This window comes from Methylocystis heyeri, from assembly GCF_004802635.2.
Lineage (GTDB): Bacteria > Pseudomonadota > Alphaproteobacteria > Rhizobiales > Beijerinckiaceae > Methylocystis > Methylocystis heyeri.
Genome location: NZ_CP046053.1, coordinates 57672 through 115342 on the forward strand (window position 1 = coordinate 57672; position 57671 = coordinate 115342).

Sequence of the window (57671 nt, forward strand, 5' to 3'; positions counted from 1 at the left end):
AGGGCCGACGCTGCCTGTGCTGGCCGTGCGATTGCGGCGCACCAAAACCTCTTCGGCGGACGCCGGCGAGAGCGCGCTCATCGTCGGCCGGCCGGTCGAGGCCCTGCGGGCCTGGCTCGCCCTCGCGAAAATCGACGCCGGCCCGGTGTTTCGGCCGATCGACAAATGGGGAAGTATCGGCGCCGCGGCCCTCGATCCGCAAAGCGTAAACGCCATGATCAAAAGCCGCTGCGCCGCCGCTGGCCTCGATCCGTCGCAATACTCGGCGCATGGATTGCGCTCGGGCTATCTCACCCAGGCCGCGCGCGAAGGGGTTTCGCTTCCCGAGGCCATGCAGCAGTCGCGGCACCGGTCCGTGCAGCAGGCGTCGCGCTACTACAACGAGGCGCAGATCGCACGGGGCAGGGCCACGCGGTTGGCATAGAAGAAGTCGGCGCAAGGCGCGAGTTTCGTCGAAGTTCTACGGCAGACGAGGATCGATTGCCGCACACGCGATTGGAGTTAGACATAAAATCCGCCGCGCTCGTAAGGCGTTTTCCTTCTCCAAAAAACCCTTTGCCGCTTCGAGCCGGACCAGATCGTCGATCAGTTCGGCTGCCTTGCGCGTCGCCGGCGTGAGTATAGGCCCGAAGTAACGGAAAGGCGTTCTGGTAAGCATAAGGGGACGGAACGAGAACGGATAGTCTGTCGGAAAACCCTCGCATTAGAATTTCCGGACAGCTTTCCATTCCGACAGGGTTTGTCGCACATGGAATCGGCCCGTTTTTGGCCCTTCAGGACAAACATCGGCGGGCGTCGGGAATCATCTGTTTTCCGCTATCTCACTGACCCGGCAGCAGAAGTTCCTTATGTGTACCACAAGGCACTTTCGTTAGTTCTCGCCATCCTGCAATTTCACCGAAGCCCACTTCCTATTCTGCGACTTCAACACCACTAAATGGCGCGGCACAATCGTATCGTCCGCCTTCTTCCATGATTGCAAGCTGACGGGTGCCCAGATGGCGGTCGCGAACACGCTCGTGTCGCCGACGAACAGGACGACGACAAGTCAAGAGTGATTCGCCTAGTATCGGCTGGAATCCCGGGAGAAATAGTTAACGCGGAGGGTCGCGGTTACGGGGAAGCCCAATGGCGGCGGAGCATTGCGGCGGGGCGGCTTGATGGCGCTTGCGGGGCGAAAGCATTTCGACGACCCTGTCGGGGAAGATCGTTAGACAGCCAGCTATCTAGGAATTCCATGCTCAGATCGCCCAAGAGGGGGTCGAAACCCGCCGACCGCGTCCGCGCGGACGGTCGCCGCTCGCACCCCGTCTGTCTGGACGCCCAACTGATCAAGAATCTCAAAAAGGCCGCGCCGGATGACGAGAGGAACGCCTACGAGATCGTCGAGGAAGCCACCCGCGCATGGCTCGCCAAGCGTGCGAGGAAACGGCAAGCGACCCGATAGCCCCACCATATTGCCCTACGGGAACACAGTAATGCTGCAAACGGTCAAGGACGCCTGCCGGTTCGACCCCAAGGCGATAGATTACGCGCTCAGCGACCAGATCGAGAGCCTCGAGGATCTCGTCGGCCACGACGCCGGCGCCGCGGAGGCGTTCTTCAGGAAGACCTACGTCACCGGCGGCATGCACACCCTGCTGCGGCAGGGGCTCCAGCGTCTCGCGGGGTCGTCGGGACAGGCCGTCTTCGAACTCAAGCAGTCCATGGGTGGCGGCAAGACGCACTCCATGCTCGCCCTCGGCTACCTCGCCGCCAATCCCGGCCTCGCGCATCTCGTTCCCAAGGAGATCTCGCAGGGCTTCACGCCGACTGCGGCGCGCGTCGTCGCCATCTCGGGCCGCTCGATCTCCCGCGACAAGCACCTGTGGGGCGACATCGCCGAGCAATTGGGCAAGGCCGACGATTTCGTCGAATTCTACAAGGGAAGCCCGCAGGCGCCGAACGAGAAGGATTGGGTCAACCTCATCGGCGACGAGCCGACCCTGATCCTGCTCGACGAGCTGCCGCCCTATTTCGGTTACGGCGTCACGCAGCCCGTCGGCGGCGGTACGCTTGCGGACGTAACGGTCTACGCCGTCGCGAACCTGCTTTCCGCCGCGCTGAAACTGAAGCGCCTCTGCATCGTCATCTCGAATCTTTCCGGCAGCTATCACGGCGCCTCGCAGCAGATCGCCGCGATGATCCAGAAGGCCAACGGGGATTTGCAGAAGGAATCCGCGCGGCAGGCCAAGAGCATCACACCGGTGGAGCTGGGTTCCGACGAGATCTACCACATCCTCCGCCGGCGCCTGCTGCTCGCCGAGCCCGACGCCGGCGTCGTGGACTCCGTGGCGACCGCCTTCTCCGAGGCCATCTCGGATGCGGTGCGCTCCAAGGCCGTGACGAAGTCCGCCGAGCAGATCGCCGACGAGATCTCCGCCTCCTATCCGTTCCATCCGTCGTTCAAGCACATCCTCGCTCTGTTCAAGGACAACGAGGCCTTCCGCCAGACCCGCGGTCTTATGACCCTCGCCGCGATGATGGTGCGCTCCGTTCAGGAACGCCCGACCAACGACGTCTATCTGGTCGGCTGCCAGCACATCGACTTGACGCAGGCGGATATCCGCGACGGCATGACCAACATCTACGACCTGTCGGGCGCCATCGCCCACGACATCGCCGGCACGGAAAGCGCCCGGGGCCACGCGCAGGTCATCGACGAGCAGATGGGCCGCGATTCCGCCAGCCAGGTCGCCCGACTCGTCCTGATGGCGTCGCTACCCGAGGCGAGCGGCGCCGTGAAGGGGCTCACCAAGCTCCAGCTCATCGAAAATCTCGTCGCGCCCCTTCGCTCCGCGATCGAGTTCGACGACGCGTTCGAGCAGTTGCGCGGGGAATGCTGGTATCTGCACCGGCGCGACAACGACGCTTGGGTGTTCGCCAAGAACGAGAATCTTCGCAAGAAGATCGAGAAATACGCGGAGGGCGCCGCGCAACCCAAGATCGACGCCGAATTGCAGCGGCGCCTCCTCGCCGTCTTCGAGCCCCGCCGCAAGACCGCCTATTCCGAGCTTCTCGCCCTGCCGAAGATCGAGGACATCAAGACCGGCGGCGGTCGTTTGCTGCTCGTCCTCAGCCCCGACAAGAAGGTGCCGCCCGAGGACGCCAAGCGCCTGTTCGACGCCGTCGTCCAGAAGAACAATTTCTGCATCCTGACCGGCGACGGCAGCGATCTCGCCAAGCTGGAGGACCGGGTTCGGCGCATCTGGGCGGTCGCCAAGGTCCGGGACGAGGACGGCGGCGACAAGTCGCCCAACGTCGCGGAGCTGAACGAGGAGACCGAACTCGCCGAATTCGAGTTCAATTCGACCCTGACCAGCCTGTTCAACCGGCTCTACTATCCTGGGAGGCATCCCAAGGATGGCGACGGCCTGCTGTCGGTTCCCCTCAAGATGACGCCGACCAAGGCCAAGGACGGCAAGTCGAATTCGATCGACGGCGAGACCGCCGTCGAGGAGGCGCTGGCCTCTACCGGGGCGTCGAAGCTCTACAATGAGATCACCGAGGTCAACGCCGATACCCTGCGCACGCGCGCCGAGCAGATGCTGTGGATCGCCGGCGGCGACCGGCGCGCCCGCTGGAAGGACATCGAGGAGCAGGCCATCTGCAACGTGCGCTGGCCTTGGCTGCCGGCGAAGGGTCTCGACGATCTGCGTAAGCGGACCGTCAACACCGGCGCGTGGCGGGACAACGGCGACGGCTACGTCGAGAAGGGGCCTTTCCCGCCGGCGAAGACGGCGGTGAAGGCCGTCACCCGCACCCGCGACGACGACGGCAAGGCGACCATCGACCTGACGGCCATCAACGGCGGCGACAAGGTTCGCATCCATTACGCCCCGACGGACGCAGTGTCGGCGTCGTCGCCGGCGGTCCCCGACGTCACCTTCGAGAGCGACGCGACGGTCCTGTGGTTCCTCGCGGTCGACCCCGAGGGCAAGCATGACACCGGCCCCGCCGAGAAGTGGACCAACACCCTGACGATCACCCACGACCCCAAGGAGGTCATGGGCAAGCGGAGCGTCACCTTGTCGGTCAAACCGCGTGGAGAAATCCGCTGGAACCTCGACGGCACCAACGTCAAGGAGGGCAAGGTCTACACCGGGTCGATCGACATCCCCGGCGACGGCGAGGCCACGATCTACGCCTACGCCGAGGACGCCGGCGTCTCGGTGTCGAGGAACTTCACCATCCGCGCGGTGACCGGCGGCAAGGCGACCATCGACCCCGGCAAGCCGGCAACGGTCGCTAAGAAAACCAAGCTCGCGACGACGGCGGACACCTTCGTCACGATCCGCGCCGGCAAGAAGAACAGGGCGACCTTCGGCAACGGCGTCGTCGTCACCGTCGGCAAGGGCGACAAAAACGCCACCACCCGCTTCGGGCCCGGGACGGACCTGGCGCCCGACGCCATCGAGGCGTTCATAAGCGCCGCGCGCACTGCCATCGGCGACGAGGCGGCAGAGGTCGAGTTCACCTTCGGCGAGTTCAAGTTCGCCAGCGGCGCCGATCTCACGGAGTTCCTGCAAGAGACGTCCGAGCAGATCAAGGTCGATCCCGAAGAGGTGCAGCAGTGAGTGAGAAGAAGACGATAGGCTTTGGCGTGCCCAATGAGATGGACCCCCATCACTTCACGGTGGAGATCCCCGCCGCGCGCACGGAGTCCGTCGTCATCACCGAGCACTTTGGATTGAGGAGCGGCACGAACGGCCTGCCGGATTCCGTCGTGCGCTGCCGCCTGCCGCGCGCCGCATGGGCCGCTATCGCCGAGGAGGCCAAGCGTGTCTTGAACGAGCGCCTCAAGGAAAAGAAGCTTTCGACGAGCCGGTGGTCGAGCGGGACCAACAAAGTCGAGCGGCTGCTGGGTCGGGAACTGTGCGTCTTGGCATGGGGCGTCGAAGCCGCTGCGAAGGATCTCGTCCCCAACGCCGTCCGCAACTGGGTGGCCCTGCGTCCCGACGAGCGTTGGTGGCTGTTCTCCATGGCCGCGGCGATGACCGGCGGCGAGGACGACGGCGACATCGGCTGGCGCAAGGCGATCAGGATCGCCCTGACGGAGAATCCGACCGGCGAGGAGGTCGCGGAGATTCGAACCACCAAGGCGAAGGCCAAGACCAAAGCCAAGGATGATCGCCCGCAGCTTCCCCGGCTATTCGAAGATTGATTGGAAAAGGAATGGACGCAGTGGTCTCCAAGTCGCCGGTGACGCCGTTTTCGCTGAAGGATGCGCCTTCGTTGATCGAGCGCGTGTGGCCGGCGCAGAAGATTTCGGTCGAGGCACAGAAGGAGCGGAAGGCCGTCAAGGGACAAACGCTCACCGGGCTCGGCTCCTATTGGAAGGGCCGCAAGCCACTGATCCTCGTTCGAGCATGCGTGCTTGGTGCGCTCTTGCCCTCCACCGGCAACGACGAAGAAGATCTTGCAGTCTTCGAGGCGCTGTGCGGCCTGAGCGACGATCAAGTCAGGGAACGATTCAAGCTCTCACTGACAATTGATGAGATCAAAGCTTTTGCGACACCAGAACAGCTATCCGCGTTATTTGAACAAAATGACAATCAGCTAGCTAAATTCCGAAAGATGACTAGGAAAGAGCGGAACGATCTGATGAGCGCGGTCATCGCGCGTATGCCATATCAGGCGCGGGTCGAAAGACTGCTTCGCCCGGAAGAGGTTGATGAGGAAACTCTCACCTCCGAACAACTTCCATGGGTTAATGAGCATCTCGGGACGAACGCGAATAGTCTCTCGGAGTTGATTGAGCAGATCGGGATTATGCGCTTTGGAGCCCGTCCCCGTATCGGTGACGTGTTTTGCGGTGGCGGATCGATACCATTCGAGGCCGCGAGGCTTGGCTGCGATGCCTATGCGTCGGATCTCAATCCAATTGCCTGCATGCTGACGTGGGGTGCGCTCAACGTTATCGGGGCGCCCTCAAAGCGCAGGAAGGCGCTCGAAATCGCCGAAAAGAGTCTTCTCGTCTCGATCGACGAGGAAATCACGGCGCTCGGCATCGAGCATGACTCGAAGGGAAATCGCGCTAAGGCATATTTGTATTGCCTGGAAACTCGATGCCCTCAAACGGGTTGGATGGTGCCGATGTCACCATCGTGGGTCATTTCGAGGTCAAAGAAAGTGATCGCTGTCCTGATCCCCGATCAGGCGAACAAGCGATATGAGATCGAGGTAAGGACGGCTCAGGACGCAGCGGAATTCGAATCTGCTCTAAAAGGGACGATCCAAGGCGGTCGGCTTGTCCACGAAGTTGGTGGAGAGGTGTTTGCTACGCCAGTAAAGTCTTTGCGCGGCGATCGCAAGGGTTCCAACGGGGAAACAGTCACGAATATCCGCCCTTGGGAGAAAGGTGATTTTGCGCCACGTCCGAGCGACCTTTTTCAGGAGCGACTTTACGCCATTCAGTGGATCACAAAAGAAACCTTGCGTAAGCCGCGTCAGACGACGTTTTTCACGTCCGTCAGACCTGAGGACGAAGCTCGAGAGCATAAAGTTCATGAATTCGTTGAGGCGAATCTCACTTCTTGGCAAGCACAAGGTCTTGTGCCTGACATGAGTATCTCGCCCGGCGAAAAGACGAGCGAAATGATTCGCACCCGCGGCTGGACCCGTTGGCATCATGCCTTTACCCCACGCGATTACATCATCATCGCTTCGTTGCTGAAGAATAATCATGAGGCGGAAATCGGCGTCCTCATTCCCTCTCTGCTTAATCATGCGAGCAAGCTGTGCCAATGGGCCACAACTAATGCTCCGCTTGATGCCGATGGCAAGCAAGCCGGAGGCGCAAGAGACCTGCCGAACCACGTCTTCTATAATCAGGCCTTCAACACGTTTTGGAATTACGCGTCGCGCGCTTCAAATTTCTTGTTGCGCGATATTGTCGTGACCAAGGAGGTTCCAACCGCGACGATCCGCGGACAGGGACAGGTATCCAACACTTCCGCGCTCGCGCTCGCAGATCGGTCGGATATTTTCATCACCGATCCGCCTTACGCTGATGCCGTTCATTACCATGAAATTTCGGAGTTCTTCATCGCATGGCTTCGGAAACGCCCTCCAGAGCCATTCAAGCATTGGACTTGGGATTCCCGCCGCCCTCTCGCAATCAAGGGCGACGGCGAGGACTTCCGCAAAGGCATGGTCGACGCCTACAAGGCGATGGCTGACCACATGCCCGACAATGGCCTCCAGATCGTCATGTTCACCCATCAGGACGCCGGTGTCTGGGGTGACATGGCGCAGATCTTCTGGGGCGCCGGCCTGCGGGTCATGGCGGCGTGGTACATCGCGACGGAGACCACGTCCGAACTCAAGAAGGGCGGATACGTCCAAGGGACGGTCATTCTCGTCCTCCGCAAGCGCAAGGATGGAGAGCACGGCTATAAGGACGAAGTCGTCCAAGAGGTGAAGGTCGAGGTCGCCGACCAGATCGACACCATGGCCGGGCTAAACCAGAGCCTCAAGGGCCACGGGCGCATCGAGAACCTTTTCGAGGACGCCGACCTCCAGATGGCCGGCTACGCGGCGGCGCTGCGCGTCCTGACGAAATACACGACCATCGACGGCGTCGACATGACCAAGGAGGCGCTGCGCCCGCGGGTGAAGGGCGAGCGCGGACTCGTTGCCGAGATCATCGAGTTCGCGGTGCAGGTCGCCAACGAGCATATGGTCCCCGAGGGAATGTCGCCGAAGGTATGGGGGCAACTGACTGGCTCCGAGCGTTTCTTCTTCAAGATGATGGATGTGGAAGAGGCGGGCGCCAAGAAGCTCGACAACTACCAGAACTTCTCCCGAGCCTTCCGTGTCCCCAAATACGACGACCTGATGGGTTCGACGGTGCCGAACGAGGCGCGCTTGAAGTCGGCAAAGGAATTCAAGAAGGCCGGCTTCGAGGGGACCGAGTTCGGCTCCTCGAAGTCCCGCGCCATGTTGTTCGCCATCTACGAAATTCAAAACGATGTCGACAGCGACGACGTGCTTTCGCACCTGCACGACCTGATCCCCGACTATTTCAACGTCCGCGACGACCTGATCTCGCTCGCCGACTATATCGCCAAGAAGCGCGCCAACCTCGATGAGGCGGAAGCCCGGGCCGCCGCTATCCTCCATGGATTGATTCGCAACGAACGCTTCGGGTGACGGAATGGATGCGAAGGCCGGCGGCAACCGCGTGACGGAAATCGTCGGAGGAGGACGGCTCGACCGCTTCTCCTCTCGCCAAGGGCGGCTGTCGCATGTCTATCTGAAGGACCGGCTCCAAGGCGCGTCCGAATACAATCGCATCGCCGGCTATTTCCGCTCCTCGATCTTCGACCTCGTCAACGAGGAGATCGAGTCGATCGGCAAGGTGCGGGTTATCTGCAACGCCGACCTCGACCCCCAGGACATCAACGCCGCCAAGCAGGCCCGCGAACAGCTCCTCAAGGAACGCTGGAACGAGGTCGATGACTCCGTCGAGAGTTTCCTGCGGCGCCCGCGCTACCAGCGTCTGTATGAGATCCTGAGGAAGGGCAACGTCGAGATCCGCGTCGTCTCCCGCGCCGACGCGCCGTTCCTCCATGGCAAGGCCGGCGTCATTCGCCGCCCCGACGGATCGTCCACAGCCTTCATGGGCAGCCTGAACGAAACCCGCGAGGGGTGGAGCGAGAATTACGAACTCGTCTGGGAAGACTCGTCCGCCGACGGCGTCGCATGGGTCGAGGACGAATTCGAGCATCTTTGGGCGCTCGGCAAGCCACTTCCCGACGCCATCATCGACGAGATTGGGCGCAGCGCGCACCGCGTCGAAGTCCAACTGGAGGAGCTTGAGGCGCAGGATGTGGCGCCAGCCGCCCTGGTGGAAAGCAACCTCTATCGCGGCGGCGAACAACTGATGCCGTGGCAGCGGGCCTTTGTCGGGTTGTTCCTACATCACCGCGCGGTCTACAAGAAGGTGCGGCTTCTGCTCGCGGACGAGGTCGGCGTCGGCAAGACTCTCTCCCTCGCCGGCAGCGCGCTGGTGTCCGCGCTGATGGGCGACGGCCCCGTGCTGATCCTCTGCCCGGCCACCCTGACGACCCAGTGGCAGATGGAGCTGAAGGACAAGCTCAACATCCCTTCGGCGGTCTGGCTGTCCAGCCAAAAGGCGTGGCAACTCGACCCCGATGAACTGCCCTTGCCGTCGGTCGGTGCCGAGGGGATCACGAAATGCCCCCGGCAGATCGCCATCGTTTCCACCGGCCTCATCGTCCACATGACGGAGGAGCGCAAGCTTCTCAAGTCGAAAAAATTCGGCCTGCTGATTTTGGACGAGGCCCATCGCGCGCGCGGCGCCAAGTCGAAGAGCGCGGACGAACGCAAAGCCAACAATCTTCTGCAATTCATGATGGACGCGGCGGCGCGCGCCGAGCACGTCCTGCTCGGCACTGCGACCCCCATCCAGACCGACGTGGCCGACCTTTGGGACCTGATGAAAGTCCTCAGCCAAGGCGTCGATTTCGTCCTTGGCGACGCGTGGAGCCAATGGCGCGACCTGGAGAAGGCCATCCCGATGATCACGGGCGAGGTCGACGTCACCGGCGACCGCGAGGCATGGGAATGGTTCCGCAACCCGATGCCGCCGGCCAAGGAGGCCGACGTGATCTTCGGCCATGTACGGAACGCCATCGGACTCGCCGACGACAAGTTCATCACCGACCTGCCTTACGGCCAGATCCCCGACGACGACGATTTCGTCCGTCCCCAGTTCGAGGACGATGTCCTTTCGCGGTCAAATGGCTTGACCTTCTTCCAGCGGAACAACCCGATCGTCCGCCACGTCGTGCTGCGCCGGCGCGCGACGTTGGAGGATGCCGGGCTGATCCCCAAGATCCCCGTCGATATCCACCCGCGGCAAGATTCGGCGCCGCCGATGTTCGACGGGCTGGGATTGCGGACCTCGGTGACGTTCGATGTCGCCTATGAGGCGGCCGAGAAATTCACCAAGGCGTTCGGCAAGCGCCAGAAGGCCGCCGGCTTCCTGAAGGGACTTCTGCGTCAGCGCATATGCTCGAGCGTCGCCTCGGGGCTGGCGACGGCGAAGAAGCTTCTTGAAGGTCGCCCGATCGACGACGAGGAGTTCCAACTGAACCTCGGCGACGAGAAGCTGGATATCGTCGGCGAGGAGCGCCTGCATCTACAGACGATCATCGATAGCCTCGAAAGGGACTCGAGCGACCCGAAGCTCGACGCCGTCCTGTTCTATCTCCTCGACCGGCGCTGGTTGGAAATGGGGTGCATCGTCTTCAGCCAGTATTACGACACGGTGCATTGGATCGGGGAACGGCTGACCGCGCGCCTGCCGGGCGAGACGGTCGCGGTCTACGCCGGCGCCGGGAAGTCCGCGTTGTTCATCAATGGTGAACGGAAAAGCGTCGAGCGCGAGATGATCAAGAGGGCCGTCAAGGAAAAGACCATCAGGCTCGTCGTCGCGACCGACGCCGCCTGCGAGGGGCTGAACCTCCAAACCCTCGGCACGCTGATCGACGTCGACCTCCCTTGGAACCCGTCGCGGTTGGAGCAGCGCATCGGGCGCATCAAGCGGTTCGGGCAGCGGCGCGAGAAGGTCGACATGGCCAACCTCGTCTACCACGGCACGATCGACGAGAAGGTCTACGAAACGCTCTCGGCCCGCATGCAGGACCGCTACAACATATTCGGTACGCTTCCCGACGTGATCGAGGACGACTGGATCGAGGACATCGAGACCCTTGCCGAGAGACTGCGCGAATTCACGACGAAAAAGAAGCAGGCCAACGCCTTCGACCTCAGATATGCGGCGGGCGTGACGGAGGACGAGCATCGCTGGGAGCTTTGCGAGCGCGTCTTGGCTCGGACTGACGTCACAAAGCGGCTGTCGCGGGGATGGGGAGAGCGGGACCGCGACGTGGCGTGATATTCAGCCAATAGGAGAAAACACTTCAATGCAGCCCTCATACTATGAATTGTTGCGAATCTTCGGTTCCGAGACGCGGCATACTGTACCGCTCTTCCAGAGGCCTTATGTCTGGATTGAAGCCGACAACTGGGAGCCTCTATGGGACGATATCTCGGACCTTGCGGATCGCGTGGTGGCGACAAAGGACGCGAAGCAGGTTCGAGGCCATTTTCTTGGTACAGTGGTCTTGGAGCAGCTCCCCCACAAGACCGGCAGCATCGCCGTGCGGGAGATTATCGACGGCCAGCAGAGGCTAACGACCCTTCAAATCGTGCTCCGTGCAATCCAGCACGCGTTTGACCAACGGATGCGGGCCGCTATGGCGGCTGGGGACGACGACGGATCAAAAGCGGCCAAGGTTGCGTCCCGTCAGGTCGCATCATTGACCGCGAATTCAGCCTACGCGGAAGACGAGGAGAAGTACAAGGTTTGGCCGACCAACGAGGATCGGGCCCCCTTCCGGCACGTCATGGATGCGGCTGAACCAAGCGAGATCCCTGTTGACGCTTCTTTGGCAAGGCGAGCGCGTGGCTTGACGACGGAGAGGTCGTGGAGCGTGTTCCGGCGCTGGCTGGCGCCTTGAAGGATCACTTGCGATTGATCGTCCTTGATCTAGAGGATCGAGATGAGCCTCAGGCGATCTTCGAAACCTTGAATGCTCATGGAACGCCCCTCCTTCCAGCGGATCTGATCAAAAACTGGCTGCTGTGGGAGGCTTCGGGGCAAACGCATCCCTTGGACCGGCTTTACAACGAGTACTGGCTTTCTTTCGATCGCGACCATGAATATTGGCGCAAGGAGGTCGGAACCGGCCATGCCGCCCGCGCACGCATCGATACGTTCCTTCAGAACTGGCTGTCCCGCCGTTGCCGAGAGATTGTCCCGGTCAAGCACCTCTATGATCGCTTCGTGAAACGCACCGAGGCAGAAGTCGCGGCGCAGGGCAAAGGAGGGCAGTGCGACGTCCCCGCGATCATGGCCGATATAGACGTCAATGCCCGACGTTTCCGCGCGATCACCCACCCACAGGGTAACACCCGTTTTGATGTCACTCTCAGGCGCTTGGCCACCATGGGCTTGGTGGTCTTCCACCCATTCCTCTTGGGGGTGATGGGGAGGGGAGCGTCGGACCAGTCTGACCGGGATGAGGTGGGTGCGACATTGGAGAGCTATCTCGTCCGCCGCATGGTCTGCAATTCGGATACTCGCGGATACGGGAACCTTTGCATGACGCTTTTGGAGACGCTCGACGGTGTCGCTGAGGGCCCGGTGGCGGGGACCATCCGAGCAGTGCTCTCCCATGCGGGCAGCAAGACCATCAAATGGCCCGACGATGAAGCGTTCGGGAGAGACTGGCATCGGCGGCCCTTCTACGGGAACATTCGCAGGGAGCGCGTCGCCATGATCTTGCAGGCGATCGAGGAGCATTATCATCGCGCCAATGGGAAGGCAGAGCCGATCATCCAGTTCGATTTCGAAAAGCTTCAGATCGAACACATCTTGCCGCAGACATGGCAGAAAAACTGGCCGGTCGAGACGGATGAGGCGATACGTCTTCGCGACAGCAAGGTGAACGCGATCGGCAACCTGACTTTGGTCAGCGACAAGCTGAACCCCACGCTGTCAAATGCTCCTTGGTTGGACCCCGTTCCCGGGAAGAGCGGCAAGCGCTCAGCCTTGAATGATCACAGCATGCTCAGGCTCAACGCCAAGTTGGTAGCAGCCCATCCCGATCACTGGGACGAAGCATGCATCGATGCTCGCGGGGAAGCCTTGTTGAAGGTCGCGTGCGAGATTTGGCCTCCTCCAGACGGGACATCGTGAGGACGAGACATAGGCGTCCAAGATGGGCAGTCACCTTGGCGAGAAGGTAATCACTCGACCTTAGGGCTGATAGCCGGCGACTTCGCTCCAGCATCAGGTGCGCCTTTGGCGCCTTTCGGCGCCTCCTGCGGTGATTGCGTGTCAAGCGTTCCGGCGCGAGTGGCCTTAGAGTTCGGCCACCACGCTGAAGCTAGCTCGGACTCCCAGATCGCGACGCCGAACAAGGCAAGGACAATCACGGACACGGCGAGGGTCGTCCTGTTTTTCGTTCGATCGTAGGCCGCGGTCGCGTCCCGTATCGGTTTCTCCGCTAGAGCCGCGTAATCGGCCTTGTCCAGATAGCCATAAAGCTTGTCCCGCCAAGCCGTGCGCGTGTCCTCGATCACCTGCAAGAAGTCACGGTTGGTCTTCAACGCGACCCAGTAAGAAGCCCAGATGTAGATCGCCGTCAGGGCGAAGACGACCGAGAAGCCTGCCTTGGCTCCCGCGATTTTCGTCGGGTCCAAACCGAAGCGGATGGCGGTGACCCCGAGCGCAATAGCGATGTCGCGCCATACGTTCGCTGAAAGATCCCTCGTCTGTTGCATCAGCTTTTGAATTTCGTCGCCAAGGGTCTTCCGCAGATCCGACAGCGACTTCAACGTCTCCTTGCTGCCGGTCTTGAGATGCGCCCTATAGGCGAGCTTGGCGGCGTCCAAGGACGGGAGAAGGCGAGCCCATACCCCGTCGAGATAGGGACGATCGTCGCGCCACTCACGTCCGAGTTCGTTCGTGAAAAGTGTATGACGAACTTCGATATCGGCACCTTCGAGGAAGACCCAACGCGCACAAGCTTGCAAAGCGACGAACTCGTCGTCGCTCACGTTACGTTCTTGCCCGTAGGCCAATCGCCGCGACGGGGTGCTCGCCAGAACGCATTGCGGGGTGTCGCCATCCATGAAGATTTCATTGGTAAGGCTTCGGCACAACGCGATTGACGCGGCTTCTTTCCACTCGTTTCGGAATTGCGATGACGATGGGGCACCGTCCTTTTCCAGCCATGGCTCGATTTCGGACGGCGCCATGAAGTTCGGCGCCAAGCACTTCACGAACCGACGAGGACTGCCTTCAATTCTCGGCGAACGGATCGGGGCCGACGTGGGACCGTCCGCCCATGTTTCGAAGGATATCGCTTCGGATGCGAACGGCCCTTCGAGCCCGGCGATACGCACTACGGAAACGCCGGCCAACGAGGTGGGGGTCTTCAACAAAGTGCGGAGTTGCTCGATGGCGAGAAGATGGACTGCGCCGTCATGGACGGGAAGCTTGATGAGGAAACGCAGCCGTTGGCCTACCGCATCGGTAAGTTGCCCGAGCGGGATCGCCCTGTCGTCCTCATCGAGGCATGTTATGTCGATGTCGCCCTCCTGCGCGCAGACGCTCATCGCCTTGCGCCAATGCGACAGGCGAGTTTCGTCGAACATTCCGCCGACGTCGAGGTTTCCACCGGCGACGTTGATGAAGAACCCATCAACGCCCCCCGCGGCCTCAACGGCGGCGGCGACTATCGTCTGGCTCTGCGTCATCGACTGTCACACCTGAGGTCGTGATCGTGATTTGCTCGCCGCCGCCGTCCATCGGAGTTCGACTGATCGTGTGGCCGGACGCCTCCTGGTCGAAAATAATTTGAACGCCCTCGTTCGTCCTGATCTGCCGCTTCCGAGGTCTCGGCACTGCGTTCGCGTTGACGGTGAACGATTCCTCGGACAGGCCCGCCCGGTCGAGCGATCTCCCCAGCGTCTTTCGGATGGGAGAACCTTCAGGTAGCGGGCCAAAGGCGGCGTTGACCAACGGTTCCAAGTTCTCGGGATCGAATGTGGGTTCTGACCGCAGGGCGTCAAAAATGCGTTCCATGCCGTTGCGGCGAACCGATTCCGGGAGGTCTTCCCGGTGCTTCCTGAACGTCTCCTTGAACGCTTCAGCCAGTTTCCCGCTCATGTCGTCGACGTTGTTGACGCGCTTGGCATACAGGAATTGCGCGAAGTAATCGGAGATGCCGTCCCTTTGGCTCCTGTCCCGCACGGCGATTTTTCCCACGCCGTCGTCGAAACGTATGAGGGCGACCTTTTGCATCGCCTCGGGCTTCTTGACGAAATTCTCGTTGAGGCGCTGGAGCTTGGCCTTGTTGTGGCCGTCTGAACGCGCCTCGATCTTGTAGTGGACGACGTCGTCGATGTCGTACTTGATCAAAGCGAATAGAGTGGTCTGTTGTCCCGCCCTGATCTGGAAAAGGAAGAATACGCCATTGCTCGCACTTGTGATGTGGCGACTATGGAAGTCCCGGGCCATCTCGCTTGAGGACTCTGCAAAAACCGCTGGATCGGCGAGAATTCGCTTCAAGGTGGCTTCTGTTGGAGATCTCTCTTTGAACTCGAACAGATTTCCGCCGAGCGCGATGCGGATGCGCCCCACGAAGAAGTCCGTATGTTCCGGCGGAGCGATCTCGTCCAAGATCTGGGGTTCCTCCACGTCGGGGCCGACGATATGGAAAATCATCCGTTCGATGGTGAGGTTGCCCTTTTCCTCGTCGGTAAGGAACGCCATTCCGAAAAGCCCCCATGTCGGTTGAACGCGCCGAAAAAATTCAATTCGAACACATGCACTCACCTTTGCGACCATCAGAGCATACCGGAAATTCTTGTGCCGACGAAATGCGCCACGGAAATCGCGAGGCCGTGGGCTCCTCCGACCCCTATCGCCATGTTAGAACATATAGCGAACGTGCGTCGCCTTGTCCATCTCCTGAGGCCCTCATGAGGTGTGAAGCTTGGAAAGGGGACGGGTCCGTGCTTGGGATCGGAAGTTCCCTCCCGCCCGGCTTTAACGGGTTTTGCTGATTTACGGCCTCCCGGAAGCCCCCGGTCGGCCTCACCCGTTTGCTTCTCGCCCCACGCCGCACCGTGTGGCGGGAGGGGTCTTTCACCCCTCGGAGTTGTCGGTAGTTGAGCATCTAACCCGGTGGGATTTTCCTTTCTGCTTAGAGAGTTAGAGGGCTGCGCTTGGCGCACCGACGGGTTTAGGGCTGCGAGAGAGGCTCGCGGCGCCCGTCGCGGAGACTCGCGATGTCACGTTCGGCTGCTCGCGCTCGTTCCGGTCAAGACCGAACGAGCCTTTATCAAGAAATCACCGACAAAATCGTCGCCGAGCTGGAAGCTGGCCGGGCGCCTTGGGTCCAGCCCTGGGGAACGGCGGCGGCGAAGGCGACCATCGCCATGCCGCGGAACGCATCGACCCATCGCAGGTATTCAGGAATCAATGTGCTGATCCTCTGGGGCGCCGTCATCGAACGCGGCTTCTCCACCCAGAGTTGGCTGACCTTCCGCCAGGCGCTCGGCCTCGGCGGCAATGTCAGGAAGGGTGAGCGCGGCACGACCGTCGTCTATGCCGACCGCTTCACGCCGGAGGACGAACGCCGCCGAGTGGAGCAGACTGGTGAAGAGCCTGGCGCGATCCCGTTCCTCAAACGCTTCACCGTCTTCAACACCGACCAATGCGAGGGCCTGCCAGAGGAGATAACCAAGGTCGCGCCCCCACCTCCGCCAGGCCTGATCGAGCCGCGGGCCGAGGCGTTGATCGCCGCCACCGGCGCGGATTTTCGCATCGGCGGCGCGCGCGCCTTCTACAGCCCGACGCACGACTTCATACAGGTGCCGCCTCCGCAAGCCTATTTCGAGCCGATCAACTGGCACCGGACGGCCTGCCACGAACTCGCGCATTGGGTTGGACACAAGTCTCGCCTCGCCCGCGACCTGTCCGGTTCCTATGGCTCGAAAGCCTATGCGCGCGAGGAGTTGATTGCGGAAATGGCGGGCGCCTTCGTATGCGCGTCGCTCGGCATCGTGCCGACCGTGCGCCACGCCGACTATCTCGGATCCTGGTTGACCGTGCTGCGCGAGGACGATCGCGCCATCGTCCGCGCCGCCAGCGCGGCATCGAAGGCGGCCGACTATCTGCTGGCGTTCCAGCCCGATCATGTCGAACCCGGCGCCGCCAAAGTGACGACCAGCGAGGTCGCGGCGGCGTGATGACGATTGCGCCCGTGTTTTCGGAAAGCTGCTTTTCCCGTTTCGGGCTCCTCTGGGTCCACGATCTCGAAGAGAGGGAGAGGAAGGCTTCAGTTTTTGTGACGGGTTTGGCGGAGAGAGAGGCTCTCCGCGCCCGTCACGGAGACTACCGAGATGGCTACAGCCGTTCAGAAGATCACGCTCAGCGCCTCGCGCGATATCCCGTTCAACAAGCTCGTTTTGTCGCAGTCGAACGTCCGGCGCGTAAAGGCCGGCGTCTCGATCGAGGAACTGGCGGAGGACATTGCCCGCCGCACACTCTTGCAGAGCCTCAACGTCCGGGCGGTCCTCGACGCCGAGGGCAAGGAAACCGGCATGTTCGAGATTCCGGCGGGCGGGCGCCGCTATCGGGCGCTTGAGTTGCTGGTCAAGCAGAAGCGCCTCGCCAAGACCGCGCCCGTTCCTTGCGTGGTGCGCGAAGGCGGCATCGCGGAGGAGGATTCGCTGGCGGAGAACGTCCAGCGCGTGGCGCTGCATCCGCTCGACCAATTTCGCGCCTTCCAGGCGTTGCGCGACAAAGGTCTCGGCGAGGAGGAAATCGCCGCGCGGTTCTTCGTCAGCCCGACCGTGGTGAAGCAGCGGCTGCGCCTCGCCGCCGTGTCCGAAAAACTGCTCGAAGTTTACGCCGAAGACGGCATGACGCTGGAGCAGCTCATGGCGTTCACGGTCAACGGCGATCACGCGCGCCAGGAACAGGTCTGGGAGGGATTGTCTCCTTCACACAACCGCGAGCCCTACTACATCCGCCGCCAGCTCACCGACGGCGCCGTCCGCGCCTCGGATCGGCGCGCGCGCTTCGTTGGGGTTGAAGCCTATGAGGCCGCCGGCGGCATGGTCATGCGCGATCTCTTTCAACATGACGAGGGCGGCTGGTTGCAGGATCCGGCGTTGCTCGATCGCCTGGCGATCGAAAAACTTCAGACCGAGGCCGAAGCCTTGCAGGCCGAAGGTTGGAAATGGATCTCTGTCGCGCCCGACTTCCCCTATGGCCACACCGCCGGTCTGCGCCGCCTTGTCGGCGCGACCGTGGAGCTCACCGAGGACGAGCGGGCGAGCTTTGACGCCCTGCAGGCCGAAAACGAGGCGCTCGAAGCGCAATATGCGAGAGCCGACGAATTGCCCGACGAAATCGACCAACGGCTCGGCGAAATCGAGACCGCGCTCGCGGCTTTCGATAACCGGCCCGTGACCTATGAGCAGGCCGAGATCGCCCGTGCCGGCGCCTTCGTCAGCATCGACGACGAAGGCGCTCTGCGCGTTGAGCGCGGCTTCGTCCGCCCCGAGGACGAAGCGCCGGTCGAATCCGTCACCGGCGGTGAAAGCGACACACCGCGGATCGCCGGCCCCGACAATGTGGTTCAGGGGACCGTCATCACGATCGGCGGCGCCCAAAATTCTGATGGCGACACGTCGGAGGAGGACGACGCCATCCGTCCGCTCTCGGATCGGCTCGTGACCGAACTCACAGCCGATCGCACCCTTGCGTTGCGAGATGCATTGGCCAATGAGCCGAACGTCGCCTTCCAGGCGGTGCTGCACGCGCTGTGCCTCTCGGCGTTCTATCGTGCCTCCAACAGCTGCCTGGAGATCACGGCGAAGAACTCCGGCTTCAGCGCGCAGGCGCCGGGGCTGGCGGAGACTGCCTCGGCCAGGGCCATCGACGCCCGGCACGAGCAATGGGCCACGCGATTGCCGGAGAATCCGGCCGATCTTTGGGACGCGCTGACGGCGTTCGAGCACGAAAATAAAGCGGCGCTGTTCGCTCATTGCGCCGCGCTCACCGTGAACGTGGTCAAAGAGCCGTGGAACCGGCGTCCGGACGCCTTCGCACATGGCGACCAGCTCGCCCGCGCCGTCGATCTCGACATGGCCGCCGCCGGCTGGCGGCCTACCGTCGAGAACTATCTCGGCCGGGTTCCGAAGGTTCGCATTATCGAAGCCGTGCGCGAGGCGAAGGGCGAGCATTCGGCGCGGCTCATCGAGCATCTGAAGAAAGCCGACATGGCGAGGGAGGCCGAGCGGCTGCTCGACGGCGCGGGCTGGCTGCCCGAGCCGCTGCGTGTCGCGCAGACCGGGATGGAGGCCGACGCGCCTACGGCTGAGGTTGGCGAGGCCGAGGCTCTGCCGGATTTCCTTGGCGAAGACGAAGACGACGCGCAACTCGAGGCCGAGGAAGAACAGCCGCACGCGGCCGCCGCAGCCGAATAACCCTCCAACCGCCGGGCGGCCAAAACCGTCCGGCGCACATTTCCCCATCCAATTCTATCCGAAAGCCCGGCCATCGCGCCGGGTTTTTGCATTTCTGAAGGACAGAACATGGCCGACTATCACTCGCCGACGGTCGTTCAACCGGCGATTTTGAACACCGACATGACGGCGCTCGAACGCCTGCTGTTGACGCACATCTTCGAGACTGCGGCGGACGGCGACGGACTCTATTTCTTCGCGGAGACGTCACCGCAGGATCATTTCGAGCTGCCGATCGAAACGATCCGCGCCGCGCTCGCCGCCTCGGACGGCGTTCCCAGCGAAGCCGTCGCATTCGTGCGCGAACAATTGAAAGAGGCGGGCGACGACGATGAGTACGTCGATCTCGATCTCAGCCAGACATCGTTCGAGTTCCTGTTTCAAGGCATCGTCAAGCGCTCGGCGACGCTCGATCACGTCACCATCGTCACGTCATTCACCTGCACAAAGATGCGCCCGGATGGATTTGGCGGCATGGCCGTGCTCGTCACCGCCGATGCGATCAAGGGCAAGAGCACCGAGGACATTCTCGGCGATTTTTTGGACGAGACCGAGCATGGTCCGCTCGCGACCGCGCCGGGCTTTGGCGTCCATGTCCTGCTGCGGCTTCACGAAGCGAAGGTTCGCGCGCAGATCGCCCAAATCATCGAGACCGACCAGACGCTGACGCCGATCGCCGCCGGTGCCGTCACGAACGCCGACATTCGCGCCGGCTGCATCAATGTGGCCGAGCGGACGAACCTTGCAGAGGAACAGGATGCGGCGGTTTTCAAGGCCGCCTTGGCCGCCATCCACGAAGCCGAGCAACGGCTCGCTCCGGCCAGCTGATCGCCGGAATTTTTTACCCATCAAGACGGCGCCCGCGTCGCCAACACGCGCCGTCTTCATCCTCCTCCAATTCTTCATCGACCCAATGCAAGGACACGCCGATGGGCTGGCTCTACATGCAATCCCTCAAGGGCCATTCAGGCCCGCGCCAATATCTCGACGCTCAGTTCACCTTCGAGCGTCCCGAGGCAACATCGAAAGTGCTACGGTCGGCGCTCGTCGGCATGCGCGTCTATTACGCCGCCGTGGAACAGATACGCACCGCGTCCGGCGAGCGCGAGGTCTGGGCGTTGATCTGTCTCGTCCGCTACAATCCGCGCGACCCGGAAGGCTACATCTTCGGCTACAAGGATATCGAAGAATCGATGGGGCCGCATGAATGCGATTGCCCCGAGACGATCCTCGATCTGCTGACGCCGACGGATCGCCCTTACGCACAGCAATGGCGGGCTCGCTGCCTCGTATCCGCCGCCGCCCGTCGCGCCAGGGCCGCCAAACCGAAGCCGCGCGCGGGGCAGGTGATCGTCTTCGACGAACCCCTCTCCTTTTCCGATGGCCGAAGTTTTGACCGGCTCGAGGTCGTCGCCAATCCGCGCAGTCATCGCACCGCGCTGTTTCGCGCGCCCGGCTCCAGCTGCCTCTACCGCATTCCTAACATCAAGAGCCGGAGCTACCGCCTCGTCGAGCCGCCGCCGACATGAGCGCGCGTTCGCTCGGCTGGTGACATCGAAGGGTTCGGCGCGCGGCGCCGGACCCTTTTCTTCTTGGACGCCCCGAGAGGGAGAGGACGGCCGGGAAGGGGTTGAGCCGGCGGAGTCGAGAGAGAGCGCCCCGGCGGCTCGGCCTGTTCCCGCTCTCCCGAGGTTCCCCCATGACGAATGTTTTCGCTTCCGCGTCCGGCCTCGCGGCGGCGCCGCTGTCCGCTGCGCCTAACGGCGTCCACCCGGCCACTTGCGTTGCCGAGGCCGCCCAACGCCTCCTTCCTCATCTCCAGCGCGGCCAGCGCATCGACGCCGCCGCGTTGCGTGCCGCGATGGACGCCGCCTTTGGAGGCTCCGACAGTGAAGGCGCATGGGACTGGAAAACAGCCTATGACGCCTGCGAGGCGGCGACGGTGCTGTTCCTGCGCAAATTCGGCCCGGCCATGCGTGCGCGAGCCGCGTCACCCGCCGCGTTGCTCCCGATGCTGGAAAAGATCGCGGGCCTTCTCCCCACGCATACGCGCCGCTCGCAGGAGAGCCAGGCTCTTCAGCAATTCTCGACGCCGATCCCGCTCGGACTCGCCGTGAGCGTCGCCGCCGCGGTCACGCCGGCCGATGTGGTGCTGGAGCCTTCGGCGGGAACTGGATTGCTTGCCATCTTCGCCGAATTTTTTGGCGCATCGCTCGTTCTCAACGAACTTGCCGAGACCCGAGCGGCACTGCTGCACAATCTCTTTCTCGGCGTCGGCGTCACCCGCTTCGACGCCGCGCAGATCGACGATCATCTCGACGCCGGCGTCACGCCGAGCGTCGTGCTGATGAATCCGCCGTTCTCCGCGCTCGCCAACGTCGATCGCCGCATGGCCGACGCGGCGTTGCGTCACATCTCCTCGGCGCTGTCGCGTCTGACTGACGGCGGGCGTCTCGCCGCGATCACCGGGGCGAGTTTCGCGCCAGACAATCCGGCATGGGCCACCGCTTTTGTCCGCCTTCAGGAACGCGGCCGCGTCGTTTTCTCGGCGGCGATCGACGGCGCCGTCTATGCGAAACACGGCACGACCATCGACACGCGGCTGACCGTGATCGACAAAATTCCCGCCAACGATCCGACGATGTTTCCAGCGTCACCTGGTGTAGCGCCCGATGTAGCGACATTGCTCGGCTGGATCACGCAATCCGTACCGCCAAGGCTGCCGACGTCTACCAGCGTCGTCGCGCCAATTGTCGCCCAATCAATTGTCGCGCGCTCTTCGCGCCCGGTCATAGCGCGTCGATCTACGGCTCCCGCTTCGACCAACGAACCCGAGGCCCTCGAACTCGCTTATGAGACCATCGATTGGAAGCCGGTCAATGGCCATCGCATCACCGATGCGCTCTATGAGGAATACGCGATTCAGTCGATCCGCATACCCGGCGCAAAGGCTCACCCCACGAAGCTGGTGCAATCGGCGGCGATGGCCTCGGTCGCGCCGCCCAAGCCGAGCTATCGACCGCATCTGCCCGCCAGGGTCATTTCGGATGGCCTGCTGTTGGACGCGCAGATTGAGAGCGTCATTCACGCCGGCGAGGCCCATGCCGGCCAGCTCGCCGGATCATGGAACGTCGACGAGACCTTCGACATCGTCACCGCCGCGCCCGGCGACGCCGAGAACACCGTTCGCTTTCGCAGAGGCTGGTTCCTCGGCGACGGCACCGGCGCCGGCAAGGGTCGCCAAGTCGCTGGCGTCCTGCTCGACAATTGGCTCAAGGGCCGCCGCCGCGCGGTCTGGGTTTCAAAATCCGACAAGCTGATCGAAGACGCCCAGCGCGACTGGTCGGCGCTCGGACAGGAACGGCTGCTGGTGACGCCGCTCTCGCGCTTTCGTCAGGGAACGCCGATCCGACTGCCTGAAGGCATCCTGTTCACCACCTACGCCACGCTGCGCTCCGACGCCCGCGACGAAAAGGCCTCGCGCGTAAAACAGATCGTCGATTGGCTGGGCTGCGATTTCGACGGCGTGATCGTCTTCGACGAAAGCCACGCGATGCAGAACGCCGCCGGGGGCAGGGGGGAACGGGGCGATCAAGCCGCCTCGCAGCAGGGCCGCGCCGGCCTGCGCCTTCAGCATGCGCTTCCCGAGGCCCGCGTCGTCTATGTTTCGGCGACGGGCGCCACCACGGTTCACAATCTCGCCTACGCCCAGCGGCTCGGCTTGTGGGGAGGGGAAGACTTTCCCTTCGCCAGCCGCGCCGAGTTCGTGGAGGCGATCGAGGCGGGCGGCGTCGCGGCGATGGAAGTACTGGCTCGCGATCTCAAGGCGCTCGGCCTCTATGCGGCGCGCTCGCTTTCATACGAGGGCGTCGAATACGATCTGCTCGAACATCGCCTGAGCGATGAGCAGATCGCAATCTACGACGCCTACGCGGGAGCGTTCGGCGTCATCCACAATAATCTCGACGCCGCGCTCGAGGCCGCCAATGTCACCAGCGACAATGGCACGCTGAACAGACAGGCCAAATCCGCCGCGCGTTCGGCCTTCGAGAGCGCCAAGCAGCGCTTCTTCAATCACCTCATCACCGCGATGAAGACGCCCTCGCTGATCGCATCGGTCGATCGCGACCTCGCCTCGGGTCATGCCGCCGTGATCCAGATCGTTTCGACCGGCGAGGCGCTGATGGAACGTCGCCTCGCGGAGATTCCAACCGACGAATGGGGCGACGTGCAGGTCGACATTACCCCGCGCGAATATGTCTTATCCCGATCTCGGGATAACACATATTCTGCCACGTTGCCCGATATGCCGAGTGGCCGTGACGACTCCCCGGTTTTGCGGGGGAAAGCTCGATGATTGCGCGGCATAATTTTTCTCCTCTCGCTACGGTCCTTCGTTTTTGTTCAAACGAAGGGACCAACATGACAGCCAAAAACCGCCCGCTCGCCGAACAGCGTTGCAGCGAGCAGGATGCGCCGGCGCCGGACTACGCTCTGGCGTCTGCATTTCTCGAAAGCCTCAGAAGTTTCCGTTCAGGGGCGTTGCAAATCGACCAAAGCGCCGCGCGTCACTTTTTGACGTGGCTCCACAAGAGCCGCATCCCGTTGAGTGGCGTCGATGAAGCGATCGTCGAACGTTTCGCGCGGCATCGCTGTCGATGCGGTCGTTACAGAGCGCGCCAACTCAAAACATTGACGTATCTCGGCCGCGTTCGTCGCTTCGTCTGCTTTTTGGAGGAGCGCGACCAAATTCAGGTTGTCAAAGACGTCGAATGCATCGACACGCATCTCGCCGATTTCGCGCGTCATCTCGACACACTTGGTTATAGCCAAGAATGTCGGCGCAGCTATCGGTCAGAGGCGGAGCATCTCGTGGTGTGGCTTCGCCTGTCTCGTGTTTTGTGGCGCGATGTGGACGACGCCGTAATCGAACGTTTCGTCCAGCACGATTGCCGCTGCCCCATAAAGCGCAAGCGCGGCAAAGTGGTCGAGGGCACGGGGTTCGCACGGCGCCGACGAGGCGCGCGTGGCTTCATCGACTTCTTGCGGCGTCGCGACGCGATTCCGCCAGTGAGCACAGAACCGACATTCGTCGAAGACCCGCGCCTTTCTGCGTTTCGTATTTGGCTCAAACGTCATCGCGGGACGACCGATGAGACGATACGGCGCTATCTCCAGGAGGCGTCGCGCTGGGCGTCGGCGTTGGGCCCGGATCCGGCCACCTTCGACGCCGCGACAATCCGCGCCATCGTGCTCGATCAAGCGCCATCGCGCTCACGTGCATCGGTTCGAATGACAGTGACGGTGTTGCGCGTGTATTTGCGATTCCTGTCCGCGCAGGGCGAATGCCGACCCGAGCTCATTCATGCCGTGCCGCCCGCGGCATTGCGTCGTCTCGCGACGCTTCCACGCTACGCCAGCCCGGAAACGATCGAACGGATCATCGACTCCTGCGATCTGTCCACGCCTGTCGGCGTCCGGGACCGGGCGATTCTGCTTCTCCTGGCGCGCCTTGGACTTCGCGCCGGCGATGTCTGGCGGTTGCGGCTCGCCGATATCGATTGGGCGAACGCGGTCCTCTGCCTGCGCCACGGCAAAAGTCGACAACCGACACGGTTGCCTTTGCCGCAGGACGCCGGGGACGCGCTGTTGGCTTATCTCACCGAGGCGCGCCCGCCGGCCCGTGAAGCGCATGTGTTCCTGCGTGTCCAGGCTCCCTTCAGGCCGTTCGCGTCCGCGTCGGAGATCGCGGGCATCGTTGCTCGGGCGGTGGCTCGAACAGGGATCGAAGGCGTTCCCACTGGCTCCCATCTGTTTCGTCACTCACTCGCGACGGCCATGTTGCGCGGCGGCGCGAATCTGGAGTCGGTCGGAACGATCCTGCGTCATCGTTCGCCGGGCACGACGGCCATCTATGCGAAGGTCGACATCACGATGCTCGAGGCCGTCGCGCAGCCCTGGCTCGGAGGCGAAGCATGCTGAGCAATCATGTCGCCCGTTATGTCGCCCTGCATCGAGGTCTTGGGCTGGAGTTCAACGAGCAAGAGCGGCTTCTGGAGCTCTTTGCGGAATACGCGGAGGCGCATGAAGACGTCTGCGTTCAAACCAGGCGCGTCCATGAGTGGTGCGCGTCCGCGTCGTCGCCGAACTCGGCGAGAACCAAGTATGACACGGTTCGACGTTTTTGCGCATTTCTCAACGCCGAAGACCCGCAACACGAGGTCCCGCCCGCAAACGCCCTCGGGCGCGGCAAGCGCCCGCGACCGGCTCCGCACATCCTGGAGCCCGAGCAAATACGCGCGATCATGCAAGCCGCTCTGGAGTTGCCGCCCAAGAACTCGATCAGTCCGCACACCTATCATTGCCTCTTCGGCTTGCTGGCCGCAACGGGTCTGCGGATTTCCGAAGCTCTGGCCCTGCAACGGCGAGATTTCACTGAAGACGGTCTGATCATCCGGCAAGGTAAATTCGGCAAGAGCCGCCTCGTGCCGCTCCACTCCACCATGCAACGGGCACTGGCGGATTACCTGGCGCTGCGGGACAAGCTGGGCGGAAACGGCGACGATCTGTTCGTTGTCAAAACCCGCCGGCCGCCGTCGGCGACCAGAGTTTACGTCGTCTTCGTTCGGTTGGCGCGCGAACTCGGTTTCCGAGGGCCGCCTGGAGCCCGCGGGCCCCGGCTGCACGACCTGCGTCACACCTTCGCCGTGCGGTCGCTGGAGGCGTGTGCGCACGACCGGCAAGCGGTCAGGCGTCACATGGCGGCGCTCAGCGTCTATCTCGGTCACGCGGACGTTGCGAACACCTACTGGTATCTGCAAGCGACGCCCGTTCTGATGCGCGACATCGCCGAAGCGAACGAACGTCTGTTTCAGGGAGAGGCGGCATGACGGCCCTCGCTCCCTACCTCGCCAAGTTTCTGCGCGAACATCTGCCGCGCGAACGAAATGCCAGTCCTCACACGGTCGCGGCCTATGCTCACAGCTTCACGCTTTTGGTTCGTTTCGCGGCGGAGCGCCTGAAGCGGAGGCCGACCGACCTCGCCGTCGAGGACATCGACCCAAAGCTCGTGCTGGAGTTCCTCGATCATGTCGAGGAAAGCCGGGGAAACAGCGCGCGCACCCGCAACACGCGTCTCGCCGCTGTCCGAACATTCTTCCGATACATCGAATACCAGGCGCCGGCCTGCCTCGACCAGGCGCTGCGCATCCGCGCGCTTCCAATCAAGCGAACCGACGCGACGCTCATCGACCATCTCACCAAAGAGGAGGTCCAGGCGGTGCTGGCGGCTCCGGATCCGTGCAGCTTGGGCGGAACCCGCGACCGCGCCATGCTGCATCTGACCTATGCCGCAGGGCTTCGCGTCTCCGAACTGCTCTCGCTTCGCATCGACGATTTTCCGCAGCCGTCGCTCGCGACGGTGAAGATCCTCGGGAAAGGGCGGCGCGAGCGGGTGCTGCCGTTGTGGCGCGAAACGCAAACCGTGTTGAGAGCATGGCTCGCGGTTCGCCCGTCCGGTCAGGCCCCAGAACTGTTTCTCAATCGCAACGGCGGACGGATGAGCCGCGACGGGTTCGCGCATCGATTGGCGCTCCATGTCGCGGCCGCCACCCGGACGCAGCCGTCCTTGGCAGATAAACACGTGACGCCGCATGTGCTTCGACACAGTTGCGCCATGCATACGCTCGCAGCGACCGGCGACATACGGAAAGTCGCGCTTTGGCTCGGCCACGCGAGCATACAGAGCACGGAAGCCTATCTCCGGGCCGATCCCGCAGAAAAATTGGCGGTGCTGTCGGCGCACGCTTCGCCGACGATCCAGAAAGGCAAGTTCCGGCCGCCACCCGATGCTTTGCTTGCGATGCTCGGCGAGGTCCGAAACACCGCGTAACGCCAAACCCCCGCCCAACTTCACCGCCCCTCGGCTGCCCCCAGCCGAGGGGTTTTTCACAACAGAAGGAGAAAAATTATGCCGCGCAATCATCGAGCTTTCCCCCGCAAAACCGGGGATTCGTCACGGCCACTCGGCATATCGGGCAACGTGGCAGAATATGTTTTGGACTACCTCGCCCACAGCTTCCCGACCCAGCTCTATGAGCCATTCACCGACAGCGAAGGCAATCTGTCGTCGCGTCCCGTCTTTCGCGACGGCCAGCCCGTGCTATGCCGAGAGGCGGTCGCGCGTCGCGATCGGCTGATCGAGAGACTGGCGTCCCTGCCGCCCGTGCATGGCGCCCTCGACCAGATCGTTCAGCGCTTTGGCGCGGACATGGTGGCCGAGGTGACGGGCCGCTCTCGACGTATCGTTCGCAAGACCGGACGGAACAGCGTCGATCGCCTCGTCGTCGAGAATCGCGCGCCTTCGGCCAATCTCGCCGAGGCGCAGGCGTTCATGGATGACGCCAAGCGCATCCTCGTGTTCTCGGACGCCGGCGGCACCGGGCGCTCCTATCATGCCGAGCTGTCGGCGAAGAACCGCCGCCTGCGCGTCCACTATCTGCTCGAGGCCGGATGGAAGGCCGACGCCGCCATCCAGGGACTCGGGCGCACGAACCGGACCAATCAGGCGCAGCCGCCTCTGTTCCGCCCGATCGCAACCAATGTGAAGGCGGAGAAGCGCTTTCTCTCAACTATAGCCCGCCGTCTCGACACGCTCGGCGCCATCACCAAGGGCCAGCGTCAAACCGGCGGACAGGGATTGTTCCGGCCACAGGACAATCTGGAAAGCCAGTACGCCCGCGACGCCTTGCGTCAGCTCTATGTCCTGCTGGTCGCGGGCAAGGTCGAGGACTGCTCGCTTGGAGTTTTTGAGGACGCGACCGGGCTGAAACTCACCGACAGCAACGGGATCAAGGACGAGCTGCCGCCCATCACCACCTTCCTCAACCGGCTGCTGGCGCTCACCATCGATCTCCAGAACATTCTGTTCACGGCGTTCGAGCAGCTCATGAACGCCCGCATCGAGGGCGCGATTGCATCTGGAAGTTATGACGCAGGGCTGGAGACCCTGACGGCGGAGAGTTTTATCGTCACCGATCGCCGGACGATCTACACCCATCCCGGCACGGCGGCGGAAACGCGCCTGCTGACGATCACGCAGCGCGAGAGGAACCAGCCCGTCACTCTGGACGAGGCGCTGGATCGACTCTCCGATCCTCGCGCGCGCCTTCTGGTCAACAGCCAGTCGAGCCGCGCCGCCGTGCAAATCCCGGCGCCCAGCGTGATGCTCGACGACGGCGAGGTGGAACGCCGCGTGCGGCTGATCCGGCCGATGGAGCGCCCCGCTTTTTCCTTGGCGATGATGCCGCAGACCCATTGGCGGGACGCCGACCGCGAAACCTTCGCCAGCGCTTGGGCGGCGGAGCTCGCCGCCGTGCCGGAATTTGTCGACAGCACAATCCACATTGTCGCCGGCCTATTGCTGCCGATCTGGAAACGTCTTCCGAACGAGTCGACACGGGTTTATCGGCTCCAGACCGATGCGGGAGAACGCATCGTCGGCCGCAAGGTCTCGGCGACGTGGGCGACGGTGGCGCTGGAAGGGGACGCGACCAATCTTTCACCCGATGACGCCTTTGCCGCGCTGATGGCCGGTAAGACCGTCATCGATCTTGCCGAGGAGCTCCAACTGCGCCGCGTTCGCGTCATGGGCGCCAACCGGATCGAATTGACCGGTTTCACCGACGCGATGCGGGAGCGGCTGAGCGCTTATGGTCTCTTCCACGAGATCATCTCCTGGAAGCTGCGGATGTTTGTCCCGACCGACGCGACGGGCGCGGCGATTCTCGCACGGGTGATGGAGCGCTACCCGTTGTCGCGCGTCAGCGAGCGGGACGCGGCGTGAGATGGCGCGGGGCGCCTCCGAACTGGCATGCCGTCTCGCGCGCGAGGCCGAGGCGGTATGCCGTCACTATCTCTCCAACGGTCGCCGTCACGGCAATTATTGGGTGGTCGGCGACGTCGCGAACACACCGGGCCGCTCTATGTTCGTGCGGCTGAAGGGCGGCGAATCCGGCAGGGGCGGGGCAGGAAAATGGACCGATGGCGCGACGGCCGATCATGGCGATTTGCTCGACGTCATTCGCGGGAGCTGCGGCCTCGTCGACTTCCACGACGTGATGGACGAAGCACGGCGCTTTCTCAGCCTGCCACGACCGGAGCCAGAACCGGAATGGCGCCGTCAGCACGCGCGAGCGCCGACTGGGTCGCCGGAATCGGCGCGACGACTGTTCGCAATGTCGCGGTCGATTGCGGGCACTGTCGCGGAAACCTATCTGCGCAATCGCGGCATTGCGGCTTTGCAGGGAACCGCGAACCTGCGCTTCCACCCGCGTTGCTATTACCGGCCCTGCGATGACGCGCCGACCCAGACTTGGCCGGCGATGATCGCCGCCGTCACCGCCTTTGGCGGCGAGATCACCGGAGCGCATCGCACCTGGCTCGATCCCTCTGGCGAAGACAAGGCGCCGATCGACACGCCAAGGCGGGCGATGGGCCAACTCCTCGGCAACGCCGTCCGCTTCGATAGGGCGCAAGACGTCATGGCGGCGGGTGAAGGAATCGAAACCGTGTTGTCGCTGCGATGCGTCATGCCCGACATGCCGATGGTGGCGGCGCTCTCAGCCGCGCATTTGGCCGCGATCCTGCTTCCGGTGACGCTGCGGCGTCTCTATATCGTCCGCGACGACGATGCCGCAGGCGCCGGCGCGGCGGCGCGTTTGATCGACCGTGCGAAGGCGCTCGGAATCGAGGCGATCGCTTTGTCGCCGACGCTGGAGGACTTCAACGACGATCTCCGCGGACTCGGCGTCGATGCGCTGCGGACGGCGATCAGGACGCAAATCGCGCCGCAGGACGTAGCTCGCTTCATGGAATTGCCGGCGTGAGCCGGAACGGGGAAACGAGGCGCGGCGGCGCGCGGATCTGATGTCGCATCGGATCGTGGCGCTTCCCGTTGTGTCGGAGAGGACTGCGACCACGGCCTTCTTCAGAGGGCGATCGGGGCGGCAAACGGCCCGGGCCGGCAATGGCTTCAGGCCGGCTATTTTCCGTCGGCGGCAAGCCGCCTTTACATCGCGAGACAAAATAGCCGGCCTTCCGCCATCCTCCACTTCGTTCCGGCCCTTCGCTGCGCTTCGGGTGCAAGCCCGGTCCGCCCGCCGCCTTTCGTCGCCATGAAGGCCGCGATGGGCGCGGTCGATCCGACGAAGGGTAGCCCCCCATGACGACCGAACGCATCGAACCCGGCTTTGAACCGCCGCATAACTCATCCCCGACCGATCGCGTCCTCGACGAACTCCAGCTCTACGGCTACCGCCCCTTCCAGGGCGAACCCGACCCGAGGCCGCTGCCGCAAGCCCAAACGATCGCGAGCGCAGTCGCCGACATTTTCGACGCCCTGATCGCCACATTGGGCGAGACCCGCCTCGAACCCGACCTCGAGGAGCTGCTGTGGTCGAGCGTCAATCTCTTCCACCGCGCCGTCTCCCGCATCGAGCGCGAACTGGACGACAACGAGCAGGCGCAGCGGCGCGGGCAGAAGGAACAGGACGGCTCCGAAATCCGCTCGGTCGAATTGGAGCGCCTCATCGCCGAGGGGATGACGCTGATCGAGCGCAGGAACAGTTTTGAATTCTTCCGCGATTGCGCCGCCGAACAATTCGAGCGCCATACCGGCTCGTCCTGGCGTCCGCGCAGCGGATCGATGGTCAATCATCGCGCGCTGACCTCGGCCATGATCGACAGCCGCGACTTTATCGCCGCCAAGCGTCGCGCCGAGACGCAAGTGCTGCTCCCCGCGGGACCGAAAATCGCCTTCACCGGCGGGTTCGAATTCAACGATCATCGCGCCATCTGGGACCGGCTCGACAAGGTCCACGCCAAACATCCCGACATGGTGCTGTTGCATGGCGGTTCGCCGAAGGGCGCCGAGCGCATCGCCGCCAAATGGGCCGATCATCGAAAGGTTCCGCAGATCGCCTTCAAGCCCGACTGGACCAAGCACGCCAAGGCGGCGCCGTTCAAGCGCAACGACCAAATGCTCGACGTGCTGCCGATCGGAGTCATCGCTTTCCCCGGCTCGGGGATCTCCGCGAACCTCGCCGACAAGGCGAGGAAACTCGGCATCCCGGTGTGGACGTTCGATGAGGGCGGCGCGTGAGCGCCGGTTCGACGCATCTTTGGGCGCCAAAATCATTTTCGCGATCAACCAGCTTACGACTGTCGTGACAAAGCCGACGGGATGCCGAGTGCGCAGTCCAGAATCGGCGGCAGGCCAGCTGCAACGGCGGGCAGGGGACTTTTTGGCATTCGCCTCCCAACCCCGGCGGGCGCCACCCCGCTCTCATTGGCGCAATCCTTGGTCCGGCCCATGGCCTGACGCCATCAACCCGCGAGGGGTCCGCTACGCGAGCGTGCGGCCTCTGCGGCTTCGCCTGCGAGGTGATTGCGGCCGTGGGCCGGACTTACGGGCGCCTGTCGCGCGGGGCTGGTCCCCGCCTCAAAGACGGGAGCCGAAAATGTCTCAAGCCCTCAACACCGCTTACGCCTGCGGCTGGAGCCTCGCCACCACCCTCATGACCTGCGTCGTCGTCTTTCGCGCTGGCGACGACGATTTCGGCGTCATGACGACCGCCGAATATGACGGCGATCCGGAAATTGTGATCCACGAATTCGACCCCTGGGCTTGAATGGGCTTCGAACACGCCCGCCCGGCGGCGGAAGTCCCCACGGATTTTCGCCGCCGCCCATTTTTTTCGGCTTTCCTTGCGTCGCGCCGTTCTTTTGAAGGCGCGAGGGGTCGACGCTTCCTCATGGCGACCCGGTGCGCTACGGAGACCGTCGTCACGATCTCGATCGTCATCGCCATCCCGCTCCTTCTCGATCGTCGCAGCGCTCATCTTCGACGTCACCATCTCGACTGGCGTCCCGCAGGCTCCGCCCGGTCAGCCGGCGAGGGCATCGCACGGGGCAACATTCGCCGCGACGGCTTCCATCGACCATGAGCGAACATCATGATCGCCGTTGCGCGGCTCCGAGCTTGGTAGATGATCGGGTGTTGACGGATCGTCCGGGCAACGTCGAGACGGGGGCGCGGTCGACGCTCTGGCTGGAACAGGCGGCGCCGGCGGCGCGAGGCCAATAGATTGCGGTGGTCTTGCGTGGGGTTTCTCGGCGTCCGCGATGTTGGTTTGGGAGACGGGGCGGAACGGCTGTGAGCTCGGGGCTGTTTCGCCGGGCGCCGCCGAATTCCTTCCTGTGAACCGTGGCCGCCTGTTCTCCTTGTTTGGTCTCTGTCTGGTGGCGTCGCTCCCACACGGCCTCTTCAATGGCTTGATCTGGCCGAAGGCCGGCTGCGCCTCGATCGCCTATCGCAACGCCGCCGGGCAAGTTTCTTCCCCTGGGCTGCGCCCATTCCTCGCGAGGCAAGAAACTCGCCCGCCTGGCGTCCTTCGCGTTGCTGCGGCCCGCAAGCGGGTGCGTCGTCGATCGCCTTCGGTCTTTCGATCGCCATCGAGGCCGCGATGGGCGCGGGCTCGAAGACAGAAGATCACAGGAGAGTCATCATGGCGAACATCGGTTCCTTCAAGAAGTCCGGCAACGAGTTCCACGGCGAAATCGCCACCCTGAGCGTCCAGGCGAAGGGCGTCCGCATCGTCCCCGAATCCAACCGGGCCAGCGACAACGCCCCCAGCCACCGCATCTACGTGGGCCGCGCCGTCGAAATAGGCGCAGCGTGGTCCAAGCGTTCCGCCGAGAACCGCGACTACCTCTCGGTCAAGCTGGACGATCCGAGCTTCAACGCTCCGATCTACGCCAATCTCTTCGACGACGAGGACGGCGAGGGCTTCACGCTCATCTGGTCCCGCGGCCGCAAACCCAATGGCGACTGAGACCAGCCGACGAGGCCTCGCACGGGAAACCGGGCGAGGCCTTCAGTTCGCTGAATCGGCTATGGCGACGCCGCGCCGTGCGCCTGACTTCTCGGCTTCACTCATCGATCCTCTTTTCCCGCGGCGCGAAACGGCCGAGCTTCTCCAAGCGGGATGCTCAGCTTCGTGTTCACGTTCTCCTTGGCGCCGATCACGAGGCTCGCGCGCAGCTTGCGGGTCTGGCAGGATGCATGCGGACGCTGGGGGATTCGATGTATCTCAAGAAAGTCGTGCTTCGAAATTTTCGGTCGTTTGAAAACTGCGGCATTGAGCTGCAGAGGGATCTGACGGTCTTTGTCGGCGAGAACAACGGCGGCAAGAGCAATGCCATCGACGCGATACGACTGCTAACCCAGCCCCTGGGGGGGCGTCGGGAAATCTATTGCGAGACTTCCGACATCCGCTTCCAAGGCCGGTCCGACCACTTCGAACTTGAGGCGGAGTTCACCGACTTGGATGTCGGCCAGCAGGGGCGTCTGATCTCCGCGGCAGTGGACGCGAGTTTGTCGCAAGTGCGATTCGGACTGCGATATCCTGCGCTTGAGGGCGGCGAGCGCCCCGCGCTTTGGGCCGGACGCCTTGGCAACACCCCCGAGCCCGGCTGTCAAGACATGGTCCGGCACGTCTACCTTCCACCGCTGAGGGATGCCAAACGGGCCCTCGCCTCCGGAAATCCGACGCGGATCATGGCACTGCTCAAACATTTTCTGGACGGTGGGTCGCCGTCCGACCTAGCGCGTGACCTGGCAAGGGCGCCAACGCACGTAGTGCTGAACAAGGTCGACGTCGCGGTCGGCAAGGGCCTGTCAGCCCTCACATCGGGCGTTCGCCGTCAAGCTGCAGCGCTAGGATTTGCGCCTCAGGAGCAATTGATCGACATCGCCCGCGACCTGCGGTTCAAACTTGCCGACCACGGCGTCGCACCTGAGGACTTGCGGTATTCGGGCCATGGCTACGCCAACCTCCTGTTCATGGCCACAATTGCAGTCGAACTGGAGAAGGTGAAGAACTCGGACCTGACCTTATTCCTGGTCGAGGAGCCGGAGGCTCACCTTCACCCGCAACTTCAGGCCGCCGTGCTCGGCTTCCTTCAGGACCAAGCCGAGCAATCCCATGCCGCCAAGCCTCATAACGGTCCGGCTGGCCAGCTCCAGGTAATCGTGGCGACTCACTCGCCCAATCTCTCGGCTTGGGTGAGCAGCCAGCAGCTGGTCGTCTTCAAATCCGTCCATCTGGCTGGGGCTCAAGACAGGGGGGAGCAGGAGACGACGTCGGAGGGAGGCACCTCCTGCGACACGAGCGAAACGGCGGAGGCCGATAACGCGGTGATCGAAAGCGCGGTTGCCGAAGGCGTCAGCGACAGCCCCGATCCGGTGGAAGCGCCCGCTGTCACCGCGGCGGTAGCATCGCTTCGTCGCTCCACCCGATGCATCGCGCTGTCGCAGGTCAACTTGAATCCGCTTGAGCGCCGCAAGGTCGATCGCTATCTTGACGTCACGAAGGCCGCACTACTGTTTGGCGGCCGCGTCCTGTTGGTCGAGGGCATCGCGGAAGCGCTTCTTCTGCCGGTAATCGCGAAGCACCACGTCTTGAAGGATGATGCGGAGAAGCTGCGTCTTTTCCGATCGACCGTGTTCGTGCCGATCGATGGCGTCGACTTCGCGCCGTATGTAAATCTGCTGACCACCACGCTGGACGGCGCGCGCATCGCCGAACGCGTCGTCGTCATGACCGACGGAGATCGCGGCACGGCCGAGCTTGACGACGACGAAGTTGACGACGCTCCGACAACGGGTAACGCCGTGTCGTCCGCCCTTACTAACGCCGATGAAACCGCGGCGACATCGCAGGCAGACACCGCGGAGCAGGAGGCCATCATTCCGGGTGCAGCCAGGAAGGTCAGTCTGGACACCGTCGCTGCGAAAAATTACGCCGCGCACTGCACCCTCGTCGTGCATTCAACGTATTCTCTGGAATCGGAGCTTTTGGAGGCGGGCAACGAGGCGATTCTTCAGCAGGCCTATCTCACCCTGCATCCGCGCTCGAAGAAGAAATGGTCCACAGCCGTGGCCCTCAGTGGCGACGAACGCGCGAAGGCTATACACAAGATCTTCAAGAACGCCCGCAAAGGCGACTTTGCACAGGTGCTGGCTCAATTGATCGAGAAAGACGCGACCTTTCAGGCACCTGATTACATTAGGAAAACCATTGAAGGAGTGGTTGAGTGACGTCGGTCTACAAGCCGACTGACGAACAATTGAACGTCATCAGCCATGAGGGCCACGCCTTCGTGCTGGCGTGTCCCGGCGCGGGCAAGACGCGGACGATGGTTGAGCGGGCGCGGACCTTATTCTCTCGGATCGACGACCGCCGGGGCATCGCATTCCTGTCGTTCACGAATGCGGCGATCGACGAGCTGGAAGCGCGGCTGCAACGTCTAGGCGTGCTGCCCACTCCGCTCTTTCCTAGCTTCGTCGGGACTTTCGACCGGTTTTTGTGGCACTTCCTGATCGGCCCTTTTGGCGTGGGAAACAGCCGCGCCACACCTCGGCTGGTGCCCGGGAAAGGCGACTGGGAGGTCAAGCCATTCGACACGGCTCAGCCGCTGCCGCTGAAGGCGTTCGAACGATCCACGAGCAAGATCATCGCGGACGAAGTTAGAAGGCTTGGCTTCGCCCCACAAAAGGGCGCTGCTGCATGGGAGACCACGGCGAAGAAGATGATCGAAAGGTCTCGAGCGGAGGGCCTGCTGGACTTCGAAGATGTTCGAGACTGCGCCCGGGAGAGACTGACCGATCCCGATTTCGCAGCCAGGTTGGGAGCGGCGTTGGCGGGGCGTTTCCGGGAGGTCGTGGTAGACGAGGCCCAGGACTGCAATCCCGCCGACCTCCAGATCGTGGACTGGCTACGCGGAACGGGTATGAGGGTCAAACTTATCTGCGACCCAAATCAAGCGATTTACGCGTTCCGCGGCGGCGTGACGGATGAGCTCCTAGCCTACTCCAAAAAGTTTGACCGAGAAGATCAACTGACCATGAGTGGGAACTTCCGCTCTTCGCCCGCGATCTGCGCGGCGATTTCCCAACTGCGTCCCCCGCACGCGCGGGGCACGCCTGATGTGGCCGTCGGGCCAAATAAGCATGATCCGTCACCCGTCTATATTCTGTCGTATGGCGGCGCAGGCGTGCCGACCAGCATCGGCCGAAAGTTCCAGGAACTAACCGAGAGCCTCGGCGAGCTAGCATATGCTACGCCCGTGCTCGCCTCCACTTGGCAGAGTGCGAGCAAGGCAGCTGGAAGGCCCGTCGTCGACCCCGGAGGCGATAAGACCCTGCTGCTGGCCGATGCGGTGATGCACTTTCACTTCGCTTTCGAGGCGGGAAACCGCAGGCGGGCACTAACCAGGCTCCACCGATCAGTTCTGCTCGTTCGGGGTGCCATTGCCAAGAAGTCCGACTACCAGGATCACATCGAGGCCCAAGGACTGCATGATGGCCGCTGGCGCGCCGAGATCATCGGACTTGGAGAAGCATTGCAGCTCCGCCCAGGGGAAACTGATTATCAATGGTTGGATCGCGCAAGACAACTTCTGGACCACGACTTGATTGGAAGCTCGACCATCAAGAACCGGCTGCATGCCCATGTGGACCTGAAGACAATGCTCGTGGCTCCGTCCACGAACGACCTTCCCGCTCGCTCGATCCATTCCGTGAAAGGTTTAGAGTTCCCCGCGGTCTGCGTCGTCCTCACGAGCAAGGGGGCCGGCAGCATCCTAGATGTGCTTGAGGGCAAATCGACCGCTGCAGAGCCGATGGAGCAGGCGCGGAAGATCTATGTCGCAGCATCACGAGCGGAGCGGCGCTTGGCCATCGCAACACCGAAGAGCCAAGCGAACCGGCTGCAGCAGGTTCTTGATGCGGACGGCCGTAGCGTTGAGATCATCGCGATCTAGGCCGACACAACCGGACGTCACGAAGGTCGTCTAAGGGTGTCATCTTCGCCCGTCTGCCCTTCCTCACAGCGCGCCCGCTCATCCTCCAAAAGCGTCCTCGACAAAGAACATGACGAATCGCAAGTTCGCCAAATCCGCCGACCAAGTCGTGGACGTGACGCCGGGGAACGAGAGAGCGCACGCGATGAATGATCCTGACGATCATCTCCCCATTCCCGCCGCCCTATGCTCGCGCCAGTCTGGCGACACTTAGACGCGCCCTGACCCGCACGCAACGAAAACGAAGCGTCGCGCGCCCGCGATGGCCGGAGAGGGCGGTTCAGGCGCGAGACTGATCGCGGCGAAGCCGATGGGCGTCGATCGCAGGCACATCGGATTGCGGCACGTCACCCATGCGCCGGAGACGCCTTGGGATTGAAGATCGGCGATTGTGGGAGGGACGATAGTCATGCAGAATCGGAACCTACCCAATGTCGAGATTCGGCGCGAGATGGAACGAACACTGATACTCGCAGCGCTGGTGGCGTGGACGTGGCCGGTAATTGCTGCCGATCTCCCGACTAATCCCGCCGTAACGCAAGTGACGATCGCGACCACGATATGCGTTTCAGGCTGGACGAAGACCGTTCGCCCGTCCGCATGGGAGACCGCGCGCATTAAGATCAAGCTGATTCGGGAGTTGGAACTTCCCGAAGAGCTTCTGACAGACTTCGAACTTGACCACAGGATACCCCTCGCGCTCGGCGGCGCGCCATCGGACTCAAGAAACTTAGAGCTTCAGCCATGGGATGAAGCCGGCGACAAAGACGCTGTAGAGGCCTGCTTGTCGCGCGCTGTTTGCGCTGGCAAGATCGGACTGGACGAAGCGCGCCGGCGCATATGGGGCGATTGGCGGCACGCAGGCGCCGGCTGCGATGCGGGAAATGATGGGGTGGAGAGGTCAAGCAAACCGAGATGAGGACGCCGAGCGCCGGTGGCGCGTGCTTCCGTTGAGGGAGCGATACCGCTGGACGGAATTGGGCGTAACACTTGCCGCAGTCGCTGCGATCTCGGCGCTGTTTTTCTTTCTGAGATAACGCAAGCGTCCGGTGAGGACCACGGTCAGGCTTCGAGCCTCAAAGTCGAGCTGTCGTCGGCTTGCAACCCGTGACCGAATGGAATGTCATCGTCAGCGCCGTCGCGCATGGGGTCGTTTGCGGGAGGGGGCGAAAAGCTACGCTAACGCGCGCATGATATTGAATTCATATGGTTAGGCCGAATTGAGTGGGAAAGAGGGAGTAAGGTTCGGTCGGTTGTAAATAGGAGCGCTTGAGCCCGCTCGGCAAATTCCGCCTTGAACGGACCTTCCGGTGTGGACTTCCTTGTCAACATCATCCATGGATTGAGGTAATTTAAGCGGAGATGACGTTCGATGCCCCAAGGTGATGACGAAGGATTTTTGGACCAATATGGCCGATTGAGAGAACAGATAGCTAAATATTCGCATGAAGAACAGCGGCAGTTCTACGCTGGCGTAGGGGGTGCCTTCATGAGGGTGGGCATTGGCGTTATTGATTTATTATATAAGATTAAGCGAGGGAAGACAGCGGGTGAAATCACAAAATCTGATATAATCGAACGATGCATTGAGACTCTTGGTGTTAAATGCGATCATATGTACACCAGATTTCGAGATATACCTTACATCGACTTTCTGATCTACATCCGGGATAATAACTGTAGAATGGCAGAGCCAAATCCTGACTGCGGATATGAGATTGAATTTGAATGTGTTATAAAGGGGCATCTATTTAATGTGTTTGTAGACCGTGAGCTTATAGATGGGATCGATTATGGAGATTGGTCATTGGCGCGGGTAACACTTCGGAGGCCCTTGCCGGGGCGGAAGTGAGGCGGATGTAGTTATATATATGTGGATCTGCCTGTTGGCCTACCAAGCTCGGTGAGCATTCTGTATTGGACAACTTCGTTATAATTCACAGGTGAGAAGCATGCCAGGTTGTTGTTCGCAACTAATGCTTCTATAGCTCTGTATGATGCAAGATGAACATGTAATTTCTGCCTGCATGAAATTTCGCATTCCGCCGCAATCACTGGCTCTGCAAGCTCGTAGCTGCCTTTAGTTTTCCATTTTTTAAGTCCTTCTATAAATAATTCTGCCTCTTCTGGATTATTAGCTAAGTAAATCATAATATATCGTCCACACAACTCAGCTTCATTACTGGTGAAGTATGACCCGTATTTTATCGGAACATCGAGCGACAAGAAGAATGCTGCAAAGTTATTTTTAAATAATGGCTCCAGATGCGCCGCGTTTTTTTCGCGTTGCTCGATCGCTCTTATTTTGTCTTTGGCATTTTTGGCGGCAAGAATCCACCAGATAACAAGCGAAGCCCCGAATGTCGGCCATGCTAACACAAGAGCGATCACGAACAGAAATCCCACGGCGTTGCCCCAGCTTACGGTCAAGGCGCATTCTATTCGTCTCGGGCGAACGTCCGCAACGGGGCGATTGTGTTGAAAAACTCCCCTTGAGTGCGGCTCCGCGTCCTGATTCACTTCTTCTGGCGACAGGAGATTCGGTCGATGATGGGCGAACGCACAGTTATGCAGGAGGCGCTGTTTTACGGCTTCAGCCTGGAGCGGCACGTCCCCAACGAACACATGCTGCGCAAGATCGATCGGTTCGTCGATCTGTCAGGCCTTCGAGCGGAACTTGAGCCTTATTACAGCAACGTTGGCCGTCCCTCGATCGATCCGGAGTTGATGATCCGAATGCTGCTGGTGGGCTATTGCTACGGCATCCGTTCCGAGCGGCGGCTGTGTGACGAAGTTCACCTCAATCTAGCCTATCGCTGGTTCTGCCGATTGGGGCTCGACGGCGACGTTCCGGATCACTCGACCTTTTCCAAAAACCGCCATGGCCGTTTCCGCGACAGCGATCTTTTGCGGCGGCTGTTCGAAACGGTAGTGGCCCGCTGCATGAGCGAAGGGCTGGTAGGCGGCGAAGCCTTCGCCGTCGACGGCAGCATCATCGTCGCCGACGCTCACCGTCAACGCGGCGTGGTAAATTCCAGCGCCTTGGAGCCGGACTCAAACCGCGCGGTCACAGAATATCTGTCCGTTCTCGACGATGCGGCCTTCGGCGGCGCGACGCCGGTCGAGCCAAAGTTCGTCTCGCCCACCGATCCGGCGGCCCGCTGGACCGCAGCGCGCGGCGGCCCTGCCGTTTACGCCTATGCCGACAATTATTTAATCGACCTCAAACACGCGGTGATCATGGACGTTGAGGCCACCACCGCCGTGCGTCAGGCGGAGGTCACCGCCGCCAAGACGATGATTGAGCGAACCGCCGACCGGCTTGAAGTTACGCCTTCGCGTTTGGCGGCGGATACAGGTTACGGATCGGCTGAGATGCTCGCTTGGCTCGTCGACGAACGCGGGATCGAGCCGCACATTCCAGTGTTCGACAAATCGGAGCGCACAGACGGGACCTTTTCACGCGCCGATTTTGCGTACTACAAAGAAAGCGACGTCTATGTCTGCCCAGCTGGAAAGCAATTACAAAAATACCGGCGCGCATTCGCCACGCCGCGGACTGGCGTAGACAAGGACAACACGGTCCGCTACCGCGCCAGCAAGCTCGACTGCGACGCCTGCGAGCTGAAAGCCAAGTGCTGCCCGAACACTCCGGCGCGCAAAATTCCGCGCTCCATTCATGAGGCCGCTCGCGATGTCGCGCGCGCCATCGCCAAGACTGACGCCTACATCATCTCGCGCCGAGAGCGAAAGAAGGTCGAGATGCTGTTCGCTCACCTCAAACGTATCCTCAGGCTTGACCGATTGCGGCTTCGCGGTCCCTGGGGCGCGCGCGATGAGTTCCTACTCGCAGCGACCGCCCAGAATTTGCGGAAAATGGCCAAGCTGATCCCCGCACAAGCGCCAATCATAGCCGCATGAGGCGCCAAGGCCCTCATCAACCTTCGCGGCAATCGTCATTGATCGCGCCCAACGCCAGACAGCGGTCGAGTTTTTCAACACAATCGGGCGTTTCCTGCCTTTCCGCTGCCCTCTTGGGGGCGCACACGACGATCCGTTAAAAACTGCACGCTTAGCAGCGCGGTGAAAAAGTCGGGGTTCGATCAATCGGGTTCTGGCATGACGACGACGGTGAAGATGGCCGGCGCGCCCTCGAATTCGGCGATGATGATGATTGCCGCGGCAATATCCGTCTGAACTGCGAACAAGAGGGCGTTTTTGGCGCTCGCAGCCTCCTTCGGCGTGCCGCATCCGGTGAGCGCACGCATCAGCACGCCGAGATTGAACCCAGCGACGTGGATCAGGTATCGTTTGGCGACATTCTCGCGGCCTCGAAGCCAAGCCCGACGCATGCCGCCGCGATCGAGCACATGGGCGAAGCTGCGTTCGACCAGTTCGCCGCGCTTGCGCATGGCGGCGCGTCCGACGCCGGATTTCAGCCGCGCGCGGTTGGCGTAGACCGCGTCACGCGCCGCTTCGTCGCCTCGCCAGCGTAAATAGCCTTTCGCCGGCAAAGGCTCGGCGATCCGGCTCTTCCAGTCGCCGTCGTCGAGGTCCTTCAAAACCTCGCGCGAATGATAGCCCTTGTCCGCGATGATTTCGCAGGGATCGTCCGGCGTCGGCGCGAGGCCGACGGCGGAGAGATTGGCCTTCGCCGTCTCCAGCGTGTCGCCGAGCGTCGTCGTATCGCCCTTGTCGGCCTCATGGATCGGCGCGGCGACGATCACGCCTGTGTCGAGATCGACCGCGTGCTCCGGCTTGTAGGCGAGATGCGTCGTCCCGTCCTTCATCCGCGCGATCTTCGCCTCGGCGTCCGTGGCGCTCGTCCAATCCTCGTTCGAGAGCTTCTTAGCCGTGCGCTTGCGGTCGAAACGCGCCAAATCCTCGGCGCTCGGGGTCGCGATCCCGCTTTCCTTCGCCATGCGTTCGAGCATCGCGTGATAAGTCTCGCCATTGTCGCGCCGCACGATGCTGCGCAGCGCCGCGTTCGCCTCCATGGTCGAACCGTCGACACCGATCCGCTCGCCCTTCACGAGGCCGCGCTCGGCGACGAGCTTCAGGACGAAGCCGAAAACCTTCTCGTGAACCTCGTGCGGCAGACGCGAGCGCGTCTTCGACAGCCACGAATGATCCGGAACTTTCTCGCGCGTCGAAAGACGCAGGAAATCCCGCAGCGAAAAAGAGTCCGCGCAGCGCCATACGATGCCGCGTTCGCTGTCGAGCCCTTCGAAGTAGCCGACCATGTGCATGCGGAAATAGCGCCCTGGTGGCAGCGACGGCGCGCCCATCTTCGCCGCGTAGTAGGGCTTGCAGGCGTTCTCGACGAAAACATCGAAGTCGGCGCCCTGCAAAACCTTCTGAAGCGCGTCGTAAAACGCGTGGCCGGGAGAGCGCGGAAACTCGGCCCACGTGACCACCAAATCGCCCTGCGCACCCGTCTCACGCCGCATCGCCATCAGAAAACCCCAGCCGAATCTCATCGCGAAACGGAATCAGCCGGACGCGACTTCGTCAACGGGCTGTTAGGAGGCTTGCGAAACTCGATTGCCTTTTGAAGGCGTTCTGAAAGGGGATTATGAATGGAAAAAGCCCCCTATTTTTCCGAGGGCGCCCCGCACCAACCTTACGCAAACGACCGTTTGCGTAAGGACGCTGAATTTTCGCGGCTTGCGCCTTAGCGTACGATTTTGGACAGATCGTATAGCGACCCCGGATAGGCTAGCGCGCGGTCGCTTTCAAGAATGTGGTCTTGTCATCAGAAGACATGTCGTCCCACGCCCCCTCGATGAAAGTAGCTGTCGCCATTTGCTGTTGGGTGAAAGAGGCGCCCTTTGATTCCATGTTTGCGGCGAAGCCGAACATCACATCTGAAGACTGTGGAGACATGAAGCCATGCATAATATATGCTGCTGGGACAGAAAGGCGACTGGAAAACGTCATTACTCCGTCGAAGAACTCCTTCTCTTTTCGATTGTTACCAATCCAAGACGGCCGTTTGCCCCAAACGTCGATCTCGGACTGGCGTAACGCCACTTTAAAGTCGTGATCATTGAGTTCAGCATTTTTATTTCCAAATATTGCACTAAGAATACCCATCTTATATATTTCCTTTTCGGCGCTAGTATTGCACTCTTCACAGTGCATTCTATTCGCCTCGGGCGAACTTCCGCAACGGGTCGATTCCGGCCTTTTCGCAGCCCTCTCACCTCCCCCTTACAAATCGCAAATATTCACGATGAATAGCAGGAATGGTTTTGCTGTTTTCGTGATTATTGATCTCACGCGAGAACAGCGCGGCACACGAATGAGGCAATAGGAGTGCATCAAATGTCCCGATATCATGCAAGTGTTCATTACAATGATTGGAAAGGCTCTGCCGCCGCCGACAATGCGGACCTGCGCGGCCTCCATGCGCTACTCTCCGAACGCCGACTGATCAGCAGAAATGAGGTAGTTGTCCGCTTCAAAGCCAATGTTTGGATACATCACACGCAGGCACTGTATTTTTCAGTTTCCGCCGACGTTTCGGAGCAGAGCGCTGTTGAGAACGCAGCTCTTAAAGTGCGGAAGGTCGACATTAGTGAGCTGTCGCCGATACAGTTCTTCGGCCTGTTCAAGCGCTTTGAAATCGCGCTCGAACATAAGGACTTTCACGCCGTTTGAATACGAAGGGCCAGAGGAGAGGACTGACAAGTCGCCAGTGCGAGTTCCTGCTCGGCCGTCGAAACTCGTGCATAACCGATCCGGACCATCGACATTCACCGGGGTTCGTCCGCTTTCTCGTCCGGCAATCATCTTGTCCGGTTTGCCATTGTCAAGCGTGTTTCCGGACAGATCGCGGATGACCGGGAAACGGCCTATTGCCGGACAAGCTTGTGGAGTGGCGGATGGCGCCTGGAATCCGGCGCGGGCGGGTTCCTGCTCGGTTTCCGCGCCCCGGCTCAATAGCCTTTCAGCACGCAGAACGGCGCCTCCGCGGTTCCAAACACCGACATGCCCGGCCGGACTGCGACGCAGCGATGGGTGCGGCCGTTGTCTTCTTTGCCGTCTTGCAACTCGATCTTCAGCCCCTCGGCCCGCATCTTCTGCGCCGTCGCCGCCATGCTGGGGTCGTTTGCGGGAGAGGGCGGAATCCTACGCCAGGGGCGTTTCAATCGTAGCCGCTTAGGAAAATTGATTGTGGCACGGGTTAAGATACAGAAATTCAGAGGGTTCTGGCCGAATTCCCGGCTTTCTTAAATCCTAGTTTGCGATTGGATACTCCCTCTTTCCCGCTCAATTCGGCGTAACCATATGAATTCAATATCATACGCGCGTTAGCGTAGCTTTTCGCCCTCTCCCGCAAACGACCCCCGCATCGAGCGGCGCCGCTCTCAGAGAGGCTCGCAGAAGGTCGTGAGTTGCTTTTTCCGCTTTCCGTGATAAGCTCTAACCTAGTTAATCTATTGTTTTAGTTCCATAATTAGCATTATGCGAATCAACTGACAGAAAGACAGACAGCAGCTCGCTCGCTCGGACCGCTCTAACAAACAGCTTCAGAGATCGGCGTGGCGCTTCGCAAGCCTTGCCGAAAGCTGGATGAGTTTTTGGGTTTTCAGGATGTCGACAAACGCGGGCGCCGAGACGCGCGTCATGTTGAGATTGCGCCGCGCATTCGCGAGGGAGGCAGTCGTAAGCTCTGGGGCGGAATCAAAGAGATCAGCCAGAAATGCGTCCGGGGTTTGCCTGCTCAAGCCATGCTTCCGCAGCTCCTTTTCCGGGAAATCACGAAGATTCCAGGTGAGGATTACGGACGCGCGACTGGCGATCCCAGCCGCGACGACATGACGATCGTTTGGATCCGGCAAGGTGACCGCGCCAATGTGTTCGTCGTAGGGGGCGATCAAGGCGTGCGGCAGAGCCGCGTTCATCAGGTTCCGTGTGATCTGCAAGCGCTCAATAGAAATCGCGGGCGCGTTAGCCGCCAGATTCCGAATCCATTCCTCGTGAATTTCATCCGTCCAACGCGCCTCGACCAAGTGGTCTACCGCCGTTTGCACGACGATATTCCTCAGATGGAAGGGATAGAGAACGCATGCGTCCAAGATGACGACGGCAGGCTCAAACGCCATAGAGTTGCTGAAGTTCTTCGGCATCGTCGGCGAGCGCCTTCATAACCGCGCTCTGCGCGTCAATTTTCGCCTTGAGCTCGAGCACGTCTCTCAATGTCGCGCGGCGATGCTTGCCGACATAGCGGAACGGCAGGTCGCCCACGTCCATGCGATGCACGACGAGGGGACGCGAGACGCCGAGGATACTCGCCGCATCGTTGGGGCTCAGTTCCTGCTCTTCGGTCAGGACTGCGACCCGGTCGCCGTCCAGCAGATGGCCAAGAAGAGCTTCGATCAGCGCCGCAGCGTCCGGCGGCAACGACAGGGTCTGATCGGAGCCGGACCGGCGCTTGACCCGCACCTCAACTTGGTCGCCCTTTGCCAGCTTGCCCAAGCGGCCGGCCTCCTTCCGAGCGGCATGGGACAACTCAACGAACTGAAGCACCTGGGTGGTCATGGCCGATTCCCCTTTAACCTCAATGTAGCCCAATTGCGCCTTAAGTGCAATAAGTGAAAGTTGCGCGGGCGAGTGGATCGAAACAGGATCTCTCCTCTGCGTCGACGACGCGGGCCAACCAGTGATAGGCGACTCACGCGCCGGTGCGGAGACCCGAGCCTTACCCGGCATGCTTCCCGCCGCGCTTCTCCTTACGCTCACCCGGCCATACGCAAGCCAATCTCGACGCCAGCTCCGAGCAGCGCCACGCCGAGCAGCATGCCCACCACCAACCATTGCAACATTTGCCTTCGCGCCGCGTCACGCGCAACATCCCTCGCCGCGCTCGCGATCGCTTTCGCCAGATCGGCTTTGGCGGCCTCGACGCTTGCGCGTATCGTGGCGTCGGCGGTAGTTCGCGTCTCGTCTAAAATTCGCTTGGCTTCCTTGCCAATCTCCTTGGGAAATTGACGATAGAGACTTTCGTAAAATTGTAGCGCGTAGAGCACCAGCCACAGCGCATCATTGTCGCGCAATCCCAAGGCGCTCTGAACGCGCCGCAGTTGGTCGCGTTCCGCAATCGTCGCGGCGCGGCCGAGCAATCTTTCGTATGCCGTTTCGACCCGGGTTTCCTCAGGCATCGACGAGCCCAGGGAAAATCTTGTTGACCTCTTCGAGCCAACGGCGCAGTTCGGCGCGGTTGCCAATGGGCATGGTTCGCCATGCTTTGGCGATGCTCAACCGATCGCTGTAGAGTGCGTCGCTCACCCGGTCGGCCATATCGGGAAACAAGACCGAGCGCCCGCCCTTCCTTTCAACGGCCTTTTTCACATCCGAGCCATTGTAGAGCTCGAACTTCGCGTCGGCGCCGAAGTAGCCGTTTTTCACCACGTGCAGCGCGGAATTTCCAATCGCCTCCACATAATCTTGCATCAGTTCGAGACTGTCGCGCTGGCGGTTGATGACCCACAAGGTCACCAGATTCCTTTGCAACTCGTCGAGCGATTTGCTGAGGGTCCCGCCATATTGCGCGACCCCCACGTTGTTGCGCGCCGCCGTGTTGACGACGACCACGCATTCCCTGTGCTCGTCGCAAATGTTGACGAACTGAATCCAGCCATCCGCGTCGTCCAGATTGACGAGTTTGCAGGTCACTTCCTCTTCGTAGGATTTCAGGACGTCAGGGTTCGACGTGTCGGCGTCGATCAAAAACACCTCGTCGTCATTCTCCTTGAGATAATGGACGAGCGCCATCGTCACGAGCGATTTGCCGACGCCGCCCTTGCTGCCGCCGACGACATAGATTGGCTTATTCATCGAATGGTCTCCTAAATTGTGTCTCGATCGCGTCGGAGCGGAAACGACCACGCCGGCACGACTTCTCCGCCCTCGGTTCCAGAGTTCTCCGCTCGAGCCGCCGCGCCCGGTTTCGGGGGCTTCGGCATCGGCGGGATTTCACGACGTTCCGACTCCGCCGCTTCCCCAGCTCTCGCCTGGCCGATGGGCTTCGGCGGCTTTGGCATGGGGGGAACCGCCGGCTGCTCCGCGGCGCGCTCGACGGCGGCGGTCCCCGGTCTCGGCGCCGCCGGCAAAGAGCGCCTCTCTTCGGATGGCGCGCCGAGAGGCTTGTCGGCCCGGGCCTTCAGCTGAGGCATCGAACCGTCTTGCGGCTTCACCTTCGGCCGAGCCGTAGCGACGCCGAGGCCGATTTCCCGCGCCGGCCGTCGGCTTTGGCTGAGGTAATTTTTCAGCGTCCCTACTGAAATCTGGAGCCCGCTCTTCTGCAGAATCACTCGCAGATCGTCCAAGCTGAGATTTTTGTCTTTGCGCGCCTTTATCAGTTCGGGGGCCAGGTCTCGGATCAAAGCCGCCCGCGAGCGATGCGCCTCTCTTGGCGGTTCCGCTGCCAGGCTTTTGCGAATCGCGTTCGCCACTTCGTTAGAAAGCTTCATGACCGCTCATTATATCAAACTGCAAATAGCGTCCAGCTTCAAAATCACCAAGGCTTTCACGCATTCGTAGTCGGCTGGTTTCCGCACTCGTGCCGACATCCACTCCTTACGCTTTCTCTGCCCTCTTCCGACATCGCCTGGACAGTCACCCAAACGGTGACGGCGCATTACCGAAAAAATGCCCAACCGGTGCCCGACCGATGACGGGTCGGGCCCAAATTATTGCGAGTTCGTTCGAAGCGAGCACCAAGGTGACGCCAGAACGATGACACGGTGATGCCATGACGATGCCGAGCACGTGTCTTCAATTATTAAGATAAGCTACCTATTTGTTACGCAATTGTGGCGCATCTATGCTTTTGGCCATTCTATAAAAATGACGCAAAATGCCTCCAATAAATCTAACAAAGTATCAAGAAATCATACAGATGAAGATATATGAGCTGTTTAGAGAATATGTTATGGCAGGATACCGAAAATGTAATACATTTTCTTGTGTGCCCTCGCCGGACGGGCTAAGATCGCGTTCGGCAGTTTGGCAAGCCAAACCGAACGCTCAAAAACGACGCGCCGACATGACGGAACCCAAAGCGAAATCCCGAAAGAAAGCGCTCATGCGAACGGTCCGCATGAGCGAAGAGGAGTTCGAACTCTTTGCCGGCTTCTGCGCTTCACAGGGCCTCACGACGAGTGAAGCGCTCCGCAGGCTCGCGCGATCGGCGGCGCTTCTCGGCCCAACACTGACCGGCGAAGCGCGGGCGGAGATCGTCGCGCTCACGCGTCAGATGCGGGCGATCGGAACGAACCTCAATCAGGCGGTCCACCGCATGAACGCGGGCCACATGGTTCCCGAAGACGAAATGACGCGCTACCTCGACGGGGTTCACGGGACGATCGTGGAGCTCGATCGCCTGTATCGCTCCTTGTGCGCCAGAGCCCATAAACGCGCCGTGCAGGCAGTTGCGAGGCCTGTCGCATGACGGACCTATCCAGTTACGACACAACGTCTTTGGGAGGGCGGTTGCGCCGCTTGCGGCTCGCGGCGGCCTTTGCCGAACGTCAGGCGATCATCGAGGCGGAGGAGTCAGCGGTCTTCGCTTTTCGGGCGGCGGACGCCGTCCACCCTGCCCCGCCCGTGTCGCCGGCCCCATCTTCGGCCGCCGCCGTTTCACAAAGCGCCCTTCCCTACACGGGCGCCGCGCCGCTCTCGCCGGCGCAAGAATCGACGCTCGCCGAGGAAGAATGGGCGATGCAAAAGCCGGCCGCCGCCGGGGGTGGCGGCGGTCGTCGGGACTCTTCGTCGCCGGCTTCTCCCGGTCTCTTGGCGCGCGCGGCGCCCGGCCTCGGCGGGGGCGCTGCGGCGACGTCCGCCGGTGGCGCGCCCCGATCGACGGAATTGAAGAAAGTAGGGCTTGCCGCAGGCTCACAAGCTGCCGTCGTCAAACTCGCGAGCTACGGCGCCGGTCCCGTGCGCGCCGCGTCGTTGATGAACTACCAGAGCGACAAGGGAGAATTGTCGCTCGAGCGCGAAGACGGGAGCCTCGTCACTGGCAAGGAAGCCGTCGCCAATCTCGCCGCCCACTGGAGCGAAGAGAACGCGCGCGAGCCCTCCAACGACGTGCTTCGTCTCGACATCGCCTTCGACGGCAAGGTTTCGAAAGACGCCGCGCGGGCGGCGCTCGCCGACGCCCTCAAAGGTCATCGCTTCGCGTGGCGGATCGAGGAACGCGACTCTTCGACCACGGTTCAGGTCGTCGCCGTCGCAGCCGGTTCCGGTCACGACGAAAACGGCAAACGGGAGCGCATTTACGCCAATGCGAAATCCCTTGATCGGCTCTACGACAAGATCGAGGAGGCGTTCGGCCGCGACGCCGATTTTTCCAAACCGGTCTGGGTGCATGGAACCGACGGCGCCACGACGCAGTTGGCCGGGCTGACCAAAGCCGGCCAATTGTACGCGGAGACCGACACGGGCGCGTCGATCGCCTCTGCCGCAGACCGGCTGTTCGCGAAACTTCCGAGCAACGCCAATCGCGCCAAACCCGCCAACTTCAACCCAAATTTGCAGCTCGCCAAATCCTGGCAACCGTCCGTGAGATCGAGTGGCCCGCGCGACTTCGCCCATGTGATCTTGAGCGCCAAACCCGGCACCGACAAGGAAGCCTTCATGGACGCGGCGCGGGCGACGCTCGCCAAGGAGTTCGCGGGACACGAATATGTGTTCGTGATGCACACGAACCGGCAACACATTCACGTTCACGCCGCCGTCAGGCTCACGAGCCCCACTGGGGAGAAGTTGCACCCCGGCATTCAGGATTTCAACCGCTGGCGCGAAACGCTCGCCGAGGAAGCGCGCGAGCGCAATATCCCGATGGAGGCCGTTCGCCGCTTCGACCAGGCGCACGCGCCCGGCTACAAACTCAAAGACGTTAAAATGGTCGAGCGCGGCCTGGCTTCCAAAAACGCGAGACGCCGCATCGAGCGCGTCAAGAACCATGAGATTCATCGGCCAACCCGGCCGGAAGGGCGCAAACGTGCGGCCGAGGCCGCCGCCCAATGGAGATCGGTCGCGGCGAGAGGGTCCAGCCCCCTGCCCCCGCTTGCCGTGGGCGCCGTTCGGCTTTACCGCGCCGAGGCCGCGACCGGCGGGGGGCATCGCGCGACGCTCTTCGTCAACGATCGCGCCCTTGCAGAATCCTACGTCGCTAAATCCGGCGCGGCGCGTCTGGTCTACATCGATGTTCCGCCCGATCGGCTGTCCGACCTCAGACCTTCACGCGACAACCCCACGCAAATGTTCGTCGTGCCGGCGTCGCTTCATCAGCTCGTCAAAGCCGTGGACCGACAGGATGAGGCCGCTATACTGCCGTTCCAACGCCGCTCCGAGGCCGCTTTGGCGCCGCGCTCGAAGGATCAAACCAAACCCCTTTTCGAGGAGACGCAGATGCGAAACGCGGACACTATGGACGCCGCCCGAGCCGGCCTTGGCGAAAGTTTCGAGCGTATCCGCAGTTTCCTTCCAGAGGGCGCCGTCAAAGACGAGTTCGAACGCCGGGCGAGCAGCATTCTCGAAAAAGCACAGGGCGCTACTGAGGCTCAGGCGCGCTTGGAACGCACGCCCGGAGAGATCGAGGGCGAGCGCTACGTCGACCCGAACCCGGCGAGGAATCTTTCGTCGCTCATTACGCATGAGCGTAAAGGCTCGGAGATTCATTACAGCCGACACGATGCCGCGACCGGCGCCTATCAAACCCTCGCTTTCATCGACAAGGGGAAGACGCTGGACGTCCGCGATTGGAACAACGCGGAGAGCGTTAACGCGGCTCTACAGGTCGCGTCGCAGAAGTGGGACAGCCTCACCATCAACGGCACCGACGCCTACAAAGAAACAGTCGCTCAACTCGCCGCCGCACATGGCTACAAGATCACGAATCCGGAGCTTCGAGATCGCATCCGGGAAGTTCAGGCCCAGGCCGAGGCGCGGCGTCAATCTCTCGCCGAGCGTAAGGACGAGGTCGAGCCGCAGCAGACCGAAGCGAAGGACACGACGCCGAAGGTCCAGCCAGAATTCGAAGGCGAACGAGGAGAGACCGCTGGCGGGCCAATTCTCAATACGACCCCCGCCGAACGACGCGTCGAACTCGAAAGCGTTCGACAGCGCGTCATTGACGAAGCCGAACGCGAAACCCAGCAAGCCAACGGCGCGGCGGCCGCCCAGGAGACTAACGCCGCCAGCGGCAGCGAGGCCGCCCCCTATCGCTCGCAAGAGGAGGCCCGCGTAGCGCGCGAGGCCGAGCGCACCGTCGTAAACAGCGCGTCGCGCGCCATCCCATCCGATCCGAACCAATCCGAGGCTGTTCAGACCTTGCGTCACGAGCAGCAGCGCGTATTCAATCAGGAAGAGCGCGATCAGCAACGCCAAATCGACCTCGAAAACCAAGCACGGCTTCACCGCGAGGAAGAGCAGCGACAACGCGGCGAGCAAGAGGCCGAGGGCGAATCCATGTGACGCGTCAAACCTCATTGCTACGCTGGTTCGGTAACGATCGGGCGCAAAGTGCGTCAATTGCGCGACGTAGCGGCGCTCGGTGGCTCGCCGACGTCGCCCGTGCTCTGCATTTTGTTCCCGTTTGCGAAGACAGGGCCGATTTTCAAACCGTCAGGAATTGAAATGGCCTGCTCAATCATCCACTGGAGGGCGATATCGGAAAGACGGGACTGGACCTCGGGATAGCTGCCCCCGACATCCGAGTGATTTCCTGCGAACCATAGCTGGAGCAACGGATGTGGTTCGACGCCAACGCGCGGACGGACGGTGCCCGCGCTGCCCCAGCCGACCCGATCAAAATCTGCCCTCGTCTCGTCGATTGCGTTTGCCGACCGGGCGTAGCCCACGTATCTATGAACGATGCAGAATCGACGATCGCACGGATCCGCTAGTTGTGAATACGCCAGATGTTTCGTGTCAATGTTGACACACTGTGACAGCCGCCGCCGGAGCGTCTTCGCCCAAACAATTATAGTTGGTTAACGGGATGGGTGGGCTGCCGGATTCCACCCCGCCTCCTGTTCCTTGGTCTTCTACCGGAATCGGCGCTCGTCGCCCCCTGAGAGGTCAGGCGGTGTCAACATTAGCGCGCTCTACTACAGCAGCGGCCGTGTCGCTCGGCGCGGCTTCGCATGCATAGTATTTCTTGAATTTGTTGTGCTCGGACAAAGCTGGCGGCCTGTAAGCTCCAAAGCCGGCGCACTGCCGAACGTCGGACAATTCGAAGCGCCGAACGACGGAGTCATGCATCGGCGCATCAGGCTTGATGGATCTGATCTTCTCCTTCCAATTCAAGCGCGCGGTGAGCCCGCGCAAGAAGCCGGGGGAACGTTGGTCGATCATGTCGCGCATGCCGGCGATTTCGCAGTGCTGGACGCCGTCGGCTGACGGGAAGACGCGCAACGGATCGCCGACGTCTGCCGTGCCGGGCATCTTTTCACCGTTGACGAACACCGGGCCGATCTTGAGGCCGTTCGGAATACTCGTCGCCTGCTCGATCATCCATTGAAGCGCGATATCCGAAAGCCGTGACTGGACCTCGGGGTAGCTGCCGCCGACATCCGAGTGGTTTCCGGCGAACCAGAGTTGAAGAAGGGGGGCCGGCTCATCGCCTACGCGAGCACGTACGCCGCCGGCGCTCCCCCATGCGACCCTGTCGAAATCGGCACGCTTCTCGTCGATAGCGTTTGCCGAGCGCGCATAGCCGACATAGCCGCTCAAGAGCCTGTCGTAATTACTGGCCTTCCACACGGCGAAATGCCAACGGAAGTTGCCCCGTTCGGGAAAGTCGCGAATGACCTTAAGCGTCGGCCTGATCGCCTTATAGGCGCCGATCGCCGCCGAAGGGATTGCGACCAACAGAAACAGTTTCCAGAACGCCATTCTAGTGAAAAGCATCAGCGTGCCCGCGACCGCCGCGACGACGAGAGCCGCTGCGGCGACAAGGCCAAAGCCGATCAGATATTGCCTTAAGCCCGTCGCCCCCAAGGCTGCGACGGTATCGAAAACGCCAACGAAATGAGGCGCGGCGTTGGACTCCCCTTCGTTCTCAGGATTGTTGGAGCCATATTTCGCGCGGAAACGCCGCGCCTGCTCGAACCTTTCCTTCTCGTATTTCGCGCGCGGATGGCCCGCGCCGTGCTCAAACACATTACTTACGGCCTCCTCGGTGATGTCGCGCGTGGCCTTCCTGAATCTTGGGAGGTGATCCGCGCCGACTGCGGTCGGGACACCGCACAGCATCAGGACGTTGGCCAGACACCTAACGGTGTAGGCGCCTCGGCTGAATCCGATCAGGAATATGCGATCGCCCGGTTCGTAATGATTGATGATGAACTCATAGCAGTCGGCGATGTTCGTCGAGATGCCGCGCCCCGTCACCGACGCCAACATCTTTTGGATGAAACGCATGGGAGCCGTCAGGGCCGTCGCGCCGATGTCCGTGCCCAAGCCGGCGTCGTAGAACGAAACCTGCTCATGCGGATCGATCGCGCTGCCCGGCCCGATGTGGCAGGCCCGATACATCTTATAGACATTGCTCAACGTCTGCTCTGGACGTGAACCGCCGTCTTGGCCGGTGCCGTCTGAAAATACGACGATGTTTTTCTGCATCTGAGGCTGCTTTCAAGATTGGGGGAGGAAGCGATGCATAACCGACCGACGGGGCGTTAGACCTCGGCAGGCGCCGTTTTCTTAGCCGCTTGATTTGGAGCATTTGATCGCGCGGCAATTGTCTTGGCCGGTTCGATCTGATCGATGGCTTCCAGCAGGCGTTTCGCGTAGTCGTCGGATATGCGGCGAAGCGAACTCTCGTTGACCGCAGTTAACAAGAACAAGGCGACTATGACGGTCACCCCGGCCTCTAGGAAGGGGAGTTTTCCTAGGTAGATGGCGAGACCGATGGAGCCGGCGCTGATGGCGCAAATCGCCAACCCGATCGGCTTGCACCCCAGCAGGTTGCGCTGGAATCCGTAATTTACGTTTTCCTTGAAGATGAGATTGAATTTCTTTTCGTCTCGGGTTTTGGCGCGCAACCAGTCCGACGCGGATCGGTAAAAAGCGTCGGATCCTGTCGGATCGAGATTTTCATCGTTCAGCTTTGGCATTGAAGGCACTGTGCCGAGTTCTACAAGGCGCTTATGGAACCGACACTTTGTCACCGCGTCGATCGCCGCGTCGCGATGGCGCAGAAACCGAACTGAGGGCGATCCATCCCATTCGGGCCAGAGCCGGGCTTCAAGCCTCTTCCCCGCGTCGCGAGTGGCTTGCGAGACGACGAACGCCACGGCCGCAAACAGACCGCTCGCCAGCGCGCCTTTGGAAAGCGTCTTACCGAGCCCTCCTTCGAGAACGGCGAACGAATCGGGCATCCACGTATAGCAAATCAATGCCAACGGCAGCGCGATGATGAACGCCGGGATGACGCGCGCCATCCCGGTGTAAGCGTCAATTTTTATCATCTGATTTCTCGGCGTCAGGTTGGTTGATAAGTTGAAGCATCGGATCGTCGTTGTGGAAGGCAACTTCCCTGCATAGGAATCTGTAGCCTTGGGGCGTGTGAATGAGCAGCATCGCTGGGCAAAGTTGTTGGCTGGCCAAAAGGTCTGCCGTTTTCTTGTCGGTCGAAGATGGCCCAGAATTGACGAGGTGATTGTGCCATGTTCCGACGGCGTAGAGTGCGCCTGCGGTTCCTTCGACGATAGCGTCAATGGCGGGGGTCAGCCCAGTGACGCCGAGGTTGAATTCCGCTCTTGAAAATTTGCTGTCGGGAGGAGCTGGCAGGACGTCCACAACATAAAAAGCGTTCGTAACGTCCGACCAGCGTCCGATCAGGACTCCTCCCGTTTCGACGCCCGGTCTTAAGGACATCGCCGATTCAATTGCGCGGTGGCAGCGCGCGCTGAGATGTAACTCGATTCCAGAATCGTCTGAGATCCTTAGCCATGGTTTGACGGCGCGCGGGAGCCAAGTTTGGCCAAGACCGTCCTCTGGGGTAACGCCGACCAAGACCTCGCCCTGATCGGGCGACGGTCCTTCAATAATCCAGTCCAGTAGGCGGTCCGCCATCGGCGCCGTCAGTGCGGACAGGCGAGAGTCCGTCATCGGAAACGTCAGCGAGGAGCACCCTTGACCTATGGAGACGATTTCTGCTGCGGGGCTGAATGCAAGTGCTCCCAATTCCTTATTTTCCAGCAGAAGTTGGTAGCACTCGACTGCAAGCTCCATTGAGGATGGATTGGCATCGGGGCCCTCAATAGATAAGTAGGCCAGCCGATCCCCACCTATGAGGCATGACTCGACCACGCGCGGCCGCATGGGCATGACGTGCGGGAGACAAAGCGCCTCCCGCACGTTGATTGAGCCCGTGGCATTGACGACAAGTCGCTGATTCTGCTGGAACGGCTTGTCCGCCTCGTCCGAACTGCGACAGAGGACTTGGACGATATCTCTGTGATCGGCAATCGTCTGTTGTCCAAGTGATTGGATCGCGCCGGAGAGGACGAACGCCTTCGAGGACTCCAAGATCGCCGCCCCGAAGTCTGGAGCCAGAGTGCCGTGGCGCGCGTAATTGTGCGGCGACATCCAACTCTTGTCGATGACACGCTCGGGCGCTGTTCCTGCCCTTGCCAGATGGATCGCCAGCTTCGATCCTACGCTGCCGCAGCCAACCAGGCTCCAGCCTTGCTTGCCATCGGATGGCCGCTTAATTCCAGACGCGCGCCGCAGCAGGTCGGACGAAATAACATCCCGATGTCCAGCGATCCGAACCGGACATGTGCTACTCGGCCCCAGATCCGTGGCGCCGGCAAGCTCGATGATATAAGGGCAAATCTCCAATGGAGAGTCTTGGCCGATCAGATTGAACGGGCGGCGCGCGATAAGGATGACTGTCAGCGGCAACGGCGTCGCGAAGCTAAGGCCGCGGAGTTGCGCGGCCAACAAGCCGAGTTGGGCAGTCAGATACTCTGCGGCGCCGAGTCTCCGCGCTCGCAAGAACAGCGACGCAACATCCGTCACATCCTCGGGTTCGTATTTGTCGGCGATGAACGGTCCACCAGAGGCCGCGCGGCCCGACCAGGCGACGATGGCAATGGATGCTTCCTCGCTGATCATATTTTTTAGTTTGCCATCGATCTTTACGTGGCGAGGCAAGACGAATGTATGAATCGTGTTGTCGGCCCGCACATAACGGCATCCGAGGGCGGTGGCGCCGCCGTCCTTTTTTGGAAGTCCAAAAAGATGTTTTACGTCGGCGATTACGACGTCGGTTATGAAATCACGCCGAACCGGCTCCCATCCCTGCTTGGGGTCGATAAGCTCAATCAATGCGGCCTTTTCGAGCCAGCTTTCGACTTGCTGAACGAGACCCACGATGCCGCGTGTACGCAGCAGCTCGTCGGGCGACCCCGCGAGGAGACAGGGCTCAGGCAGAGAGCCGGGGCGCCCCGGCTGGATATGCGGGTGAGACCGATCGAAATCCGGCCTGAGATAGATCTTGGGCGCGATCAGCGGATATGCATCTTTGAATTCGAACCTGATGGGTTCGATATCCCGCACACCATTGGGGCTGACGCTTGCCGCGCGCCAACGGCTTGGCAAGTTTGAGTCGACCTTGACTTCGACGACTGTCGTCTCGCCCGTCTCCATGATGTTCGTGCTCACGACGCACCCGAGCGCAGCGATTTGACGCAGCGCTCGGGTCACGGAGTTCGGTATTTCGCGAACGGCCACTTTTGTTAGCCGTGCTCATACGGTTGGGACCCGAGGCCGGTCCTTGATACGCTGACCGACGTTTTGGCTTTTGGCTTCACGCCGCCAGATGTGATCTCCAACTCGTAGGGATCGTCGCCTGCGCCATCCGCAATGCAGCGGAATTCGCCCTTGGCGTCCTTCACGATCGCTTCGTATTCGCGCTTTGCCCTGATGCACGGCGGATCGTTTTCGTCGTCAAGAATTTCCTTGCTGCTTGCGAGAACCTTGGCACCGTCGGTGGCTTGGCTCAGCGCGCTACGCGCGTCCTGCGAGACTTCGGCCTCCTCACCGAAGTCCGACCAGCTATCCCACGACAGGCTGTGCCAAGAGCAGTGGTGCGGTGCGAGCAGGACGTCATAGGCCAGCACCGAAGAACGGTTCTTGTTGCGCTCCCAAACGCGCTCCCAGATGGCGACTTCCGCGTCGCCGCCGAAGAGGAACTTGGCGCCGCTCTGACCGAATTTCAGCAAATGGACGTTCAGGATGACGCTGGACTCGTTCTTTGACAGTTCGTCGTCTTCTTGTTCGTCAGCCGCGGGAAGCGGCGCGATGAGCCGGGCGGAAAAGGACCAGTCGGGATTGCCGTCGATGGTCGTGAATTCATTGTCGACCTTGACGAGAATTGCTGTCAGATCGTCGGTCTTGCCATTGATGTCTTCGCCGAGGATTTTTATCCGCTCACCCTCGGGACAGTAGCCAAGGCTTTTGTGCTGGTTAGCCCGCCGACGGGCCTCGCTACTCCACGCCTTCGCGTCATCGCAGAGCACGTGGTTTTTCGACGCCCTGCG

At 61.5% G+C, this 57671-nt stretch carries 43 protein-coding genes and 3 pseudogenes (2 of these 46 cut by a window edge); 30 read left to right on the forward strand and 16 right to left on the reverse strand.

Going from position 1 to position 57671, the window contains the following annotated elements:
- From H2LOC_RS20835 to H2LOC_RS20870, 8 genes are all read left to right on the forward strand, one after another.
- A protein-coding gene (locus H2LOC_RS20835; protein WP_136498120.1) for a tyrosine-type recombinase/integrase crosses the window boundary here: on the forward strand, window positions 1-424 show its 3' portion. The gene continues 710 nt to the left of window position 1, outside the view; only the last 424 of its 1134 coding nucleotides appear in the window; its start codon lies off the left edge, out of view; its stop codon occupies window positions 422-424.
- An 813-nt stretch (window positions 425-1237) separates the two neighbouring features.
- Window positions 1238-1447 (forward strand): hypothetical protein, encoded by a 210-nt coding sequence (locus H2LOC_RS20840; protein WP_136498121.1) that lies wholly within the window; start codon window positions 1238-1240, stop codon window positions 1445-1447.
- A gap of 31 nt (window positions 1448-1478) precedes the next feature.
- Complete coding sequence (locus tag H2LOC_RS20845; protein ID WP_136498122.1) at window positions 1479-4616, forward strand: anti-phage-associated DUF499 domain-containing protein; 3138 nt, start codon at window positions 1479-1481, stop codon at window positions 4614-4616.
- Entirely contained in the window at window positions 4613-5203 is a 591-nt protein-coding gene (locus H2LOC_RS20850; protein WP_136498123.1) for an anti-phage-associated DUF3780 domain-containing protein, read from the forward strand. The genes H2LOC_RS20845 and H2LOC_RS20850 overlap by 4 nt, the downstream gene beginning before the upstream one ends.
- Window positions 5204-5214: 11 nt before the next feature.
- A complete protein-coding gene (locus tag H2LOC_RS20855) occupies window positions 5215-8193 on the forward strand; it encodes an anti-phage-associated DUF1156 domain-containing protein (RefSeq protein WP_154331773.1) in 2979 nt (992 codons plus the stop codon).
- A 4-nt stretch (window positions 8194-8197) separates the two neighbouring features.
- A complete protein-coding gene (locus H2LOC_RS20860; protein WP_136498124.1) occupies window positions 8198-10966 on the forward strand; it encodes a phospholipase D-like domain-containing anti-phage protein in 2769 nt (922 codons plus the stop codon).
- A 28-nt stretch (window positions 10967-10994) separates the two neighbouring features.
- Complete coding sequence (locus H2LOC_RS20865) at window positions 10995-11591, forward strand: DUF262 domain-containing protein (protein ID WP_136498125.1); 597 nt, start codon at window positions 10995-10997, stop codon at window positions 11589-11591.
- Complete coding sequence (locus tag H2LOC_RS20870; RefSeq protein ID WP_136498126.1) at window positions 11558-12832, forward strand: HNH endonuclease family protein; 1275 nt, start codon at window positions 11558-11560, stop codon at window positions 12830-12832. The genes H2LOC_RS20865 and H2LOC_RS20870 overlap by 34 nt, the downstream gene beginning before the upstream one ends.
- 50 nt (window positions 12833-12882) lie before the next feature.
- Here the strand turns inward: H2LOC_RS20870 and H2LOC_RS20875 are convergent, their stop codons facing one another.
- Window positions 12883-14397, reverse strand: coding sequence for a hypothetical protein (locus H2LOC_RS20875; RefSeq protein WP_136498127.1), 1515 nt, complete (start codon window positions 14395-14397; stop codon window positions 12883-12885).
- A complete protein-coding gene (locus tag H2LOC_RS20880) occupies window positions 14360-15415 on the reverse strand; it encodes a nucleoid-associated protein (RefSeq protein ID WP_162009819.1) in 1056 nt (351 codons plus the stop codon). The genes H2LOC_RS20875 and H2LOC_RS20880 overlap by 38 nt, the downstream gene beginning before the upstream one ends.
- A gap of 518 nt (window positions 15416-15933) precedes the next feature.
- Between H2LOC_RS20880 and H2LOC_RS20885 the strand changes: the two genes are divergently transcribed.
- The 18 genes and pseudogenes from H2LOC_RS20885 (at window position 15934) to H2LOC_RS20965 (ending at window position 38956) form a co-directional block, all read left to right on the forward strand.
- Entirely contained in the window at window positions 15934-16896 is a 963-nt protein-coding gene (locus H2LOC_RS20885) for an ArdC family protein (RefSeq protein WP_136498129.1), read from the forward strand.
- A gap of 153 nt (window positions 16897-17049) precedes the next feature.
- Entirely contained in the window at window positions 17050-19143 is a 2094-nt protein-coding gene (locus tag H2LOC_RS20890) for a ParB/RepB/Spo0J family partition protein (RefSeq protein WP_136498130.1), read from the forward strand.
- 162 nt (window positions 19144-19305) lie between these two features.
- The gene (locus H2LOC_RS20895) at window positions 19306-20010 is read left to right on the forward strand and encodes a hypothetical protein (protein ID WP_246207289.1); all 705 of its coding nucleotides are present in this window, start codon (window positions 19306-19308) and stop codon (window positions 20008-20010) included.
- Window positions 20011-20111: 101 nt separating this feature from the next.
- Window positions 20112-20711 (forward strand): DUF6927 domain-containing protein, encoded by a 600-nt coding sequence (locus H2LOC_RS20900; RefSeq protein ID WP_136498132.1) that lies wholly within the window; start codon window positions 20112-20114, stop codon window positions 20709-20711.
- A gap of 170 nt (window positions 20712-20881) precedes the next feature.
- Window positions 20882-23446 (forward strand): annotated as a pseudogene (locus H2LOC_RS20905) (strawberry notch-like NTP hydrolase domain-containing protein); the annotation flags it as partial.
- An 89-nt stretch (window positions 23447-23535) separates the two neighbouring features.
- The gene (locus H2LOC_RS20910; protein WP_246207291.1) at window positions 23536-25164 is read left to right on the forward strand and encodes a tyrosine-type recombinase/integrase; all 1629 of its coding nucleotides are present in this window, start codon (window positions 23536-23538) and stop codon (window positions 25162-25164) included.
- Window positions 25158-26072, forward strand: a complete 915-nt coding sequence (locus H2LOC_RS20915; RefSeq protein ID WP_136498133.1) for a tyrosine-type recombinase/integrase — start codon at window positions 25158-25160, stop codon at window positions 26070-26072. The genes H2LOC_RS20910 and H2LOC_RS20915 overlap by 7 nt, the downstream gene beginning before the upstream one ends.
- Entirely contained in the window at window positions 26069-27073 is a 1005-nt protein-coding gene (locus H2LOC_RS20920) for a tyrosine-type recombinase/integrase (protein ID WP_136498134.1), read from the forward strand. The genes H2LOC_RS20915 and H2LOC_RS20920 overlap by 4 nt, the downstream gene beginning before the upstream one ends.
- Before the next feature lie 156 nt (window positions 27074-27229).
- Window positions 27230-29026 (forward strand): annotated as a pseudogene (locus tag H2LOC_RS20925) (strawberry notch C-terminal domain-containing protein); the annotation flags it as partial.
- Between the two features lies 1 nt (window position 29027).
- Window positions 29028-30068: a DUF7146 domain-containing protein gene (locus H2LOC_RS20930; RefSeq protein ID WP_136498136.1), complete on the forward strand. Its 1041-nt coding sequence runs from the start codon at window positions 29028-29030 to the stop codon at window positions 30066-30068.
- Window positions 30069-30403: 335 nt separating this feature from the next.
- A complete protein-coding gene (locus tag H2LOC_RS20935) occupies window positions 30404-31342 on the forward strand; it encodes a DUF2493 domain-containing protein (protein ID WP_136498137.1) in 939 nt (312 codons plus the stop codon).
- Between the two features lie 358 nt (window positions 31343-31700).
- Window positions 31701-31871: a hypothetical protein gene (locus tag H2LOC_RS21635; RefSeq protein WP_202620599.1), complete on the forward strand. Its 171-nt coding sequence runs from the start codon at window positions 31701-31703 to the stop codon at window positions 31869-31871.
- A 123-nt stretch (window positions 31872-31994) separates the two neighbouring features.
- A complete protein-coding gene (locus H2LOC_RS20940) occupies window positions 31995-32186 on the forward strand; it encodes a hypothetical protein (RefSeq protein ID WP_136498138.1) in 192 nt (63 codons plus the stop codon).
- Window positions 32187-32747: 561 nt separating this feature from the next.
- Window positions 32748-33074, forward strand: coding sequence for a DUF736 domain-containing protein (locus H2LOC_RS20945; protein WP_136498139.1), 327 nt, complete (start codon window positions 32748-32750; stop codon window positions 33072-33074).
- 251 nt (window positions 33075-33325) lie between these two features.
- Window positions 33326-35341, forward strand: coding sequence for an ATP-dependent nuclease (locus H2LOC_RS20950; protein WP_136498140.1), 2016 nt, complete (start codon window positions 33326-33328; stop codon window positions 35339-35341).
- A complete protein-coding gene (locus tag H2LOC_RS20955) occupies window positions 35338-37065 on the forward strand; it encodes an ATP-dependent helicase (RefSeq protein ID WP_136498141.1) in 1728 nt (575 codons plus the stop codon). The genes H2LOC_RS20950 and H2LOC_RS20955 overlap by 4 nt, the downstream gene beginning before the upstream one ends.
- Window positions 37066-37513: 448 nt before the next feature.
- A complete protein-coding gene (locus H2LOC_RS20960) occupies window positions 37514-38023 on the forward strand; it encodes a hypothetical protein (protein WP_136498142.1) in 510 nt (169 codons plus the stop codon).
- Between the two features lie 453 nt (window positions 38024-38476).
- Complete coding sequence (locus H2LOC_RS20965; protein ID WP_136498143.1) at window positions 38477-38956, forward strand: hypothetical protein; 480 nt, start codon at window positions 38477-38479, stop codon at window positions 38954-38956.
- Window positions 38957-38967: 11 nt separating this feature from the next.
- On the opposite strand, the gene H2LOC_RS20970 is transcribed toward H2LOC_RS20965, so the two are convergent.
- Window positions 38968-39534: a hypothetical protein gene (locus H2LOC_RS20970; protein ID WP_136498144.1), complete on the reverse strand. Its 567-nt coding sequence runs from the start codon at window positions 39532-39534 to the stop codon at window positions 38968-38970.
- Between the two features lie 117 nt (window positions 39535-39651).
- On the opposite strand from H2LOC_RS20970, the gene H2LOC_RS20975 reads away from it, so the two are divergent.
- On the forward strand, window positions 39652-41025 hold the full coding sequence (locus tag H2LOC_RS20975) for a transposase (protein WP_136498145.1): 1374 nt from the start codon (window positions 39652-39654) through the stop codon (window positions 41023-41025).
- Between the two features lie 182 nt (window positions 41026-41207).
- On the opposite strand, the gene H2LOC_RS20980 is transcribed toward H2LOC_RS20975, so the two are convergent.
- A complete protein-coding gene (locus tag H2LOC_RS20980) occupies window positions 41208-42560 on the reverse strand; it encodes a transposase (protein ID WP_154331765.1) in 1353 nt (450 codons plus the stop codon).
- Between the two features lie 262 nt (window positions 42561-42822).
- Complete coding sequence (locus H2LOC_RS20985; RefSeq protein ID WP_136498208.1) at window positions 42823-43200, reverse strand: hypothetical protein; 378 nt, start codon at window positions 43198-43200, stop codon at window positions 42823-42825.
- A gap of 231 nt (window positions 43201-43431) precedes the next feature.
- On the opposite strand from H2LOC_RS20985, the gene H2LOC_RS20990 reads away from it, so the two are divergent.
- Entirely contained in the window at window positions 43432-43767 is a 336-nt protein-coding gene (locus H2LOC_RS20990) for a hypothetical protein (RefSeq protein ID WP_136498207.1), read from the forward strand.
- Window positions 43768-44045: 278 nt separating this feature from the next.
- Here the strand turns inward: H2LOC_RS20990 and H2LOC_RS20995 are convergent, their stop codons facing one another.
- The 6 genes from H2LOC_RS20995 to H2LOC_RS21020 all read right to left on the reverse strand — a co-directional run bounded on the left by H2LOC_RS20995 (window position 44046) and on the right by H2LOC_RS21020 (window position 47423).
- Window positions 44046-44258: a hypothetical protein gene (locus H2LOC_RS20995; RefSeq protein WP_136498206.1), complete on the reverse strand. Its 213-nt coding sequence runs from the start codon at window positions 44256-44258 to the stop codon at window positions 44046-44048.
- Window positions 44259-44639: 381 nt separating this feature from the next.
- On the reverse strand, window positions 44640-45239 hold the full coding sequence (locus H2LOC_RS21000) for a PIN domain-containing protein (protein WP_246207298.1): 600 nt from the start codon (window positions 45237-45239) through the stop codon (window positions 44640-44642).
- Window positions 45205-45651, reverse strand: coding sequence for a MerR family transcriptional regulator (locus H2LOC_RS21005; protein ID WP_136498205.1), 447 nt, complete (start codon window positions 45649-45651; stop codon window positions 45205-45207). Before H2LOC_RS21005 ends, H2LOC_RS21000 begins: the two co-directional genes overlap by 35 nt.
- Window positions 45652-45848: 197 nt before the next feature.
- Entirely contained in the window at window positions 45849-46232 is a 384-nt protein-coding gene (locus H2LOC_RS21010) for a hypothetical protein (RefSeq protein WP_136498204.1), read from the reverse strand.
- A 31-nt stretch (window positions 46233-46263) separates the two neighbouring features.
- Window positions 46264-46947 carry a nucleotide-binding protein gene (locus tag H2LOC_RS21015; RefSeq protein ID WP_136498203.1) on the reverse strand — a complete coding sequence of 228 codons (684 nt, stop codon included), beginning with the start codon at window positions 46945-46947 and terminating at the stop codon, window positions 46264-46266.
- Between the two features lie 11 nt (window positions 46948-46958).
- Entirely contained in the window at window positions 46959-47423 is a 465-nt protein-coding gene (locus H2LOC_RS21020; RefSeq protein ID WP_136498202.1) for a hypothetical protein, read from the reverse strand.
- Between the two features lie 773 nt (window positions 47424-48196).
- Here H2LOC_RS21020 and H2LOC_RS21025 point away from each other — a divergent pair.
- Together H2LOC_RS21025 and H2LOC_RS21030 are read left to right on the forward strand one after the other, a co-directional pair.
- Complete coding sequence (locus H2LOC_RS21025) at window positions 48197-48562, forward strand: MobC domain-containing protein (RefSeq protein WP_210251886.1); 366 nt, start codon at window positions 48197-48199, stop codon at window positions 48560-48562.
- Window positions 48559-51591, forward strand: coding sequence for an LPD7 domain-containing protein (locus tag H2LOC_RS21030; protein ID WP_136498200.1), 3033 nt, complete (start codon window positions 48559-48561; stop codon window positions 51589-51591). The genes H2LOC_RS21025 and H2LOC_RS21030 overlap by 4 nt, the downstream gene beginning before the upstream one ends.
- 134 nt (window positions 51592-51725) lie before the next feature.
- Here the strand turns inward: H2LOC_RS21030 and H2LOC_RS21875 are convergent.
- The 5 genes and pseudogenes from H2LOC_RS21875 to mblB form a co-directional block, all read right to left on the reverse strand.
- Window positions 51726-51980: pseudogene (locus tag H2LOC_RS21875) on the reverse strand (phospholipase effector Tle1 domain-containing protein); the annotation flags it as partial.
- Window positions 51981-52197: 217 nt separating this feature from the next.
- The gene (locus H2LOC_RS21040; RefSeq protein WP_136498199.1) at window positions 52198-53742 is read right to left on the reverse strand and encodes a DUF2235 domain-containing protein; all 1545 of its coding nucleotides are present in this window, start codon (window positions 53740-53742) and stop codon (window positions 52198-52200) included.
- A 56-nt stretch (window positions 53743-53798) separates the two neighbouring features.
- Window positions 53799-54590 (reverse strand): hypothetical protein, encoded by a 792-nt coding sequence (locus H2LOC_RS21045; RefSeq protein ID WP_136498198.1) that lies wholly within the window; start codon window positions 54588-54590, stop codon window positions 53799-53801.
- Window positions 54577-56793: an anti-phage 6A-MBL system cap2_3 protein gene (locus tag H2LOC_RS21050; RefSeq protein ID WP_154331774.1), complete on the reverse strand. Its 2217-nt coding sequence runs from the start codon at window positions 56791-56793 to the stop codon at window positions 54577-54579. The genes H2LOC_RS21045 and H2LOC_RS21050 overlap by 14 nt, the downstream gene beginning before the upstream one ends.
- A 74-nt stretch (window positions 56794-56867) precedes the next feature.
- Window positions 56868-57671, reverse strand: partial view of an anti-phage 6A-MBL system MBL-fold protein gene (gene mblB, locus H2LOC_RS21055; RefSeq protein ID WP_136498195.1) — the 3' portion only. 333 nt of this gene lie beyond the right edge of the window; only the last 804 of its 1137 coding nucleotides appear in the window; its start codon lies beyond the right edge, outside the window — the gene reads right to left on this strand; its stop codon occupies window positions 56868-56870.

Excerpts from the sequence above, each read along its gene's own strand:
- H2LOC_RS20980 (WP_154331765.1), bottom strand. The coding sequence starts at position 42,560 with ATGGCGATGCGGCGTGAGACGGGTGCGCAGGGCGATTTGGTGGTCACG.
- H2LOC_RS20840 (WP_136498121.1), top strand. The coding sequence starts at position 1,238 with ATGCTCAGATCGCCCAAGAGGGGGTCGAAACCCGCCGACCGCGTCCGC.
- H2LOC_RS20910 (WP_246207291.1), top strand. The coding sequence starts at position 23,536 with ATGATTGCGCGGCATAATTTTTCTCCTCTCGCTACGGTCCTTCGTTTT.
- H2LOC_RS21000 (WP_246207298.1), bottom strand. The coding sequence starts at position 45,239 with ATGCCGAAGAACTTCAGCAACTCTATGGCGTTTGAGCCTGCCGTCGTC.
- H2LOC_RS20860 (WP_136498124.1), top strand. The coding sequence starts at position 8,198 with ATGGATGCGAAGGCCGGCGGCAACCGCGTGACGGAAATCGTCGGAGGA.
- H2LOC_RS20960 (WP_136498142.1), top strand. The coding sequence starts at position 37,514 with ATGCAGAATCGGAACCTACCCAATGTCGAGATTCGGCGCGAGATGGAA.
- H2LOC_RS21045 (WP_136498198.1), bottom strand. The coding sequence starts at position 54,590 with ATGATAAAAATTGACGCTTACACCGGGATGGCGCGCGTCATCCCGGCG.
- H2LOC_RS20885 (WP_136498129.1), top strand. The coding sequence starts at position 15,934 with ATGTCACGTTCGGCTGCTCGCGCTCGTTCCGGTCAAGACCGAACGAGC.
- H2LOC_RS20855 (WP_154331773.1), top strand. The coding sequence starts at position 5,215 with ATGGACGCAGTGGTCTCCAAGTCGCCGGTGACGCCGTTTTCGCTGAAG.
- H2LOC_RS20865 (WP_136498125.1), top strand. The coding sequence starts at position 10,995 with ATGCAGCCCTCATACTATGAATTGTTGCGAATCTTCGGTTCCGAGACG.
- H2LOC_RS20965 (WP_136498143.1), top strand. The coding sequence starts at position 38,477 with ATGCCCCAAGGTGATGACGAAGGATTTTTGGACCAATATGGCCGATTG.
- H2LOC_RS20890 (WP_136498130.1), top strand. The coding sequence starts at position 17,050 with ATGGCTACAGCCGTTCAGAAGATCACGCTCAGCGCCTCGCGCGATATC.
- H2LOC_RS21635 (WP_202620599.1), top strand. The coding sequence starts at position 31,701 with ATGTCTCAAGCCCTCAACACCGCTTACGCCTGCGGCTGGAGCCTCGCC.
- H2LOC_RS21005 (WP_136498205.1), bottom strand. The coding sequence starts at position 45,651 with ATGACCACCCAGGTGCTTCAGTTCGTTGAGTTGTCCCATGCCGCTCGG.
- H2LOC_RS20950 (WP_136498140.1), top strand. The coding sequence starts at position 33,326 with ATGTATCTCAAGAAAGTCGTGCTTCGAAATTTTCGGTCGTTTGAAAAC.
- H2LOC_RS20975 (WP_136498145.1), top strand. The coding sequence starts at position 39,652 with ATGATGGGCGAACGCACAGTTATGCAGGAGGCGCTGTTTTACGGCTTC.
- H2LOC_RS21025 (WP_210251886.1), top strand. The coding sequence starts at position 48,197 with ATGCGAACGGTCCGCATGAGCGAAGAGGAGTTCGAACTCTTTGCCGGC.
- H2LOC_RS20915 (WP_136498133.1), top strand. The coding sequence starts at position 25,158 with ATGCTGAGCAATCATGTCGCCCGTTATGTCGCCCTGCATCGAGGTCTT.
- H2LOC_RS21040 (WP_136498199.1), bottom strand. The coding sequence starts at position 53,742 with ATGCAGAAAAACATCGTCGTATTTTCAGACGGCACCGGCCAAGACGGC.
- H2LOC_RS21015 (WP_136498203.1), bottom strand. The coding sequence starts at position 46,947 with ATGAATAAGCCAATCTATGTCGTCGGCGGCAGCAAGGGCGGCGTCGGC.
- H2LOC_RS20930 (WP_136498136.1), top strand. The coding sequence starts at position 29,028 with ATGGCGCGGGGCGCCTCCGAACTGGCATGCCGTCTCGCGCGCGAGGCC.
- H2LOC_RS20895 (WP_246207289.1), top strand. The coding sequence starts at position 19,306 with ATGACGGCGCTCGAACGCCTGCTGTTGACGCACATCTTCGAGACTGCG.
- H2LOC_RS20945 (WP_136498139.1), top strand. The coding sequence starts at position 32,748 with ATGGCGAACATCGGTTCCTTCAAGAAGTCCGGCAACGAGTTCCACGGC.
- H2LOC_RS20880 (WP_162009819.1), bottom strand. The coding sequence starts at position 15,415 with ATGGCGTTCCTTACCGACGAGGAAAAGGGCAACCTCACCATCGAACGG.
- H2LOC_RS20920 (WP_136498134.1), top strand. The coding sequence starts at position 26,069 with ATGACGGCCCTCGCTCCCTACCTCGCCAAGTTTCTGCGCGAACATCTG.
- H2LOC_RS20875 (WP_136498127.1), bottom strand. The coding sequence starts at position 14,397 with ATGACGCAGAGCCAGACGATAGTCGCCGCCGCCGTTGAGGCCGCGGGG.
- H2LOC_RS20900 (WP_136498132.1), top strand. The coding sequence starts at position 20,112 with ATGGGCTGGCTCTACATGCAATCCCTCAAGGGCCATTCAGGCCCGCGC.
- H2LOC_RS20985 (WP_136498208.1), bottom strand. The coding sequence starts at position 43,200 with ATGGGTATTCTTAGTGCAATATTTGGAAATAAAAATGCTGAACTCAAT.
- H2LOC_RS20940 (WP_136498138.1), top strand. The coding sequence starts at position 31,995 with ATGGCGACCCGGTGCGCTACGGAGACCGTCGTCACGATCTCGATCGTC.
- H2LOC_RS20990 (WP_136498207.1), top strand. The coding sequence starts at position 43,432 with ATGTCCCGATATCATGCAAGTGTTCATTACAATGATTGGAAAGGCTCT.
- H2LOC_RS20935 (WP_136498137.1), top strand. The coding sequence starts at position 30,404 with ATGACGACCGAACGCATCGAACCCGGCTTTGAACCGCCGCATAACTCA.
- H2LOC_RS20845 (WP_136498122.1), top strand. The coding sequence starts at position 1,479 with ATGCTGCAAACGGTCAAGGACGCCTGCCGGTTCGACCCCAAGGCGATA.
- H2LOC_RS21030 (WP_136498200.1), top strand. The coding sequence starts at position 48,559 with ATGACGGACCTATCCAGTTACGACACAACGTCTTTGGGAGGGCGGTTG.